This is a genomic window from Arthrobacter sp. SPG23, assembly GCF_000876655.1.
Classification (GTDB): Bacteria; Actinomycetota; Actinomycetes; order Actinomycetales; family Micrococcaceae; genus Arthrobacter.
Genome location: NZ_JYCN01000022.1, coordinates 229,236 through 285,253 on the forward strand (window position 1 = coordinate 229,236; position 56,018 = coordinate 285,253).

The window sequence follows — 56,018 nt, forward strand, 5'->3', positions numbered from 1 at the left end:
GGGATCCTGCTCCCGTGTCTGCAGGCGGTACAGGCTTCGCGGCCGGCGCCTGCCTCGGGGCGTCGCCGTGCCGGGGGCGCCGCATCATGGCCGCCACCCTGGCCCGGAGCTCCAGCGGACGGAACGGCTTGGTGATGTAATCGTCCGCGCCTGAGTGCAGTGCGGTCAGCATGTCGGGCTCCTCGGTCCGCCCGGTCAGCATCACCACGTAGGCATCGCTGAACTGCCTAATGCGTCGCAGCACCTCGTAACCGTCTATGTCCGGCAGACCAACATCCAAAGTGACAACATTCGCCCGCTGTTGCCGGACCAATTCCACGCCTTCGCGGCCGTCTGAGGCGCTATGCACCTCAAAACCCGCCTGAATGAAGACCGATTCCAACAAGTTACGTATGTCCTTGTCATCCTCGACAACCACAGCTACTCCCAGATCGCTCATGGCCAAACCCCATACATCCCCAGAGACCCCATGCAGGCATCTGCCCATCGCACATGCCTGTTACACCCCCCGAGGGACTACGCTACAAGAAATCTCGCTTTTAGTGGGCTGTTTTTGCGGGGTAAATTCCTAAATGTCAATTGGCGTGACTTTCCCGTTAACTTTGTCTGCCAGGAATGGGCCGGGCGCTTTATGCGCAGCCCATTGGTAGCTATTTACGGAGCGCCCTGGTCAGTTCAGCCCGGGCCAGCAATTCGCTGTCCGAGGGGTACGCAACTTCCTCGAGCACCAACGGATGCGGAGCGGACAGCACCGATTTCGCGTCGCGCTTCTGCTGGAGCAGCCGCTCGTATAACCACCCGGGTTTCTCCGCCCCGGAACCGACATAAAGGGCAGAGCCCACCAGCGCCCGCACCATGTTGTGGCAGAACGCGTCAGCCTGCACGGTGGCGACTATGACCCCGTCGCTCCCCCGAGCGAACTCAAACCTTTGCAGCTCCCGGATGGTGGTGGAGCCTTCCCGGGGTTTGCAGTAGGAACGGAAGTTCTGCAGCCCCAGCAGCTTGGACGCGCCCTCGTTCAACAGCGACACATCGAGCTGCTCCTTGTGCCACAGCGTGGAATACCTGCCCAACGGATCCCACAGCGCCGGACCGTCCGCGATGCGGTAGCTGTACCGGCGCCACAGTGCCGAGAACCGCGCGTCGAAACCCTCCGGAGCCACGGTGACGCTGTGCACTTCGATCGCGCCGGTGAGGTCGCCCAGCCCCCTGCTCAGCGCCCCGCGGAGGCGCCGCAGTAGCGCGACGGCGGGATCCAGTTCAGCGCCGCGGTTCAGTCCCTGCCACTCCTCTTCGGTGAGGTCCAGGTGGACCACCTGTCCGCGGGCGTGCACGCCGGCGTCGGTGCGGCCCGCGACAGTCACGCGCACTTTGCGGCGGATCAGGAGTGCAAGAGCGCTCTCCAGGACGCCCTGGACCGTCAGCATGCCGGGCTGAACTGCCCACCCGCTGAAGGGTCCGCCGTCGTACGCCAAATCCAAACGGATACGCAAAAACCCGCCGCCCCCCAAAACGGGGGCAGCGGGTTTCTGGTGGTTCATAGACTTAAGTCTAAGCCAAGGATTTAGCGAATTACTTCGCGTCCTTTTCCTCAGCAGCAGACTTTTCAGCAGCTTCCTCAGCGGCCGGGGCCTCTTCGGTTTCAGCAGCCTCGGCCTTGGGGGCCTCGGCAGCTTCGGCTTCCGGAGCAGCTTCGGTCTCAGCGACCTCAGCCTCGGCGGGAGCTTCTTCTGCAACAGGAGCAGCAGCGGCTTCCTTCTTGTCGGCGTCGCGCTTGGCAGCGGACGTAGCCTCGGCTACGACGGCCTGCTTGGCGGAAACCGGCTCGAGGACCAGTTCGATGACAGCCATGGGAGCGTTGTCGCCCTTGCGGTTGCCGATCTTGGTGATGCGGGTGTAGCCGCCATCGCGGTTCTCCACTGCCTGTGCAATGTCGGTGAACAGCTCGTGGACGACGCCCTTGTTGCTGATCAGGCCGAGTACACGACGGCGGGAAGCGAGGTCGCCGCGCTTGGCGAAGGTCACCAGACGCTCTGCGTACGGCTTCAGGCGCTTGGCCTTGGTCACCGTGGTGGTGATCCGCTTGTGCTCGAACAGTGCTGCTGCCAGGTTCGCGAGCATAAGACGCTCGTGAGCCGGGCCGCCTCCGAGGCGCGGACCCTTAGTGGGGGTAGGCATAATTGTTTCTCCTCATATGGAAGCCGGTGGGCTGCGCACAACGTGGTGCATCCAGCCAGCCGGCCAAGATCTGCTTGTTAGAGCTCGTCGTCGCTGAACGCGGCGTCGTCCTCTTCGATGGCTGCGGCGCGTGCTGCCAGGTCGAAACCGGGAGGCGAGTCCTTGAGGGACAGACCCAGTTCAACCAGCTTGGCCTTGACCTCGTCGATGGACTTCGCACCGAAGTTACGGATGTCCATCAGGTCGGCCTCGGAGCGGGCAACGAGTTCACCCACGGTGTGGATGCCCTCACGCTTGAGGCAGTTGTAGGAACGGACGGTGAGGTCCAGATCCTCGATCGGCAGGGCCATGTCAGCTGCCAGGGCAGCGTCAGTCGGCGACGGGCCAATCTCGATACCTTCAGCTGCGGTGTTCAGCTCGCGGGCCAGACCGAACAGTTCCACCAGGGTGGTGCCTGCGGAAGCAACGGCATCGCGCGGGGCGATGGCCTGCTTGGTCTCGACGTCGACAATCAGCTTGTCGAAGTCAGTGCGCTGCTCAACACGGGTGGCTTCCACGCGGAAAGTAACCTTCAGCACCGGCGAGTAGATCGAGTCGACCGGGATACGGCCGATCTCGGAATCGCCGGACTTGTTCTGAGCTGCCGAAACGTAGCCGCGGCCGCGCTCGATGGTCAGTTCGAGTTCGAACTTGCCCTTCGAGTTCAGCGTGGCAATGTGCAGATCCGGGTTGTGGAATTCGACGCCGGCCGGCGGAGCGATGTCCGCGGCGGTGACGACTCCCGGGCCCTGCTTGCGCAGGTAAGCAACAACCGGCTCGTCGTGCTCGGAGGAAACCGACAGGTTCTTGATGTTCAGGATGATCTCGGTGACATCTTCCTTGACACCCGGAACCGTGGTGAACTCGTGCAGCACGCCATCGATCCGGATGCTGGTTACAGCAGCGCCCGGGATGGAGGAGAGCAGGGTACGGCGGAGGGAGTTTCCGAGAGTGTATCCAAAGCCCGGCTCCAGCGGTTCAATGATGAAACGGGAGCGGTTTTCGGAGACGACCTCTTCAGAGAGGGTGGGGCGCTGTGCAATGAGCACTTAGGTTTCCTTTCGGCGAGCATCCGCTATATGACGCAACACAGGTGGTGGAAATTCGGTCTGAAGACTTAACGCGGCTGGGCCTGCCCGGACCCGTGAAGGTCCGGGCAAGCTGCAGCTGCTGGAAACGTCTTAGACGCGGCGGCGCTTCGGCGGGCGGCAGCCGTTGTGCGCGGCGGGGGTGACGTCCTGGATGGAGCCAACCTCCAGGCCGGCGGCCTGCAGCGAGCGGATTGCGGTTTCGCGGCCCGAACCCGGTCCCTTGACGAACACGTCAACCTTCTTCAGGCCGTGCTCCTGGGCGCGCTTTGCAGCAGCTTCGGCAGCCATCTGGGCAGCGAACGGGGTGGACTTACGTGAGCCCTTGAAGCCAACCTCACCGGCAGAAGCCCAGGAGATGACAGCACCGTTCGGATCCGTGATGGAAACGATGGTGTTGTTAAAGGTGCTCTTGATGTGCGCCTGGCCCAGCGCGATATTCTTCTTGTCCTTCTTACGCGGCTTGCGAACCGCGCCACGAGTCTTCGGGGGCATTATTTCTCCTACAGAAAGTTATGGGGGAAAGCAGAACGCTGTGTTTAGCGTCCGGCCTTCTTCTTGCCGGCGACGGTACGCTTCGGGCCCTTGCGGGTACGAGCGTTGGTCTTCGTACGCTGACCGCGTACGGGCAGGCCCTTGCGGTGACGCAGGCCTTCGTAGCTGCCGATTTCAACCTTGCGGCGGATATCAGCGGCCACTTCGCGGCGAAGGTCACCCTCAACCTTGTAGTTGCCTTCAATGTAGTCACGCAGCTCAACCAGCTGTGCGTCAGTCAGGTCCTTGACCCGAACGTCAGCGCTGATGCCGGTAGCAGCCAGGGTTTCGTGTGCACGGGTCTTGCCCACGCCGTAGATGTAAGTAAGCGCAATTTCCAACCGCTTTTCGCGGGGAATGTCTACGCCAGCGAGACGAGCCATAGTGGCGGTACTCCTTGTATAAACCGGAGGTCGTAGGCAGTACACCCGCACTTTCAGTGCGGCCCCAGCCTCCGACCGGGGGTTAGCTGTCCGGGCTCTGTCGAGCTAATGTCCCAGTTCAGCTTGTGCTGCCTTTATTTACTTGCGTGGGTTAGCAACCCAGGGTTTCCCGTGAAGGAAATTAGCCCTGGCGCTGCTTGTGGCGCGGGTTCTCGCAGATCACCATGACCCGGCCATTACGGCGGATCACTTTGCACTTTTCGCAGATCTGCTTGACGCTCGGCTTGACCTTCATGGCGTTCCTTTGCGTGTTGCAGTTGGTCTACTGGACCGGCCTTCGGCTAAAGCTCCGGCCGCCCAGCGTTTACTTGTAGCGGTAGACGATACGACCACGTGTGAGGTCGTACGGGCTCAGCTCCACCACTACCCGGTCCTCAGGGAGAATCCTGATGTAGTGCTGGCGCATTTTTCCAGAGATGTGCGCCAGAACGATGTGCTTGTTGGTGAGCTCAACGCGAAACATCGCATTAGGCAGCGCCTCAGTCACAACGCCCTCGATCTCAATGACCCCGTCCTTCTTGGCCATACCCTCCGCTAACTGTTGTTGTCACAGCCTCCCGGTTGGCACCGGACATGACTGCGAACGTTTTTGATTGATTGGCTTCTGCCTTACGACCGCAAAAGGGCACAAACAGGGCAGACAACCAACAGACAACACTACGCCATCTCGGCAGGAATGTTAAATCGGACCATGGTAGCGCACCACCGGCCCATATGCAGCAAATACCCCCGCCGGGGTTGAGACGCCTTCAGCCCGCGAAACGCCGTCCAGGATGGCTTCCGTCACGACGTCGGCGGCCGCGCTCTGCAGCGCAATGAGGCTGAACTGCCGGGGGACGTCGGTGCGGCTGTGAAGTTCGACGGCGCCGGTTGCCAGCGCGAACACGGTGTCACCGTCCGCCAAAGTGTGGGACGGGTTTAGCGCCCGGGCCAGCCCGGCATGGCAGGCAGAGGCGGTCCGTTTGCACTCCACCTTGTTCAGGACGGCGTTGGTGGCGACGACCACGAGGGTGGTGTTGAGGGGCGGCTGCTGGGCATCCCGGGTTTCGACGGGCTCAACTACCGACCGAACACCGACCGGCAGTCCCACTGCGTTGACGATCGCTAGTGCCCCTACAACCACGCCGTTGTCCAAGGTGATGGAGGCCGTGCCCACTCCCCCTTTATACGTCCCCCTGCCGAGGACGGCTCCGGTGCCGGCCCCCACGTTGCCGCGTTCGACGTCGCGCCCTTCCTCCTGGGCGGCAGCGGCGGCAGTTGCCGCGTAACCCATCTCCTCATCGGGGCGGGCGGAAAAGTCGCCGCCGCGGCCGAGGTCAAAGATGGCGGCAGCCGGGACGATCGGCACGATTCCGCCGGGCACGGCGAGTCCCCGGCCGTTGTCCTCGCACCAGCGCTGGGCCCCGCGCGCTGCGACGAGTCCATAGGCGCTGCCGCCGGTGAGCACCACGGCGTCCACCCGCTGCGAGAGCGTTGCCGGGTCCAGGGCATCCGTTTCGAAGGTGGCCGGGCCGCCGCCGCGGACATCAACGGAACCCACGGTTCCCGGCGGCGGCAGCACCACGGTCACCCCGGTGAGCCAGCCGCCGTCGGACTTCGCCAGGTGTCCCACCCGGATTCCGATGACATCGGTAATCGCTCCCATGGCTCCATTGTGCGCCCTCGCCAAACCGAGTGTCCGCTCCCACGAACTTAGCGACCCGCGGAACCAAGTCCTGCCGTGAAAACAAACGTCATGTAATACTGCAAGCAACACAGCGTTAACGGGCAAGGAAGCCTTGACTAACAATCCTCTGACGAGGGCTTGTGCGGGATTCTGCCCACCAACCATGTGGTGAAGTGAAGCTACCCCCCACATCCATCGGCCTGCCATCCGCGGGCCCGGAACCGTTAGAGACCGAATGACAAGACAACTGACCGACAGGCCGTCCGCCGTCGCGGAAGCCGGACCGGCCCTTCGGCGCCGGCCCAAATGGTCCGGAAGGACCCGCCGGGATTTCTTCGTATTTCTGGCCCTCGCACTGCCCAACCTGGTGCTGATCGGGGTCTTCACGTACCTCCCGCTCATCAACAACATCTACTACTCCACCCTGGATTGGACGCTGGGATCGGCGTCCGCCACCGTGGTGGGGCTGGACAACTACGTCACGTTCTTCACCAGTTCCGATGCCGCCAAGGTGCTTGGCACCACGGCCATCTTCACGCTGGTCACCGTTGGCGGCTCCATGGTGCTGGGCCTGCTGATCGCACTCGCGCTGAACTCCAAAGTCCGGGGCACCACCTTTGCCCGGTCCGCGGTTTTCGCCCCCTACGTGCTCAGCGGCGTCGGAGTGGGCCTGGTCTGGTTGTTCATCTTCGATCCCGGCTACGGCGTCCTGGCCTGGGTCCTCCGCGGCCTGGGCCAGCAAAGCCCGCAATGGATCAACGATCCCCAGCTCTCGCTGGTCATGGTGATCATCGTCTACGTATGGAAAAACCTGGGCTACTGCGCGGTGGTGTACCTCGCGGGGCTGCAGTCGCTCCCGCAGGACGTCATGGAGGCCGCCTCACTGGACGGCGCCAACGGGTTCCGGCGCTTCCTGAGCATGTCCGTGCCGCTGCTCTCCCCCACCACGTTCTTCCTGCTCATCACCACCATGCTCAGCTCGCTGCAGGCGTTTGACCTGATCAGGATCATGACTCCCCTGGGCAACGGCACCAGCACGCTGATCTACGAGGCCTACCTCCAGGCATTCGGTGCCTTCAACCGGGCCGGCTACTCGGCGTCCATCTCGGTAGTGCTCTTTGCCATCCTGCTCATCATCACCGTGCTGCAGCTGCGGTTCGTCGAACGGAAGGTGCATTACTCATGAGCACGCACCGGCCACTGTCCCGCGCCAACATTGTCCAGACCATTGCCGGCGGCTACATCCCGCTGATCCTGGCCACCCTGGTGGTGTTCCTTCCGCTGCTCTGGATGATCCTGAGCTCCTTCAAGCAGCCCGGCGAGATCATCACCATGGACCTGAAGATCGTCCCGGAGAGCCTGACCCTGGAGAACTACAACATCGCCATGACCACGGTGCCGTTCGCGCAGTTCTTCCTGAACAGCACCATCGTCACGCTGGTGGGCGCAACGGTCAAAGTGCTGCTGGCCATCCTCACCGCCTACGCCCTGGTGTTCGTTCGCTTCCCGTTCAAGAACGCCATCTTCGTGCTGATCCTCGTCGCCTTGATGGTTCCGCCGCAGGTGTCCATCCTGCCCAACTACATCCTGATCGCAGGGCTGGGCGGAAAGAACACCCTCTGGGGCATCATCCTGCCCGGCCTGGGAACCGCCTTCGGCACCTTCCTGCTGCGGCAGCACTTCATGACGCTGCCGGCCTCCATCCTCGAATCCGCAGAGATCGACGGCGCGGGCCACTGGCGCAGGCTCTGGCGGATCGTGGTCCCGGTGTCCGTCCCCTCGATCGCCACCGTTGCCCTGGTCACCGTGGTCAGCGAGTGGAACGACTACATCTGGCCGCTCATCATCACGGACCGCCCGGAAACCATGACCCTTCCGGTGGGCCTGACGCTGCTGCAGAACTCCGAAGGCAACGGGTCCGGCTGGGGCATCCTCATGGCCGGCGCCGTGCTGGTGATCGTCCCCATCCTGGTGGTGTTCGCGGCACTCCAGCGCTACATCGTGGCCGGCCTCACCCAAGGCAGCGTCACCGGCTAGGGGCCGCCTTGTCCGGCGCGCCAGTGCTTTCCCAGCACCACCCGTCATCCAATCCGTACAACGAGTCAGCATGAGCAAACCACCTTTGAGAGGATCCACAATGGGCATGAATCTTGACCGCAGGCATTTCCTGGGGCTTGCCGGCGCAGGAGCCGGCGCCGCTGCACTGGCAGCGTGCGGCGGCCCGTCCACCGGCGGCAACACCCCTGCCAGCGAAGCCGCCGAGATCGACTTCAGCGGCGTCAAGCCGGCCGCGTCCATCGACTTCTGGACCAACCACCCGGGCAAATCCCAGGACGTGGAAAAATCCATCATCGCGAAGTTCCACGCCAAGTTCCCCGACATCAAGGTGAACCTGGTGACTGCGGGCGCCAACTACGAGGAAATCGCCCAGAAGTTCCAGACCTCGCAGGCGGCCAAGGAAGCCCTGCCGGGCGTTGTGGTGCTCTCCGACGTCTGGTGGTTCCGTTACTTCTCCAACGGCAACATCATCCCGTTGGACGGCCTCGTCAAGCAGCTGGACATCAAGGTGGACGACTTCCAGAAGTCCCTTGTGGCGGACTACCGGTACGACGACAAGCAGTGGGCCCTCCCCTACGGCCGGTCCACGCCGCTGTTCTACTACAACAAGGACCACTTCAAGGCGGCCGGGCTCCCGGACCGGGCACCGAAAACCTGGCAGGAGTTCGCCGAGTGGGCACCGAAGCTGAAGGCCAGCTCGGGCGCGCAGTACGCCTACATCTACCCGGCGCTGGCGGGCTACGCGGGCTGGACCCTGCAGAACAACCTCTGGGGCTGGGGCGGCAGCTGGTCCAATGAGTGGACCATCAACTGCGACTCGGCCGAATCCGTCGAGGCACTCCAGTGGGCCCAGGACTCCATCTACAAGGACGGCTGGGCCGGTGTTTCCTCGAAGGAAGCGGCTGACGACTTCGCGGCCGGGATCACCTCCTCCACCATCTCGTCCACCGGCTCACTGCTGGGTGTGCTGAAGTCCGCCAAGTTCAACGTGGGCGTGGGCTTCCTGCCGGGCGGCCCCAAGGTGGAAAGCGGCGTGTGCCCCACGGGCGGCGCCGGCCTGGGCATCCCCAGCGGCGTGAGCAAGGAGGTGCAGCTGGCCGCAGGCACGTTCCTGAAGTTCATGACCGAGCCGGAAAGCACCGCGGAATTCTCTGCGGCAACGGGCTACATGCCTACCCGTGTTTCGGCCGACATGACTTCGGTGCTGGCCAAGACGCCGCAGATCAAGACAGCCATGGACCAGCTCTCGGTCACCCGGGTCCAGGACAACGCCCGCGTGTTCCTGCCGGGCGCAGACCAGGAAATGGCCAAGGCCGCGGCGAAGATCCTCACCCAGCAGGGCGACGTCAAGGCCACCATGACCGCACTGAAGTCCACGCTGGAGGGCATCTACACGAAGGACGTCAAGCCCAAGCTCAAGAGCTGACGCTGGCGTTCCGGACGCCCCTTCGGTCCCGCGACGCACAAAATCCCTGGGGACACCGGAATTCCGGTGTCGCCAGGGATTTTCTGTGTCGCCAGCGTTATTCGCGAGCCTACGGGATCGGGACCGGGACCACGCCCAGCGGCGCAAGCCGCGCCGCACCGCCGTCGGGCGCCGAGAGAACCCAGATGCCCTTTTCGTGGACGGCCACCGAGTGCTCCCACTGGCACGAGCGCTTGCCGTCCGTGGTGACCACGGTCCAGTCGTCCGCGAGAACGGCGGTCTCGATGCTGCCGCGGACCAGCATGGGTTCAATGGCCAGGCACAGTCCGGGGCGGATCTTGGGTCCGCGGTGGCTGGTCCGGTAGTTCAGCACGTCCGGCGCCATGTGCATTTCGGAGCCGATGCCGTGGCCCACGTAGTCTTCCAGGATGCCCAGCGGCTTGCCCGGGACGGAGGAGACGTAGTCGTCCACGGCGCAGCCGATGTCCCCCACGAACTTTCCGGTGGCCAGGGCCGCGATGCCGCGCCACATGGCTTCCTCGGTGACTTCGGACAACCGGACGTCCTCGGGATCGGGCGTCCCCACGATCACGGTGCGGGCGGAGTCGGAGTGCCAGCCGTCCACGATCGCGCCGCCGTCGATCGAGATGATGTCGCCGTCCTTCAGCACACGGCTACCCGGGATCCCGTGGACCACTTCCTCGTTGACGGAGGTGCAGATGGTGGCCGGGAACCCGTGGTAGCCGCGGAAGTTGGACTTGGCGCCTGCCTCGTCCAGGACCGCAGCGAATACCGCGTCCAGCTGCGCCGTGGTGGCACCGGGAACGGCCGCCGCCGCCGCCGCGTCCAGGGCTCGGCTCAGGACCAGGCCGGCCTCGTGCATGATCCGCATTTGGGCGTTGGTCTTGTATTCGATCCGGGGCTGTCCGAATGCCATGTATACCTCAGTACTTCGTCTCGCGGGCGGGATGCGTTCATCCCAGGTCTCTGATCCATTCTCCCGCACCCGCGAAGCTGCTCGGGACAGGGACAACGCCAAGCTCCTCCCGCAGGCGTCGCGTGGAGTAGGTGCGCTCGAAGCCAAGCTGGCTCACGGCGTAGCGCGTGAGCCTCGGCGGCTTGCGTGTCACGCCTGCCATCGCTTCGAGGGACGCCGCCAGCGTCATTGCCGCACGCATCGGGATGAAGCCGAGTTCGACGTCGGAACGGCCGGTGTTGTCCAGTACCTCCCGAAGGACCTGGCCGAGTGCCACCGGCCGGTGGTCGGCAACGTTGACGGGGCCGGTCGCCTCCGAGGTGCAGGCGGCGAGCGCCGCCCGGGCCAGGTTGCCTACGGACGTCAGCTGGTGCCGTACATCCGGTCCCCCGACGCTCAGCAGCCGGTTATGGTTCACATTGCTGATGAGACGGGGCAGAAGCGTCCGGTCCCCCGGGCCGTACACCCCGTGCGGCCGGAGGATCAGCGCATTGCCGTGCCGCGCAGCCGCGGCCTCCGCCATGGCTTTCGACCCGGAGTAGGCGTTCAGGTACCGTCCCGCGACCGGGTCCTCCGGCCGGCCCACGCACGGCTGCCACCACGGGTAGACGCTGGAGCTTGAAATGTGGACCAGCCGCGCTTGCGGGAAGGTCGCCGCAACGGCCTCAGTCCCGTGCACGTTGACTCGGTGGAACAGCTGCGCCGGACCCCAGTCCGCCACGTGCGCGCCGGCATGCACGACGGCGTCGATCACCGGCGGCGATGACAGTTCCCCGGCGCCGAGGTCCCACACCCGCTGGCCCGGGAGCTGGCGCCGGCCGTACCGGATCACTTCCCAGCCGCGCTCCTCCGCAGCCGCAGCAACAGCTCCGCCGACGAAACCGCTGGCCCCGGTCACGGCGATCCTCATGGCGTCCCTTCCGGCTGCCGGTCTTGTGACCGCAGGTCTTCGAAAAGAGCCCTCAGGGCAATGCGGTCGGGTTTGCGGTGCCGGCCGGAAACCGGCAGCCGGGGCAGGATTTCGATCCGGTCCGGGCGCGCCGATTCGTCGATGAGTTTCGGCAGCTGCCGGCGCAGCGCCTGCTGGAGCGCCTCATGGTTACGTCCGTGCTGCGGTTCGACGGCGAGCCACACCGCTTCGTCGCCGATCCCGTCCGGAACGCCGACCATCACGGCCTGGGCCACGCCGTCGATGCCGGCGATGACGGGCTCGAACAGGCCGGGGTAAATGTTGGTCTTGCCGCGGATGATCATGTCCTTCTTGCGCCCCAGCAGGACCAGCCGGCCGTTGTCCACCCTCGCGAGGTCTCCTGTGGCGTGCTCGTCCATGGCGTCCTCGCCAAGGTAGCCCAGGCACATGTTCGGCCCGGAGACCATCAGCTCGTGGTCGTCCGCCACCCGGATGCGGACGCCCGGCAGCGGTCCGCCGAGGTAATCGCCCTCGCCGGAGCCGTCCGGGGTCCGGAATTCCGCGGTGCGTCCGGAAGCGAAGTCCAGCTTCTCCTGCCCGTCCGCGATCGCGATGGGCAGCACTTCGGTCATCCCGTAGATGCAGTGGAAGCGCACTCCGGGCAGGAGCCGGGCAGCACGCTCCAGGAACGGGGCCAGCACGGGGGCGGCGCCCAGCATCACCGTGGTCAGGGTGCGCGGCCACAGCAGCTGTCCTGATTCCACGGCGTCAAGGATCGGCGCCAGCTGCGAGGGTACAAGGAACACGTGGGTTGCCGCCTGCTGCCGGGGCGAGGACCCCAGCTCGGCCGCGAACCGCAGCGGATCGATTGCAGCGGACAAGCCGTACGCCGGCATGGTCCAGTGTGCGCCGGCGATCAGGGCGGGCAGGCCCATCATCAGCTGCTCCGAGTGGATGCGATCGCCGGCGGCGAATGTGCAGCGTGCGCTCAACTGGCCAAAGCCGGCTGCCAGGGTCCCGCGGCTGTGCACCACGCCTTTGGGATGCCCGGTGGTGCCGGAGGTGAAGATGATGACCGCCTCCTGGTCCGGTGCTGCCTCGACGGCCGGCAACCCGTCCGGCCGGCCGCCGTCGTCCTCGGCGCCGCCGTCGTGGCCGCCGTCGTCCTCGATGCCACCGGGAGTAGCGCTGCGGAACAGGGCACGGATGTTGGTGGACTTCAGCGGGACCCCCGGAAGCCACGGACCGGAGTGGAAGTGCCGGACCTTCATGGCGCCATAGTCCGGAAGGAGCAGGCCGCGCCGCCGCGCAAGCGGCCGCAGCGGGCCGCGCGCGCTGAGCGCATAAAGCAGCGACTCGGAGGCCGCCCACCGCGGGGATGCCAACGCCCTCCTGTTCCGGAACAATGCGGGGCCCACCCCGGGATCGATGAACACGATGGCCCCGCCTGCCCGGACGGCAGCCAGTGCGAGCGTGAATGCCGCCGGCCCCGGCCGCACCGAAAACAACAGCCGCTCCCCTGGACCGAAGCCCTCACGCCGCAGGCCCGCAGCAGTGGATTCAATCCCGGCAGCGAGGTCCCGGTAGCTGATGGTTTTTCCCGGCTTGGCGCCGCGCCTGCCACCACGTCTGCCGGGTGCCGTGATGGCCGGATGGTCCGGGTATTTCGCGGCAGTCTCGTACACGGCGGCAATGAGGTCGTCCGGGAGCTTGGCGGGCAGGTCAGCGGGCAGGTCAGTCGGCACGGGTCAGCTCCAGTGACTTGTAGTGCGGGATGAGCACGTTCCGGCTGACGGCGCGGGAGCGGATGCGCCACGGGTCCCGGCTGTGCTCGTCCAGCAGCAAAGCGAGGGCGCAGTTGATTTCGGCCATCGCCAGCGGCATGCCGATGCAGAAGTGGGCGCCCGCCCCAAACCACAACTGCCGGGCCGCGGCCGGGATGGGCGTCCCCGGGTCAAAGCCGCCCAGGCTCTTGACCGCGTGCACGGTGGACAACAGGATGCGGTCCCCCGGCCCGATCCGCACGCCGCCGAGCCGGCCGGCCGTTGTCGCCTCGCGCAGCATCATCGGCGACGGCGCGGTGTACCGCAGGCCCTCGTTGACGGCGTCCGGTAGGCCACTGCGGTCAGCTGCCAGCGCGGGCAACATGCCGCCGTCGAACAGCATCGCGGCGAGCCGCGGAACATAGGACACCAGGGTTTCGGTTCCGGCAATCACAAAGGCGCTGACAATCCCCACCGCTTCGTCCTCGCTGAGTCCCAGGACCCTCAGGCGGCCCGGAAAGGTGGACGGGTCGTCGCCGCGGTACGCGTTGCGGACGGGTCCGGCCAGGATTTCGACGGCGGCCTTCGCCTCTGAGATCTGCGGCAGCGTCAGGCGTGGCCGCCCCAACCTCACCAGGGAAGTGATGGAGGTGCCCAGGTTGAAGAGTTCGGTGTCCGGCAGGCGTCCGGGCGCATCGTCCGGGACGCCCAGCAGCCTGCTAACCACTCCCCCTGACAGCTCTTTCACGAGTCCGACGAACTCCACCGAGCCGCCGTTGTCCAGCCCCGCGGCCAGGCGTTCGCGCAGCCGATCGCCCGCCGGGGCCACGATCGCCTGAACGGCGCGCGGACTGAACAGGCCGTTGAGGCGGCGCCGCAAGTCCAAGTGCTCCTCCCCGTGCATGTTCAGCAGGGCACGCGGACCCACCACGGGAGTCCACAGTGCACCGGAAGCCCTGGCGCCGGACTTTGAATAACCGGCATCCATCAGGACTTCCCGGACCAGCGAGGCCTCACTGACCAGCACCCCCAGGCCGGGCACCCGCACAACGGGCCGTAGCTTCCCCAGTCCGCGGATCAGCGGATAGGCCACAGGATGGGCTGCGGTGTGCAGCCGCCGCTCCCACGCGGCCAGGTCTCCCCTGGCTGCCGCCTTGGCCGTGGTTGCGCTCACCGGATGTCCACGTGGTCGGGGCGGAACCGGTGGTCGGCGTACCAGGCGAGCGTGTTGGGCAGGCCCCAGGCCTTGACCCTGCGGGAGGATCCGAACACCACCACGTTGCGCCGGAGGGCGTACGACCGCGTCAGCTTGCGGACCTGGTTGGAGAGCGCACGGTCCTCATGCAGCTCCTCGATGCTGGTCCGGGGAAAACCGCCTGCCCGCAGGTACAGCTCCGCGGTGATGGCCATGTTGCAGCCGGGCAGCATCTGGTAGGGCCCCAGGTAGCCCTCCCCCCTGTTGCCGGGGCGGATGCGGCCAAAGAACGACGCAACCTCCACGGCCAGCAGCATCAGCCAGCGGCTGCCCCGGCCCAGGCCTTCATCCAGCCGCGGATTTAGCTGCCCGGCGATCATTTCCAGGCCGTCGTCGAACGCTTCCATGATGCGCCGGGTCCAGTCCGCGGCCGGGAGGCAGTCCGCGTCAGTGCGGGCCAACCAGCGGGCACCGTTCAGCGCGCCGAAGCGCATGCCGGTATCGGCAGCGGCGCCGGTCCCCTTGTGGGCCTCGTGCACCAGCCGGATGTCCATTGCGGGGTGCATCCGGGCGTAATCCGCCACGATTGCCGTGGTGGCATCCGTGGACCCGTTGTCCACCACCACGAGCGTGAAGTCTTGGTGCAGCTGCCCAGCCAGGGCCTGCAGCGATTGGCGGATCAGCTTCTCCTCGTTGAGTGCCGGCATCGCGACACACAGCGCCCGCACCGGCGGTTCGGTACCGGGCACCGGCGGTTCGGTGCCGGGCACCGGCGGTTCGGTGCCAGAGGGCGGCCGCGTCACAGCCGCACCACGGCGATGCCCAGGCTGACGCCGCCGGCAAGCCCCACCAGCGCCACCAGGTCGCCGGGCCCGCACCGGCCCAAGTCCTGCGCCACCTTAAGCTGCAGCGGCAGGCTTACCGAGGCCATATTGCCGTAGTCCTCGACTGTCCTCACGAGCTTGTCCTCCGGCACTCCGGCTCCGCGCGCAAAGATGTCCCGGTACGGGGCACTGACCTGGTGGACGCAGACGACGGCGAAGTCCGCCCACGCCAGGCCAAGCCGCTGCAGGGTCTCATCCAGGATGCCCCTCCCCAGGTCCAGGAACGCGTCCTTGAGTTTTTCGCCGTCCATGCTGAAATACGTCGCCTCGGGATCCCGCGGGGCTACGGACCCGCCGGCGGCCAGTGTTCCCACGGCCCAGTGGCTGCTCTTGGCGGTAAAGCCCATTCCCAGCACCCGGGACCCTGCGTCATCGCGGGGGTCTGCCGGTTCCAGCAGCAAGGCACATCCGGCGTCGCTCATGGTGTACCCCGGAAAGGACGCCGCGAAGGTTTCCTGGTCCGGAACGGACCACCGTACGGCGCGGGAAGGCGACTCCCCGCTGACCAGGAGCACGCGCCGGTAGCGGCCGGCCCCGATCAGGGCGTCGGCCACCTCCAGGCCGTTAAGAATGCTGTTGCAGGCGTTCTTGATGTCCATCACCGGGCAGGCCATACCCAGTTTCGCGGCCACCATGTGGCCGGTGGCCGGCTCCACCATGTCCTGGCTCGCCGAAGCAAACAGTAGGAGGTCGACGTCGGCGGGCTGGAGTCCGCGGTCCGCCAGCAGTTTCGCGGCGGCTACAGCCGCAAGGTCCGAGGCCTGCTCGGTCCCGGCCATCACCGACCGCGTCCGGATTCCCGTCAGCCGGCCGATCAGGCCCCTCGGCACACGGAAACCGGGGCTGGCGGCAGCGAGCTGCTGCTCCATCTGCCCGGTGCCCAGCCGGCCCGGCGGCACATAGACTTCGAGGCCGGCGATCCTCGCCGCCCCCGTCAGGGTCTGGTTCATGCAGTATCTCCCCACAGACAATGCGTCCGGTGATGCCCGGCTCCCGGTCCTCGTCGCTTGACCGCTCCGCCGGCGTCGCCGCCCGAAACGGCGCCTCCACCAACTACGCATCAAGCAACGACGCGCCACAACAGGAAGGGCGCGTCCCGTACTCGATGGTACGGGACGCGCCCTTCCTGGCACTGAAGGCAAGCCGGGTTCGGCGGCCTCGGTGTGCGGTAGCCCTAAATCAGGCTGCCTGCGCTGCCTTGATGGCCTGCATCACGCGGTCGGTGACCTCGTCGATGCCGCCGATGCCGTCAACCTGGGTCAGGATGCCGCGCTCGGCGTACTTGGCCACAACGGCCTCGGTCTGCTCGTGGTACAGGTCCAGCCGGTGGCGGATGACGGCTTCGTTGTCGTCGCTGCGGCCGGTTTCCTTGGCACGGCCCAAGAGGCGGTGCACCAGTTCCTCGTCATCGGCAGTCAGCTGCAGGACGACGTCCAGCTTCTGCTCACCGATGGCGAGGATCTCATCGAGGTAGTCCACCTGCGCGGTGGTGCGCGGGTAACCGTCCAGGAGGAAGCCGTTTTCGACGTCGTCCTCGCCCAGGCGGTCACGCACCATCTTGTTGGTGACGCTGTCCGGCACGAAATCGCCGGCATCCATGTACTTCTTGGCCTCGACGCCCAGCGGCGTCTCACCCTTGACGTTGGCGCGGAAGATATCGCCGGTGGAGATCGCAACGACGCCGAGGCGCTCGGAGATCCGATCCGCCTGCGTTCCCTTGCCTGAACCCGGAGGTCCGATAATCAGCATTCTCGTCATCGCAAAAGCCCTTCGTAGTGACGTTGTTGTAGCTGCGCGTCAATCTGCTTGACCGTTTCCAGGCCCACGCCCACCATGATCAGGATCGAGGTGCCGCCAAACGGGAAGTTCTGGTTGGCGTTGATCAGGACCAGGGCGACCAGCGGGATCAATGCCACGAAGCCCAGGTAGAGGGCGCCGGGCAGGGTGATCCTGGAAAGGACGTACTGCAGATAGTCCGCCGTCGGCTTGCCGGCCCGGATGCCCGGGATGAAGCCGCCGTACTTCTTCATGTTGTCGGAAACCTCTTCAGGATTGAAAGTGATTGCGACATAGAAGTAGGTAAAGAAAACGATCATGGCGAAATAAAGCGCCATGTAGATGGGGTGGTCACCCTTCGTGAGGTTGTTGTTGATCCACTCAACCCACCACTGCATCGGTTCGCCCTGCTTGGGCTGGTTGAACTGCGAGATCAGGCCCGGCAGGTACAGCATCGAGGATGCGAAGATGACGGGCACAACACCGGCCATGTTCACCTTGATGGGGATGTACGTGCTGGTGCCTCCCACAGTCCGCCGGCCGATCATGCGCTTGGCGTACTGGACAGGGATCCTGCGCTGGGACTGCTCCACGAAGACCACGAGGGCCACAGTAAGCAGGCCGATGACCAGGACCATAAAGAAGGTGCCAGGACCCTGGGCCTTCCAGATGGCACCCAGGGAGGTGGGGAAGCCGGCTGCGATCGAGGTGAAGATGAGCAGCGACATGCCGTTGCCCACGCCCTTCTCCGTCACGAGCTCACCCATCCACATGATCAGGCCGGTGCCGGCCGTCAGGGTGATGATGATGAGGATCGTGGTGATGACACTCGAGTCGGGGATGATGTCCAGCTGGCAGTTGGGCAGCAACTGGCCGGAACGCGCCAGCGACACCAGCGTCGTGGCGTTCAGCAGGCCCAGGGCAATGGTCAGGTAACGCGTGTACTGCGTCAGCTTGGACTGCCCCGAGGCGCCTTCCTCGTAGAGCTGCTGGAACCGGGGAATGACCACCCGGAGCAACTGCACAATAATGCTGGCCGTGATGTACGGCATGATGCCCAGCGCGAAGATGGACACCTGCAGCAATGCACCGCCGCTGAACAGGTTGACGAGCTGGTAGATCCCGCCCGAGGTCTGACCGTTCTGCAAGCATTGCTGGACATTCTGGTAGCTCACACCAGGCGAGGGGATAAAGGCACCCAAGCGGAAGATTGTGATGATTCCCAGCGTGAACAACAACTTGCGTCGCAGATCAGGCGTGCGAAAGGCCCGGCCAAATGCGCTAAGCAAGCGTCCTCCTGTTGTGTTAATAAAGTCGTGTGAGATAGGTCAATAAAACCCAACAACCGAGTCTAACGGGTTCATGCGCCCGGCGAACAATCGGAGAGGTCCCAAATGATAAAAAACTCCCGGTATGCAGGGCCTGGGCCCCGCGTACCGGGAGTCTTCACAACGGGTGTCTGCCCCGCCGTCCTCTATTAGAGGGCGGTGGTGCTGCCGCCTGCTGCTGCAATCTTTTCTGCGGCGCTGGCCGAGAATGCGTGGACGGTGACGTCAACCTTGACGGTGATGTCGCCGGTGCCCAGCACCTTGACGGGCTGGTTCTTGCGAACGGCACCCTTTTCGACCAGGTTCTCCACGGTGACTGCGCCACCTTCCGGGAACAGCTCGTTGAGCTTGTCCAGGTTGACAACCTGGTACTCAACCCGGAACGGGTTCTTGAAGCCGCGCAGCTTCGGCAGGCGCATGTGCAGCGGCAGCTGGCCGCCGGCAAAGCCAGCCTTGATCTGGTAGCGGGCCTTCGTACCCTTGGTACCGCGACCAGCGGTCTTACCCTTGGAACCTTCACCACGACCAACACGGGTCTTGGCGGTCTTGGCACCCGGGGCGGGACGCAGGTGGTGAACCTTCAGTGCGTTCTGCTTCTCAGCAGCGGCGCCCTGTGCCTTTTCGGCGGTGTTCTTCTCTGCCATTTACTTCGCCTCCTCTACCTTTACCAGGTGCGGAACCGTGTTGAGCATACCCACGGTCACGGCGTCAGCGGTGCGGACAACGGTGTGTCCGATCCGCTTGAGGCCGAGGGACCGCAGCGTGTCGCGCTGGTTCTGCTTGCCGCCAATGGCGGACTTGATCTGAGTGATCTCCAACTGAACGTCAGAGGGAATCAGGTTCTTAGCCATGGCTCAGACACCCGCCTTCTGGTTCATGAGCGCCTTCACCATTGCGGCCGGAGCGATCTCATCGAGCGGGAGGCCGCGGCGTGCTGCCACTGCTGCCGGCTCTTCGAGGCGCTTCAGTGCATCAACGGTCGCGTGAACGATGTTGATGGCGTTGGAGGAACCGAGCGACTTGGAGAGGATGTCGTGGATGCCCACGCACTCCAGTACTGCACGGACCGGACCACCGGCGATAACACCGGTACCGGCGGAAGCCGGACGCAGCATGACGACGCCTGCGGCGGCCTCACCCTGAACACGGTGCGGGATGGTGCTGCCGATGCGGGGAACGCGGAAGAAGGACTTCTTGGCCTCTTCAACGCCCTTTGCGATTGCGGCAGGAACTTCCTTAGCCTTGCCGTAGCCAACGCCGACCATACCGTTGCCGTCACCGACAACGACGAGGGCGGTGAAGCTGAAGCGACGACCACCCTTGACGACCTTGGAAACGCGGTTGATGGTTACAACGCGCTCTACGAACTGGCTCTTTTCGGCTTCGCGGCCACCATCGCGGCCACCACGGCCACCACGGTCGCCACGGCCCTGGCCGCGGTCGCCACGCTCGCCACGACGAGCGCCACGGCGGTCGTCAGTGGTAGCAGGCGCAGCGGTCTCAGTTGCCGGAGCAGCTACAGCTTCAGTCACCTGAATGTCCTTTTCGTTATTTTCGGTCACAGTGACAGCCCACCTTCACGTGCGCCGTCAGCGACGGCGGCGATCCGGCCGTGGTACTTGTTACCACCGCGGTCGAAGACAACAGCTTCGATACCGGCAGCCTTGGCACGCTCGGCGACCAGTTCGCCAACGCGCTTGGCCTTGGCGGTCTTGTCACCGTCGAATGCACGAAGGTCGGCTTCCAGTGTGGACGCGCTCGCTACGGTCAGGCCCTTGGTGTCATCGACAACCTGGACGAATACGTGGCGTGCGGAGCGGTTGACGACCAGGCGAGGGCGTACAGCCGTTCCGGAGATGCGCTTGCGGATACGAAGCTGGCGACGGCTGCGTGAAGCAGACTTGCTCTTGTTCGTACGCTTCTTGTTAATTGCGATGGCCATGGTTACTTACCAGCCTTTCCGACCTTGCGGCGGATGACTTCGCCGGCGTAGCGGATGCCCTTGCCCTTATAGGGGTCCGGCTTCCGCAGCTTGCGAATGTTGGCAGCAACCTCGCCGACCTGCTGCTTGGAGATACCTGAAACAGAGAGCTTGGTCGGGGTCTCTACTGCAAAGGTGATGCCGTTCGGTGCCGAGACGTTGACCGGGTGGCTGTAGCCCAGAGCGAACTCCAGGTCAGAACCCTTGGCCTGGACGCGGTAACCGGTACCGACAATCTCAAGCTTCTTCTCGTAGCCTGCGGTGACACCCTGGATCATGTTGGCGATCAGGGTGCGGGTCAGGCCGTGCAGCGAACGTGAGGCGCGCTCGTCGTTCGGGCGGGCGACAGTCAGGGTGCCATCTTCCAGGGTGACCTCGATCGGGCTGGCCACAGTGTGGCTCAGCTCGCCCTTGGAACCCTTGACGCTGACGACAGAGCCGTCAACCTTGACCTCAACGCCGGCAGGAACGGTGATGGGGAGACGTCCAATACGTGACATTATTCTCTTCCTTTCCCGTTACCAGACGTAAGCGAGGACTTCGCCGCCCACGCCCTTCTTGCCGGCCTGCTTGTCAGTCAGGAGGCCGGAAGAGGTGGACAGGATTGCGACACCCAGGCCACCGAGCACGTGCGGCAGGTTGGTGGACTTCGCGTAAACGCGGAGTCCCGGCTTGGAAATACGACGAACGCCAGCGATTGAACGCTCGCGGTTCGGACCGAACTTGAGCTCGAGGGTCAGCTTCTTGCCAACCTCAGCGTCTTCTTCTTTCCAGGAGGCGATGTAACCTTCGGCCTTCAGGATGTCGGCAACGCGTGCCTTGAGCTTGCTGTACGGCATAGTCACGGTGTCGTGGTATGCCGAGTTTGCGTTGCGCAGACGCGTAAGCATGTCTGCGACGGGATCTGTCATGGTCATGTTGGGCTCTTGCCCTTCCTCATAACGGTTTCCGCCCTGCCATCCCCTGGGGGACGCGGCAAGGCCGGACCTTCTATGTAGCTAGATTAAGCTTCGGTCTTGAACGGGAAACCAAGCGCCTTGAGCAGCGCGCGGCCTTCGTCGTCGGTCTTGGCAGTGGTCACGACGGTGATGTCCATGCCGCGAACGCGGTCGATGGAATCCTGGTCGATCTCGTGGAACATAACCTGCTCGGTCAGACCGAAGGTGTAGTTGCCGTTGCCATCGAACTGCTTGCCACTGAGGCCCCGGAAGTCACGGATACGCGGCAGAGCCAGCGTGACCAGACGGTCCAGGAATTCCCACATGCGGTCTCCACGCAGAGTTGCGTGTGCACCGATGGGCATGCCTTCGCGCAGCTTGAACTGAGCGATCGACTTGCGGGCCTTGGTTACCTGCGGCTTCTGACCGGTGATCAGGGTCAGATCGCGGACAGCGCCGTCGATCAGCTTGGAGTCCTTAGCGGCATCTCCAACACCCATGTTCACAACGACCTTGACCAGACGGGGAACCTGGTTGACGTTTTCGTACTTGAATTCCTCAATGAGCGTGCTCTTGATGGAATCCGCGTACTTGGTCTTCAGACGAGGAACGATCTTGCTTGCCGGAGTCTCGAGAGTCTCAGTCATTAGATGTCCTTCCCTGAGCTCTTGGCCACGCGGATGCGTACTTCGCGCTGCTTGCCGTTGCGCTCAACGGTTTCAGTGCGGAAGCCGACGCGGGTGGGCTTCTTGGTGGACGGGTCAACCAGAGCCACGTTGGAGATGTGGATCGGGGCTTCGACAACCTCGATGCCACCGGTCTTGGTGCCGCGCTGCGACTGACCGACCTTGGTGTGCTTGGTTACGCGGTTAATGCCTTCAACCAACACGCGGTTGGTATCCGGGAATACGCGCAGAACCTTGCCCTGCTTGCCCTTGTCGCCGCCGCGCTCAGCCTTGGCGCCAGTGATGACCTGAACGAGGTCACCCTTTTTGATCTTAGCCATGGACTAGAGCACCTCCGGAGCCAGAGAAACGATCTTCATGAACTTCTTGTCACGGAGTTCACGACCAACCGGTCCGAAGATACGGGTACCGCGGGGGTCACCGTCGTTCTTCAGGATCACAGCTGCGTTCTCGTCAAACTTGATGTAGGAACCATCCGCACGGCGGCGTTCCTTCTTGGTACGGACGATGACAGCCTTGACGACATCGCCCTTCTTTACGTTGCCGCCCGGAATTGCGTCCTTGACGGTAGCGACGATGACGTCGCCAATGCCTGCGTAGCGACGGCCAGATCCACCGAGAACGCGAATGGTAAGGATTTCCTTAGCACCCGTGTTGTCGGCGACCTTGAGTCGCGACTCCTGCTGAATCACTATTTACTCCTTGCGTCGCGCTGGTTCTCAGACCGAAAATCTTCCTACGGAATGAGCCTTGCGGAACGGTTGATCGGGGTGTCTCTTGACCTGCCTGGATTTTGCCAGACCAGGCCTAAACTCCCGTGCCAAAAACATTTGCATCCCAGGCGATACCGACGAGTCGGGGCGCATGGGGGCACTATGCCGTGGCACGATTGTTTACGAGGTTGATGACGGCGCACGAACGGCGCCATACAAACTCAAAATCTTAGCACGTTTTGGGCCAATCCCCATATCACAGCCGCGGAGCCGTTGACTGACCGCTCCCCCGCCCGGCGTGCGTGGCGGATCGCTCCCGGACACGGAGAAGCCCCCGTTCCCACAGAGGGGAACGGGGGCTTCTCGCACAAGCCTGGCAGCAAAGCTGCCGGTGTTACTTGGCCTTTTCGAGGATCTCCACCAGGCGCCACCGCTTGGTAGCGGAAAGCGGGCGGGTCTCGGCGAGGAGAACGAGGTCGCCGATGCCGGCGGTGTTCTCTTCGTCGTGAGCCTTGATCTTCGTGTTGCGGCGGATGACCTTGCCGTAAAGGGCGTGCTTCACGCGGTCTTCGACCTGGACAACGATGGTCTTTTCCATCTTGTCCGAGACGACGTAGCCGCGCTTCGTCTTACGGTAACCGCGCTCGTCAGCCTTGGCTGCGCCGGAAACAGTTTCCGTCACGTTCTCGTCCTTTTCACTCACTTGGCATCCTCCTCGGTCTCAACCGTTTCAGCCTTTTCGGCCTTCTTGGTTGCAGCCTTCTTGGATTTCTTTTCTTCCTTGGCTTCCACAACCGGTGCGGCAACCTCGGCACGAATGCCCAGCTCGCGCTCACGGAGAACGGTGTAGATGCGTGCGATGTCCTTCTTTACCGCGCGCAGACGACCGTGGTTCTCCAGCTGACCGGTGGCGGACTGGAAACGCAGGTTGAACAGCTCTTCCTTGGACTTGCGGAGTTCTTCAACGAGACGCTCGTTGTCGAAACCGTCCAGCTGCGCGGGTGCGAGATCCTTCGACCCTACTGCCATTTCTACTCACCACCTTCGCGACGCACAATGCGTGCCTTCAACGGCAGCTTGTGGATTGCCAGGCGCAGTGCCTCGCGAGCTACCTCTTCACTGACACCGGAGAGTTCGAAGAGAACCCGGCCCGGCTTGACGTTTGAGACCCACCATTCCGGAGAACCCTTACCGGAACCCATACGGGTTTCAGCAGGCTTCTTCGTCAGCGGACGGTCCGGGTAAATGTTGATCCAGACCTTGCCGCCACGCTTGATGTGGCGGGTCATTGCGATACGGGCAGATTCGATCTGACGGTTCGTGACGTAGGCCGGGCTCAGCGCCTGGATGCCCCACTCACCGAAGGAGACCTTGGTGCCGCCCGTAGCAGCGCCGGAACGACCCGGGTGGTGCTGCTTACGGTGCTTGACTCGACGTGGGATAAGCATTTAAGCCTGTCCTCCTTCTACTGCCGGTGCAGCTGCCTCAACCGCAGGAGCTTCAGCAGCAGGTGCTGCTTCGGCTGCCGGGCGGTCGGTACGACGACGGCGGTCACCACGGTCAGCGCCACCCGGGCGGCCCGGGCGATCGCTGGCACCACGGCCACGGGACGGAGCAGCAGCTGCCTGCTGAGCCAGTTCCTTGGAGGTGACGTCACCCTTGTAGATCCAGACCTTCACGCCGATACGGCCGAAGGTGGTCTTGGCTTCGTAGAAGCCGTAGTCGATGTTCGCGCGGAGGGTGTGCAGGGGCACACGGCCTTCGCGGTAGAACTCCGAGCGGGACATTTCAGCGCCACCCAGTCGACCGGAGCAAGCGATACGGATGCCCTTGGCACCTGCACGCTGCGCGGACTGCATTGCCTTCTTCATTGCACGGCGGAATGCCACGCGGGAAGTCAGCTGCTCCGCAACGCCCTGGGCAACAAGCTGTGCTTCCATCTCGGGGTTCTTGACCTCGAGGATGTTCAGCTGAACCTGCTTGCCGGTGAGCTTTTCGAGCTCGCCGCGGATGCGGTCTGCTTCAGCACCGCGGCGGCCGATAACGATGCCCGGACGTGCCGTGTGGATATCCACGCGGACACGGTCGCGGGTGCGCTCGATCTCAACCTTGGCGATGCCGGCGCGCTCCATGCCCGTGGACATGAGCTGGCGGATACGGATGTCTTCGCGAACGAAGTCCTTGTACCGCTGACCGGACTTGGTGCTGTCAGCAAACCAGTGCGATACGTGATCGGTGGTGATGCCGAGTCGGAACCCGTGCGGGTTAACTTTCTGTCCCACTTAGCGAGCCTCCTCTTTCTCCGGGGTAGCGACTACCACGGTGATGTGGCTCGTGCGCTTCTTGATCTGAAATGCACGACCCTGGGCACGCGGCTGGAACCGCTTCATGGTCGGGCCTTCATCAACAAACGCTTCGCTGATGATGAGGTCACCTTCGTCAAACGCCACGCCGTCGCGGTCCGCGAGGACCCGGGCGTTGGAGATTGCCGACTGAACTACCTTGAATACCGGCTCCGAAGCTGCCTGGGGGGCAAACTTCAGAATTGCCAGAGCCTCGTTCGCTTGCTTACCACGAACAAGGTTGACGACGCGCCGGGCCTTCATAGGCGTTACGCGGATGTGACGCGCAATTGCCTTGGCTTCCATTGCTTTCCTTCTCTCGTCTTTGACGTAAGTGCAGGCGCCTAGCGGCGCTTGCCCTTACGGTCGTCCTTGACATGGCCGCGGAATGTCCGCGTGGGAGCGAATTCGCCGAGCTTGTGCCCGACCATCGACTCGGTGACAAACACCGGAATGTGCTTGCGTCCGTCGTGCACGGCGATCGTGTGCCCGAGCATGTCGGGGATGATCATCGAGCGGCGGGACCAGGTCTTGATGACGTTCTTGGTGCCCTTTTCGTTTTCCCTGTCCACCTTTACAAAGAGGTGCTGGTCAACGAAAGGACCTTTTTTCAGGCTGCGTGGCATGTGTCCAGGCTCCTATCGCTTGTTCTTGCCAGTACGACGGCGACGAACAATAAGCTTGTCGCTCTCTTTGTTGGGACGGCGGGTGCGACCTTCGCGCTTACCGTTGGGGTTGACGGGGTGACGTCCACCGGACGTCTTACCCTCGCCACCACCGTGCGGGTGGTCAACCGGGTTCATCGCGACACCACGGACGGTCGGGCGAACGCCCTTCCAGCGCATGCGGCCGGCCTTGCCCCAGTTGATGTTCGACTGCTCGGCGTTGCCGACCTCGCCGATCGTTGCGCGGCAGCGCACGTCGACGTTGCGGATTTCGCCGGAAGGCAGACGCAGCTGGGCGAAGCGGCCTTCCTTGGCAACGAGCTGGATCGATGCGCCGGCGGAGCGGCCCATCTTGGCGCCGCCACCCGGACGCAGTTCAACTGCGTGGATTACGGTACCGACCGGGATGTTGAGCAGCGGCAGGTTGTTGCCGGGCTTGATGTCAGCACTGGCACCTGCTTCAACTACGTCACCCTGGGACAGCTTGTTCGGGGCGATGATGTAACGCTTGGTGCCATCAACGTAGTGCAGGAGGGCGATGCGAGCCGTGCGGTTCGGATCGTACTCGATTTCGGCAACGCGGGCGTTGACGCCGTCTTTGTCGTGGCGACGGAAGTCGATCAGACGGTACTGGCGCTTGTGGCCACCACCCTTGTGACGGGTCGTGATCTTACCGGTGTTGTTACGGCCACCCTTTTTCGGGAGGGGACGAACCAACGACTTTTCCGGCGTCGACCGCGTGATTTCAGTGAAGTCCGCTACGCTCGAGCCGCGACGGCCCGGGGTAGTCGGCTTATATTTACGGATTCCCATAATTCATTTCCTCGTTAAAGTGGTCTCCGCTACGCGAGCGGACCGCCGAAGATGTCGATCGTGCCTTCTTTGAGGGTCACAATCGCACGCTTGGTGTTCTTGCGGGTTCCCCAGCCGAATTTGGTGCGCTTGCGCTTACCGGCACGGTTGATGGTGTTGATCGATTCGACCTTGACGGAGAAAATCTTCTCCACGGCCAGCTTGATCTCGGTCTTGTTCGAGCGGGGGTCCACCAGGAAGGTGTACTTTCCCTCATCGATCAGGCCGTAGCTCTTTTCCGATACGACGGGTGCAAGCACGACGTCGCGCGGGTCCTTGATGGTGGCTGCGCTCACTTGGCATCCTCCTCGTTCTTTGCCTTGGCGGCAACGAATGCCTCGTAGGCAGCCTTGGTGAAGACTACGTCGTCAGAGACGAGCACGTCGTAGGTGTTCAGCTGGTCTGCGTACAGAACGTGAACATCTGCGAGGTTGCGCACGGACAGTGCGGCAACATCGTTGGCGCGCTCGATGACAACGAGCAGGTTCTTGCGCTCGGACACGCCGCGCAGCGTTGCCAGTGCTTCCTTGGCGGACGGCTTGGTGCCGGCTACCAGTTCAGCAACAACGTGGATGCGGCCGTTACGGGCGCGGTCAGACAATGCGCCGCGAAGTGCAGCAGCAATCATCTTCTTGGGGGTCCGCTGGCTGTAGTCACGCGGGGTCGGGCCGTGGACAACGCCACCACCGGTCATGTGAGGAGCACGGATTGAACCCTGACGGGCGCGGCCGGTGCCCTTCTGCTTGAACGGCTTGCGGCCTGCACCGGAAACTTCAGCGCGGGTCTTGGTCTTGTGGGTACCCTGGCGAGCAGCAGCGAGCTGGGCAACGACGACCTGGTGCAGCAGCGGCACGTTGGTCTGTACGTCGAAGATCTCTGCAGGCAGGTCAACCTTGACAGTGCTAGTCATTGAACTAGGCTCCCTTCACGGCGGTGCGTACGAGGACGACCTGGCCGCGGGCGCCGGGAACGGCGCCCTTGATGAGGAGCAGCGACTTCTCGACGTCAACTGCGTGAACCGTGAGGTTCAGCGTGGTGTGACGAACGGCGCCCATGCGGCCGGCCATTTTCATGCCCTTGAAGACGCGGCTCGGGGTGGATGCGCCACCGATTGAACCGGGCTTACGGTGGTTCTTGTGTGCACCGTGGGAAGCACCAACGCCGTGGAAGCCGTGACGCTTCATAACACCGGCGAAGCCCTTACCCTTGGTGGTGCCGACGACGTCGATCTTCTGGCCGGCTTCGAAGACCTCAACAGAGAGCTCCTGGCCCAGCTCGTACTCAGCAGCATCTGCGGTACGGAGTTCGACAACGTGGCGGCGAGGCGTGACGCCTGCCTTTTCAAAGTGACCAGCCAGCGGCTTGGTGACCTTGCGGGGATCGATCTGGCCGTAGCCGATCTGAACGGCGACGTAGCCATCAACGTCTGCATTGCGCAGCTGGGTGATGACGTTTGAGTCAGCCTGGACAACAGTGACGGGGATGAGCTTGTTGTTCTCGTCCCAGACCTGGGTCATGCCGAGCTTCGTGCCCAGCAGGCCCTTTACGTTACGGGTTGCGGTCATAGTCTCTCAGCACCTCCCTACAGCTTGATTTCGATGTTCACGTCAGCCGGCAGGTCGAGACGCATAAGCGAGTCAACAGCCTTCGGCGTGGGGTCGATGATGTCGATCAGACGCTTGTGCGTGCGCATTTCAAAGTGCTCGCGGCTGTCCTTGTACTTGTGCGGAGAGCGGATAACGCAGTACACGTTCTTCTCCGTCGGCAGCGGCACGGGGCCGACTACCGTTGCGCCTGCGCGCGTGACCGTCTCAACGATCTTCCGTGCTGAAACGTCAATGACCTCGTGGTCGTATGACTTCAGCCGGATGCGGATTTTTTGTCCCGCCATGTCGCCTGACTCTCTTTCAGTCTGTGCTTCCCCTGTTTGGGGCTGCCCTGTTTACTTACGCGTTGTGCGGCTGCCGAAGCATTTGAAGTCGTAACTACCACCCGCCGCACAAGCTGAATCCGGAAAAATCCGGGTTCCTCAACCTGCCGGCGTAACCGACCCCCGCGGTCGGGCGTGTCGCGCTGTGCACGCGTACTCGTCCGCAATTCCATGGGGAGTGGGTTATGTTTGGTCTCCTACCTGGACCCTGACATCCGGCATTATCCGGATCGGGACGCGAAGGAGCGCTTGAACAACTCATCTAGTATGCCGGATTTTGCGGGCAGATGCGAATCAAGGTATGCCGGGCCCCATCTGCACCTCGTGATACCGGGTCATTGCCTTCAGCAACTGTCGAATGGATGATAGGGGCATGACTGTGCAGAACTCTGCGGCGTTGCAGAGGCTGGCCGAGCGGCTGGACCCGGAATTCGTCCTGGGTGTGGCCGCCGCCGCGTTCCAGATTGAAGGATCCCTCAAGGCTGACGGGCGCGGCCCTTCCGGGTGGGACGCCTTCGCCGAGAAACCTGGCAGCATCATGGACGGCCACTCCCCTGCCGTCGCCTGCGACCATTACAACCGCTCCGGCGAAGACGTGGCCCTGATGCGGGAACTGGGCGTCGACTCCTACCGGTTCTCCATCTCCTGGCCCCGGATCCAGCCCGACGGCCGCGGCTCCTTCAACAGCCAGGGCCTGGACTTCTACGACCGGCTGATCGACCAGTTGCTCGACGCCGGCATCTCGCCGATGGCCACGCTGTACCACTGGGATACTCCCCTGCCGCTTGAACACGGCGGCGGCTGGCTGAACCGCTCCACCGCCGAACGCTTCGCCGAATACAGCGCAGTTGCCGGTGAACGGTTCGGGGACCGCGTGGCGCAATGGGTCACGCTGAACGAGCCGGTATCGGTGACACTGAACGGATACGCACTGGGCGTCCATGCGCCGGGCCACAGTCTCCTCTTCAACGCCCTGCCGTCAATTCACCATCAACTGCTTGGGCACGGACTCGCCGTCCAGGCCTTGCGGGCCGCAGGCGTCACCGGCGCAGTCGGCGTCACCAACCTGCACTCCCCTGTCCGGCCGGCCACCGGCAAGCCTGGCGACAGGATGGTGGCGCGAATTTTCGACATCCTGATGAACCGCGTCTACGCGGACCCCGTCCTGCTGGGCCGCTACCCGAAGCTGCCGCTGGTGGTCCGGCCGTGGTTCCGCTCCATGGGCAAAATCTCCGACGCCGACCTCCGGACCATCCACCAGCCCCTGGACTTCTACGGGCTCAATTACTACTACCCCGTTAAAGTAGCCATGGGCCGCGGGCCCGTCAGCATACCGGCAAACAATTCTGCAGCGCTGGCCCAGTTGCCATTCCACGAAGTGGGCTATCCGGAGTACGAGACCACCGGCTTCGGCTGGCCTGTGGCCCCTAAACACATCGGCATCCTGCTCCGCGAAATGAAGGACCGCTACGGGGATGCTTTGCCGCCGCTGTACATCACCGAGAGCGGAGCGAGCTTCCCGGAGCCGGAGCATGTGACCGGTCCGATTGCCGACTCCAACAGAATCGAGTACCTGGCCAGCCACCTGGGCCATGCGCTGGCAGCGACGTCGCCCGGCGGCCTGGCCGAGGACGTGAAGCTCCTCGGCTACTACGTGTGGACGCTGCTGGACAACTTCGAGTGGGCCGCCGGGTATTCACAGCGGTTCGGGCTGATCCACGTGGACTTCGACACGCTCAAGCGCACGCCCAAGGAATCCTTCTATTGGCTCCAGGCGCTGAGCAGGGCCCGGAGAGCCTGAGCCCGGACCTACTGGTTCTTGTTGGCGCGGTTGATGCGCTTGGCGCGTTCGATCTCCTGTCGGAAGTGCTTCTTCGCCCAGAAGACGCCTACGACGACCACAGCGGCCACCAGGAAGAAAACAAACCAGCCCATGTTGCTGTCCTTTCGTTGTCAGCAACCTTACCAAGGCATCAGTAGGAACCGTCCTGCCGCCCGTCGGATGCCGTCCGCCGTTCGGGCAACGGCCCCGCCTCAGCCGGCGCAGGCTTGGAACGCCCCAGCTTCCACAGGGCAAAGGCAATAAGGCCGACGGCGATCAGCGCCAGCAGCGCGAACGTGTAGGACCGAAGGGCCCACATCAGGCGCAAGGACACTCCGGCCGCGCCTCACCAGACGAACATCCGCTCGCCGATGAGCAGTCCGCACAACAGCAGCGCCGCATGCAGTGCCAGGACCCACAGTTGCTGGCCGCCGGATCCGCCAAAGAGAATGCCCACACCGCTGAGCCCGAGCAGTGCGGCCCCGGAGGCCAACAGGATGCGCCCGGGCGTCCTGAATCCGGAGGTGTAGCGAAGCGCAGCCAGAGCCGCCGCCAGCCACTGCAAGGGCCACGGCAGGGACCACGAACGGGTCAAGCTGCATGAGGGGACGCAGGAGCATGGGCGGAACCCAGCCGGGCTTCACCTGCGACAGCAGCGTTGTGGCCGCAGCGAAGCCAATCATGGCGGCAAAGTACCAAACGAGCGGAGCACCCAGGACAGACACACCGGACCAGGCCGTGGAGACCACGAAGGTGAGCGAGAGGTAGACAAGTACGCGGTTGTCGAGCCGTAGGGCGGCAACAACATATGCCAGCGTTCCAACCATTGACGTAAGGAACCATGCCAGCGGCGCATCCTGAACGGTGAAGTTGTACATCGCGAGGCCTGCCACGGGTACGAGTGCCAGCCCCGTACCGGCAAACGCTACCGCAGCTGGCCGGAGCCGAGGGGCCTTGACGTGCACCGCTAATCCGGCGCCATAGAACAGCGCGGTGATGAGGCAGACTCCGGCAAATCGCAGCACGGCCGGCAGGCTAGTCCCGACGAAGAGCGCACCCGCTGCCACGAGCAACAGGCTCGCGACATAGAGCGTGACATTGATGTTCTGCCGTTCGCGCCTCTCCTTGCGGGCCAGGACTACCGCCGGCGACTCCACCACGAGCTCAAAATCGCCCGGACCGGGGTCCTCCGCGACGGGAGCCCCCGTGGCGGTCACCGCAGCCACGGACGGCCGGCGCAGGGACGGCTCGACAGCTGGAATTAGCGGCCATGCGGACGGATCGCCGGGAAGAAACCAGCAGGACGGCAGCCACGATTTCGGTGTCAGCGCCGCTCCGGAAACCAATTTATCCAGCGATTGGACTAACCCTAGCAAAAAACAGCCCCGCTGCGTAGAAACGCAGCGGGGCTGTTGATAAGTATCAGATGGCCGTCAAACGGCTTCCTGATCCCTGATCGTCAAGTACTACTTGATGATCTTGGTGACACGTCCCGAACCAACGGTGCGGCCGCCTTCGCGGATAGCGAAGCCGAGGCCCTCTTCCATGGCGATGGGCTGGATGAGCGCAACGGTCATCTCAGTGTTGTCGCCAGGCATAACCATTTCCGTGCCTTCCGGCAGGGTGATAACGCCGGTTACGTCCGTGGTGCGGAAGTAGAACTGCGGGCGGTAGTTGGAGTAGAACGGGTTGTGACGTCCGCCTTCGTCCTTGGAGAGGATGTAGACGTTAGCCTCGAAGTCGGTGTGCGGGGTGATGGAACCCGGCTTGACGACAACCTGGCCACGCTCTACGTCATCGCGCTTGAGACCGCGGAGCAGCAGACCACAGTTCTCGCCGGCCCATGCTTCGTCGAGCTGCTTGTGGAACATCTCGATACCGGTAACCGTGGTCTTCTGGACCGGACGGATGCCGACGATCTCGACCTCGGAGTTGATGGCAAGGGTTCCACGCTCGGCGCGGCCCGTAACAACGGTGCCACGACCGGTGATCGTGAAGACGTCTTCGATCGGCATCAGGAACGGCTTGTCGCGGTCACGTACGGGGTCCGGAACGGACTCGTCGACGGCAGCCATCAGGTCCTCAACGGACTTGACCCACTCCGGGTCGCCTTCCAGGGCCTTCAGGCCCGAAACGCGAACGACCGGTGCTTCGTCACCGTCGAAGCCCTGCGAGCTCAGGAGCTCACGAACTTCCATTTCAACGAGGTCGAGGAGTTCCTCGTCGTCGACCATGTCAGCCTTGTTCAGTGCCACCAGCAGGTAGGGAACACCAACCTGGCGGGCGAGCAGAACGTGCTCGCGGGTCTGGGCCATCGGGCCGTCAGTGGCGGCAACCACGAGGATTGCACCGTCCATCTGGGCAGCACCGGTGATCATGTTCTTGATGTAGTCAGCGTGACCCGGAGCGTCTACGTGTGCGTAGTGGCGCTTCTCGGTCTGGTACTCAACGTGGGAGATGTTGATGGTAATGCCGCGCTGACGCTCTTCGGGAGCAGAGTCAATCGACGCGAAGTCACGCTTCTCGTTGAGAGTCGGGTACTTGTCGTACAGCACCTTGGAAATGGCGGCCGTCAGCGTCGTCTTACCGTGGTCAACGTGACCAATGGTGCCGATGTTGACGTGCGGCTTAGTCCGCTCGAACTTTGCCTTTGCCACAGGTTCCTCCTAGAACGTTTTCAAATGACTTACCCTCCGGCTGCGCTTGTCGCGGCCGAAACTTCAGTAAGTCTACTTGGGGGGCTTTGGATTGGTGAAATTGCAGATTCAGGAACTAATACTAGTCCCTCGAGCCTGTTCGTGCAGATGGCCGAAACCCGGCTTGACCGGAGTGCGGCAGGCCTGGAGCCGGCCACCTGCACCGGGCTAGTTTCCGAAAACGGAAACGCACCCGAGTTTGTCGCTTCGAAAGTCGGAAAGACTACTCGCCGCGGGTCTTCTGGATGATCTCGTCGGCGACAGCCTTCGGGACCTCGGCGTAGCTGTTGAACGTCATGGAGTACACAGCGCGGCCCTGGGTCTTCGAACGCAGGTCGCCGATGTAGCCGAACATGCCGGACAGCGGAACGTGCGCGCGGATGACCTTGACGCCCTGGGCATCCTCCATGGACTGCATCTGGCCACGGCGGGAGTTGAGGTCACCGATAACTTCACCCATGTATTCCTCAGGGGTGCGGACCTCAACATCCATCAGCGGTTCGAGCAGAACAGGGTTCGCCTTGCGTGCGGCTTCCTTGAAAGCCATACGGCCGGCGATCTTGAACGCCATTTCCGAGGAGTCAACATCGTGGTAGGCGCCGTCAATCAGCGTTGCCTTGATGCCAACAACCGGGTAACCGGCCAGGACGCCGTCGTTAAGCGCATCCTGGATACCGGCATCGACCGACGGGATGTACTCGCGCGGAACGCGGCCACCAGTGACCTTGTTCTCGAACTCGTACAGCTCGCCACCTGAGGTGTCCAGCGGCTCGATCGCGATCTGGATCTTTGCGAACTGGCCGGAACCACCGGTCTGCTTCTTGTGCGTGTAGTCGTGACGCTCTACAGCGCGCTTGATGGTTTCGCGGTAGGCAACCTGCGGCTTGCCGACGTTTGCCTCGACCTTGAATTCGCGGCGCATGCGGTCCACCAGGATGTCCAGGTGGAGCTCGCCCATGCCGGCGATGATGGTCTGACCGGTGTCTTCGTTGAGGGAGACCTGGAAGGTCGGGTCCTCAGCGGAGAGCTTCTGGATAGCCGTGGACAGCTTCTCCTGGTCACCCTTGGTGTTCGGTTCGATGGCAACCGAGATCACGGGCTCCGGGAAGCTCATGGACTCGAGGACGATCTGGTTGGCGGAGTCGCACAGGGTGTCGCCCGTGGTGGTGTCCTTCAGACCGATGGCTGCGTAGATGTGGCCGGCGGTAGCGCCCTCAACAGGCATTTCCTTGTTGGCGTGCATCTGGAACAGCTTGCCGATGCGCTCCTTCTTGCCCTTGGTGGAGTTAACCACCTGGGCGCCTGCCTCCACGTGACCGGAGTACACGCGGATGAAGGTCAGCTGACCGAAGAACGGGTGCGCGGCGATCTTGAATGCCAGTGCGGAGAACGGCTCTTCGGAAGACGGCTTACGAGTCAGTTCCTTCTCTTCGTCGCGAGGATCGTGACCGATCATCGGGGGGACGTCGAGCGGGTTCGGCAGGTAGTCAACAACAGCATCCAGCATCGGCTGAACGCCGCGGTTCTTGAACGCGGAACCACAGAAGACCGGGTAGATCTCGGAGTTGATCGTCATCTTGCGGATGCCGGCCTTGAGCTCGTCGATGGAGATCTCTTCGCCCTCAAGGTACTTCTCCATGAGTTCTTCGGAGGACTCGGCAACGGTCTCAATGAGCGTTGCGCGGTACTCGTCAGCCTTCTCCTGGAGGTCAGCCGGGATCTCGCGGATCTCGTACTTGGCACCCATGGTGACGTCACCCTTGGCATCGCCAGGCCATACCAGTGCGCGCATGTAGAGCAGGTCGACGACGCCGATGAAGTCGTTCTCGGCACCGATCGGCAGCTGCATGACGAGCGGCTTGGCACCGAGGCGGCTGATGATGGTGTCGACGGTGAAGTAGAAGTCAGCGCCGAGCTTGTCCATCTTGTTGACGAAGCAGATACGCGGAACGTTGTACTTGTCAGCCTGGCGCCAGACAGTCTCGGACTGCGGCTCCACGCCTTCCTTGCCGTCGAACACGGCAACTGCACCGTCGAGGACGCGCAGGGACCGCTCAACCTCAACCGTGAAGTCCACGTGGCCGGGGGTGTCGATGATGTTGATCTGGTTGTTTTCCCAGAAGCAGGTCACGGCGGCAGACGTGATGGTGATGCCGCGTTCCTTTTCCTGTTCCATCCAGTCGGTGGTCGAAGCGCCGTCGTGCGTTTCGCCGATCTTGTGGTTCACACCTGTGTAGAACAGAATGCGCTCGGTGGTGGTGGTCTTGCCGGCATCAATGTGGGCCATGATGCCGATATTGCGGACCTTACTAAGGTCGGTAAGCACGTCCTGTGCCACGGTGTCTCCCTTTCGGATGGACTACACGTTCGCCGCCGGCTCGTCAGAGCCGGCGGCGTCCGGGAAGTATTACCAGCGGTAGTGTGCGAAGGCCTTGTTGGACTCGGCCATCTTGTGGGTGTCTTCGCGACGCTTCACAGCGGCACCGAGACCGTTCGAGGCATCCAGGATTTCGTTCTGGAGGCGCTCGGTCATCGTCTTTTCGCGGCGGGCCTTGGAGTAACCAACCAGCCAGCGGAGGGCGAGGGCCGTGGAGCGGCCCGGCTTGACCTCAACCGGAACCTGGTAGGTTGCGCCACCAACGCGGCGTGAGCGGACCTCGAGGGAAGGCTTGACGTTGTCCATGGCCTTCTTGAGTGCTGCTACGGGGTCGCCGCCGGACTTGGCGCGGGCGCCTTCGAGGGCACCGTAAACGATGCGCTCAGCGGTGGACTTCTTGCCGTCTACCAGCACCTTGTTGATCAGCTGGGTGACCAGCGGGGAGCCGTAAACGGGATCTAGTACTAGCGGCCGCTTGGGGGCCGGACCCTTGCGAGGCATATTACTTCTTCTCCATCTTTGCGCCGTAGCGGCTGCGGGCCTGCTTACGGTTCTTCACACCCTGGGTATCGAGGGCGCCACGGACGATCTTGTAACGGACACCCGGGAGGTCCTTCACACGACCGCCACGGACGAGCACAATGGAGTGCTCCTGGAGGTTGTGGCCTACACCGGGGATGTAAGCGGTAACCTCAACGCCACCGTTAAGGCGCACACGTGCAACCTTACGCAGAGCCGAGTTCGGCTTCTTCGGGGTGGTGGTGTAGACGCGGGTGCAAACACCGCGGCGCATCGGGCTGCCCTTAAGCGCGGGAGCCTTGGTCTTTGAGACCTTAGGCGTGCGGCCCTTACGGACCAACTGGTTAATCGTAGGCACTCTCGTGTTCTCCGTTTTATCCGGAGCGGCCGCTGACAGCCGCTCTCCTTTTGCTTTGCCCCGCCGCCCGAGCTTTGAAGAATCTCCAGAGCAGCTGAGGCGAAGCCTTAATAGTCGGATCGCACACCGGGACCGCGACTTACGTCTGCATCGGTCCCTAGGCATGCAAAAATGTGGCATACGTTGCACAAGAACCCTGCAAACCGGAAACGTCGCTCTGGCTTTGCCTTTCAGCTCAGCCGGCGCACTCATCCACTGCCACAATAACAATTGGTATCCAGTCTAACATGGACGGCCGTCAAGGCTTAATCGAGGCAACGGAAAGGCCCCGCCGCCCCTCCGCTGTTGATGCGGAGTGGTGACGGGGCCCGACGCCGAGCTACCGGTTAGCGGAAGTCGCTGCCGAGGTCGTAGTCATCCAGCGGGATGGCGTGGAACTCAGGAGCTCCGTCGCCGCCCAGGGTGTCGTACGAGAAGTCGCTGAATGCGCTGGGACCTGTGAACAGGTTGGCCTTTGCTTCTTCAGTCGGCTCCACCGTGACCTCCGTGTAGCGCGGGAGGCCCGTGCCGGCGGGGATGAGCTTACCGATGATGACGTTTTCCTTGAGGCCGAGCAGCGGGTCGCTCTTGCCTTCCATGGCTGCCTGCGTCAGGACGCGGGTGGTCTCCTGGAAGGAAGCTGCCGACAGCCAGGACTCGGTCGCCAGGGATGCCTTGGTGATACCCATGAGCTCGGGACGTCCGGAAGCCGGAGTCTTGCCCTCGGACACAACGCGGCGGTTGGCGTCTTCGAAGCGGCTGCGCTCGGCCAGCTCACCGGGGAGCAGGTCGGATTCACCGGATTCGATAACCGTGACGCGGCGCAGCATCTGGCGAACGATAACCTCGACGTGCTTGTCGTGGATACCGATGCCCTGGCTGCGGTACACACCCTGGACCTCGTCCACCAGGAACTTCTGTGCAGCACGGGGACCCATGATGCGAAGGACCTGCTTGGGGTCGACCGGACCGTTGATGAGCTTCTGGCCCACCGCAACGTGCTGGCCGTCTTCAATCAGGAGGCGTGAGCGGCGCAGGACCGGGTAGGCGATCTCTTCGCTGCCGTCATCCGGAGTGATGACCAGGCGCATCTGGCGCTCGGACTCTTCGATGGTGATGCGGCCGGCTGCTTCCGCAATCGGTGCGACACCCTTCGGAGTACGGGCTTCGAAAAGCTCCTGGATACGGGGCAGACCCTGGGTGATGTCGTCGCCGCCGCTGGCGGAAACAGCACCACCGGTGTGGAACGTACGCATGGTCAGCTGGGTACCGGGCTCACCGATGGACTGTGCGGCGATGATGCCCACAGCCTCACCAATGTCCACGGTCTTGCCGGTGGCCAGCGAACGGCCGTAGCACAGGGCGCAGGTGCCGACGCTGGACTCACAGGTGAGTACGGAGCGGACCTTGACCTCGGTGATGCCGGCTGCGAACAGTTCGGCAATGACGACGTCGCCGCAGTCGGTGCCGCCGGCAGCCAGGACCTTGCCCTTGGAGTCAACGACATCCACGGCCAGGGTACGGGCGTACGCGCTGTTCTCAACGTTCTCGTCCAGGACCAGCTCGCCGTTGGCGTCAGCCACGGCAATCGGGGTGACGAGGCCGCGTTCGGTGCCGCAGTCCTCTTCACGGACGATGACGTCCTGCGAGACGTCCACCAGACGACGGGTCAGGTAACCCGAGTTGGCGGTACGCAGGGCGGTGTCAGCCAGACCCTTACGGGCACCGTGCGTGGCGATGAAGTATTCCAGCACCGACAGGCCCTCACGGTAGGAGGACTTGATCGGACGCGGGATGATCTCACCCTTAGGGTTGGCCACCAGGCCACGGATACCCGCGATCTGACGGACCTGCATCCAGTTACCACGTGCACCGGAGGACACCATGCGGTTGATGGTGTTCATCGGCGACAGGCTGTCACGCATGACCTGGGCAATCTCGTTGGTTGCCTTGTTCCAGATCTCGATCAGTTCCTGGCGACGCTCGTCGTCGTCGATCAGGCCCTTGTCGTACTGGCCCTGGATCTTGGCAGCGCGCTCTTCGTAACCGGCAAGGATGACCGGCTTTTCAACCGGAACCTCGATGTCGGAGATGGCGACGGTGACGCCTGAGCGGGTGGCCCAGTAGAAACCGGCATCCTTCAGGTTGTCCAGCGTTGCCGCGGTGACAACCTTCGGGTAGCGCTCGGCAAGGTCGTTGACGATGCGGGACAGTTCGCCCTTGTCGGCAACAGCCTCAACCCACGGGTAGTCCTCGGGAAGGGTCTGATTGAAGATGACCTGGCCCAGGGAGGTCTGGACGAGCGCGGTCTGACCCGGCTCCCAGCCTTCCGGAGCTTCCCAGCCGGCGTAAGGGACAAAACCCTCAAGACGGATCTTGACCTGGGAGTTCAGGTGCAGCTCGTGCAGGTCGAACGCCATGATGGCTTCCGAAACCGAGGAGAAGATGCGGCCTTCGCCAGCTGAACCGACACGCTTGGTGGTCAGGTGGTAGAGGCCGATGATCATATCCTGCGAAGGAAGGGTCACCGGGCGGCCGTCAGACGGCTTCAGGATGTTGTTCGAGGACAGCATCAGGATGCGTGCTTCAGCCTGGGCCTCGGGGCTCAGCGGCAGGTGCACTGCCATCTGGTCGCCGTCGAAGTCAGCGTTGAAGGCGCCACAAACCAGCGGGTGAAGCTGGATTGCCTTGCCTTCCACAAGCTGCGGTTCGAAGGCCTGGATGCCGAGGCGGTGCAGGGTAGGTGCACGGTTCAGCAGCACCGGGTGCTCGGTGATGATCTCTTCGAGGACGTCCCAGACCTGCGGACGGTAACGCTCGACCATGCGCTTGGCCGACTTGATGTTCTGGGCGTGGTTGAGGTCAACCAGGCGCTTCATCACGAACGGCTTGAAGAGCTCCAGGGCCATCTGCTTGGGCAGACCACACTGGTGCAGCTTCAGCTGCGGGCCGACGACGATGACCGAACGGCCGGAGTAGTCAACGCGCTTGCCGAGCAGGTTCTGGCGGAAACGACCCTGCTTGCCCTTGAGCATGTCGCTCAGGGACTTCAGCGGACGGTTGCCCGGACCCGTAACCGGACGGCCACGACGGCCGTTGTCGAAGAGGCTGTCAACAGCTTCCTGAAGCATGCGCTTCTCGTTGTTGACGATGATCTCCGGAGCACCGAGGTCAAGCAGGCGCTTGAGTCGGTTGTTGCGGTTGATCACACGACGGTAGAGGTCGTTGAGGTCGGAGGTCGCGAAGCGGCCGCCGTCCAGCTGGACCATCGGGCGCAGTTCCGGCGGGATCACCGGGACGGCGTCCAGCACCATGCCGAGCGGGCTGTTGTTGGTGGTCAGGAAGGCGTTGACCACCTTCAGGCGCTTCAGGGCGCGGGTCTTGCGCTGGCCCTTGCCGTTGGCAATGATGTCGCGCAGCAGGTCCGACTCGGCCTGCATGTCGAAGTTCTCAAGACGCTTCTTGATGGCTTCGGCACCCATGGAGCCTTCGAAGTACATGCCGTAGCGGTCACGCAGTTCGCGGTAGAGGCCTTCATCGCCTTCGAGGTCTGCGACCTTCAGGTTCTTGAAACGGTCCCAGACCTGCTCAAGGCGCTCGATGTCGGCGTCGGCACGCTTACGCACGTTGGCCATCTGACGGTCCGCGGAGTCGCGGGCCTTCTTCTTGTCGGCAGCCTTGGCGCCTTCGCCTTCGAGACGGGCAAGCTCGTTCTCGAGGTCGCGGGCGATCGTGGCGATGTCGGAGTCGCGGTTGTCTACCAGCTGCTTCTTCTCGATGTCGTGCTCAACCTGCAGGTTGGGCAGTTCCTCGTGGCGGCTGTCGGTGTCGACGCTCGTGATCATGTAGGCAGCGAAGTAAATGACCTTTTCAAGGTCCTTCGGTGCCAGGTCAAGAAGGTAGCCCAGGCGGGACGGAACACCCTTGAAGTACCAGATGTGCGTTACGGGCGCAGCCAGTTCGATGTGGCCCATGCGCTCACGGCGGACCTTGGCACGGGTGACCTCAACGCCACACCGCTCGCAGATGATGCCCTTGAAGCGCACGCGCTTGTACTTGCCGCAGTAGCATTCCCAGTCGCGGGACGGGCCGAAGATCTTCTCGCAGAAGAGGCCGTCCTTCTCGGGCTTGAGCGTGCGGTAGTTGATGGTTTCCGGCTTCTTAACCTCGCCGTAAGACCAGCCACGGATGTCTTCCGCGGTGGCGAGGCCGATCTGCATGAGGCCGAAGGAGGATTCGCTGGACATATGGTCCCTGTTCTCTCTTGTTCTCTAAATTCTGAAGTCTTGGGTTACGGGAAGGGGCCGAGGGGTCCGACGGCGGGTGGTCACCCGCCGTCGGACGCCCTGCTAGACCTCTTCTACGGAACTGGGCTCTGCACGAGACAGATCGATGCCCAGTTCTTCCGCAGCCGTGAAGACTGCGTCATCAGAGTCACGCATTTCAATTGTGGTTCCGTCCGTGGAGAGTACTTCCACGTTCAGGCACAGCGACTGCATTTCCTTGATCAAGACCTTGAAGGACTCAGGAACGCCCGGCTCCGGGATGTTCTCGCCCTTGACGATGGCTTCGTAGACCTTCACGCGACCGTGGATATCATCCGACTTGATCGTGAGGAGTTCCTGGAGCGTGTAGGCGGCACCGTAAGCTTCGAGCGCCCACACTTCCATTTCACCGAAGCGCTGGCCACCGAACTGTGCCTTACCACCCAGCGGCTGCTGCGTGATCATGGAGTACGGGCCGGTGGAGCGTGCGTGGATCTTGTCGTCCACCAGGTGGTGGAGCTTCAGGATGTACATGTAGCCGACCGAGATCGGATCCGGGAACGGCTCGCCGGAGCGGCCGTCAAACAGGCGGGTCTTGCCCGAGGAGTTGATCAGGCGGTCGCCGTCGCGGGTCACGTTGGTGGAATCGAGCAGGCCCGTGATTTCTTCTTCACGTGCACCGTCGAAGACCGGCGTTGCAACAGTGGTCTGGCCACTTTCGCGCGGCAGGTTCGGCAGCTGCTTGACCCACTCGGGCTCGCCTTCGATCTTCCAACCGGTCTTGGCAACCCAGCCGAGGTGCGTTTCGAGCACCTGGCCGACGTTCATACGGCCAGGAACACCCAGCGGGTTCAGGACGATATCAACGGGGGTGCCGTCGGCAAGGAAGGGCATGTCCTCGATCGGAAGGATCTTGGAGATAACACCCTTGTTGCCGTGACGGCCGGCGAGCTTGTCGCCGTCGGTGATCTTGCGCTTGGCAGCCACGTAGACGCGGACCAGCTGGTTGACGCCCGGGGGAAGTTCGTCGTCGTTGTCGCGGTCAAAGACGCGGACGCCGATAACGGTGCCGGACTCGCCGTGCGGAACCTTCAGTGACGTGTCGCGGACTTCGCGGGACTTCTCACCGAAGATGGCGCGCAGCAGGCGCTCTTCCGGAGTCAGTTCGGTTTCACCCTTAGGGGTGACCTTTCCGACCAGGATGTCGCCGGCTTCGACCTCGGCACCGATGTGGATGATGCCGCGCTCGTCCAGGCCTGCCAGGACTTCCTCGGACACGTTGGGGATGTCACGGGTGATTTCCTCGGCACCAAGCTTGGTGTCGCGGGCATCGATCTCGTGCTCCTCGATGTGGATGGAGGAAAGAACGTCCTCGGCAACAATGCGCTGCGAGAGGATGATGGCGTCCTCGAAGTTGTGGCCTTCCCATGACATGAATGCCACGAGCAGGTTCTTACCGAGGGCAAGTTCACCCTGGTCCGTTGCCGGGCCGTCAGCGATGATGCCGCCGACCTCCAGGCGCTGGCCTTCGCTCACCAGGACACGGTGGTTGTAGCAGTTGCCCTGGTTGGAACGCGCGAACTTGTTGATGCGGTAGTTGGTTTCCGTGCCGTCGTCGTTGAGCATGATGACGAGCTCGGCGGACACCTCGGTGACCACACCGGCCTTCTTGGCGATGACAACGTCACCGGCGTCGACTGCAGCGGCGCGCTCCATGCCGGTACCGACGAACGGCGCCTCGGAACGGACCAGCGGCACAGCCTGGCGCTGCATGTTGGCACCCATGAGTGCGCGGTTAGCATCGTCATGCTCGAGGAACGGGATCAGGGCCGTAGCCACGGACACCATCTGGCGCGGGGAAACGTCCATGAACTCGACGTCGGCGGCGGGAACCAGCACGGGCTCGCCTCCACCACCACGGGCGCGGACCAGGACGGTCTCTTCGGCGAACTTCTTGTTCTCGTCCAGCGGAGCGTTGGCCTGGGCGATCAGGACCTCTGCTTCGTCGTCGGCCGTCAGGTACTGGACCTCGTCGGAAACGACGCCCTCGGACACGAGGCGGTAAGGCGTCTCGATGAAACCGAAGGGGTTGATGCGGCCGTAGGATGCCAGCGAACCGATCAGACCAATGTTCGGGCCTTCAGGGGTTTCGATGGGGCACATACGTCCGTAGTGGGACGGGTGAACGTCTCGGACTTCCATGCCTGCACGGTCACGGGACAGACCACCCGGGCCAAGCGCCGACAGACGGCGCTTGTGGGTCAGACCCGACAGCGGGTTGTTCTGGTCCATGAACTGGGACAGCTGCGAAGTTCCGAAGAACTCCTTGATGGCTGCCACAACCGGGCGGATGTTGATCAGCGTCTGCGGCGTGATGGCCTCGACGTCCTGCGTGGTCATACGCTCGCGGACGACACGCTCCATACGGGACAGGCCGGTGCGGACCTGGTTCTCGATGAGCTCGCCAACGGCGCGGATGCGGCGGTTGCCGAAGTGGTCGATGTCATCGATTTCGACGCGCAGCTCGTGGTCCTGGCCGTCGCGCTTGCCCATGAGGGTCTTCTCGCCGGCGTGCAGTGCAACCAGGAACTTGATCATGGCAACGATGTCTTCAACGTGCAGGACCGAAGCTTCCTTGTCGCCAAGGGAGCGGTCGATGCCAAGCTTGCGGTTGATCTTGTAACGGCCGACCTTGGCCAGATCGTAGCGCTTGGAGTTGAAGTACAGGTTGTCCAGCAGGGACTGGGCAGCCTCGACGGTGGGCGGCTCGCCCGGTCGCAGCTTCCGGTAGATGTCCAGCAAGGCGTCTTCGCGGGTTTCGGTGGCGTCCTTCTCCAGCGTTGCGCGCATGGAGTCGTACTGGCCGAACTCTTCGAGGATCTGGCCTTCGGTCCAGCCGAGGGCCTTCAGCAGCACCGTGACGGACTGCTTGCGCTTGCGGTCAAGGCGGACGCCGACCTGGTCGCGCTTGTCGATCTCGAGCTCGAACCAGGCACCGCGGGACGGGATGATCTTCGCAGTGAAGATATCCTTGTCGCTGGTCTTGTCGGCGGTGCGCTCGAAGTAGGCGCCCGGGGAACGGACCAGCTGGGAGACAACGACGCGCTCGGTGCCGTTGACGACGAAGGTGCCCTTCTCGGTCATCAGCGGGAAGTCACCCATGAACACGGTCTGCTGCTTGATTTCGCCCGTGTTGTTGTTCATGAATTCGGCTTTAACGTACAGCGGAGCGGAGTACGTAGCGTCCCGGTCCTTGCACTCGGCCATGGTGTATTTGGGATCAGCGAACTCCGGATCGGAGAAGCTCAGGGACATGGTGCCCTGGAAATCCTCGATCGGGGAGATCTCTTCGAAGATGTCAGACAGACCGGAGCTAGTGGCGACGCTGAGGTCGCCTTCTTCGACGGCCTTCGCAACGCGTGCCTGCCAGCGTTCGTTTCCGACCAGCCAGTCAAAGCTGTCCGTTTGCAGGGCAAGCAGATTCGGAACGTCAAGAGGTTCGTGAATCTTTGCGAATGAGAGCCGGCGAGTGGCACCATCGGTGCTGTCGGCATTGATAGCGGTAGCGTTGTTTACATTAGAGGTGCTCGAGGCGACCAAGAGGGATCCTTCCACAGACCTTCAGGCGTTTTCAGATCTCCCCCGTTGCAAGCCCTGCAGAATGACTCCGCAGCGCTACCAGTCCGGTTCCGCTATATGACCCGGGACCCAGGCTGCCCATGGTGTGACACGTCTTTGACGGCACGTTGATGGATCAGCTGCTAGGCAAAGCCCACCGCTATATGAAGGCTGAAGGTAAACAGGGAAGACGCAAATATCTACGATACGGCAAAACGGCGCACGTGTCTACCCCACTTCCCCGGTTATTGCAAGCACTGTTGCCGGGGGCACCTAGTTGACTGCTACAGCGTCAGCGTGACACCCGCAGCGGAGCACTCGTTCGCATTGGCGAACACCGCGTCACGCACAGCGTCCTTTGCGGCTTGGTCCGGCTGACCGTCCTTCTCGACAACGGCCGAGTGGCTGATGGTGAGGGCGCTCAGCGACGAAAACAGCCCCCGGAGGTTTCCCGTGTAGTCGTCCTTGGCTTTCCACGCCTTGGAGTAAATCGCTTCATAGGCGTCGGACGTAGGTTCGGCCGTCCTGTACTCCGCGAAGAGGGAGTTGAACTTCTCGCATGCTTCCTTCACGCCGGACGTTCCGGAAGCGGGCACGGACCCAGAGGCCGACGGCGTCGCGCGGGACGGTGCGGAAGACGACGTGGCGGGGGCCGCCGTCGACGTGGTGCTGTCCGGCGCGGGAGTGGAAACGCTGCAGGCCGTGAGTCCGGCCAGGCCTGCGATGGCCGCGACTGCAAGTATCTTCTTCATCTAAGCTCCTGTTTCCCCACAACGTCTTCCCTGAACGGGCGTATCCGCCATCCACCCTACTCAGCCGGGTCCGGCGTCGCACATTCGCCGGATGGGCAGGCCTACCCATCCCGGCCGCGGAATGGACCCTGCCCCGGATGCGTTTGAATGGATAGGTGATTCGGCTCACGATAGCCTTGGCCTACATCGTCACAGATCGGAAGAGAAAACCATGAGCAACTCCGCAGACAACAATGATGTTGTCATCCTCGCTGCGGCCCGCACGCCGCAGGGCCGCCTCAATGGCCAGTTGGCCAGCTTCACGGCGGTGGAACTCGGGGCGCACGCCATCAAGGCCGCCCTGGCCGCGAGCGGCATCGGGGCTGACAAGGTGGATGCGGTCATCATGGGACAGGTGTTGCAGGCAGGAGCCGGCCAGAACCCGGCGCGGCAGAGCGCCATCGGAGCCGGCATCGGCTGGAACGTCCCCACCGTCACCATCAACAAGGTGTGCCTTTCCGGACTCACCGCAGTGATTGACGCCGCGCGCATGATCCGCAGCGGTGATGCCGCCGTCGTCGTCGCCGGCGGGCAGGAATCCATGAGCCGGGCACCGCACATCCTGCCGGGATCCCGGCAGGGCTGGACGTACGGGACCATCCAGGCGCTCGATGTGGCTGCGCACGACGGACTGACGGACGCCTTCGACGGACAGTCCATGGGGCTGTCCACGGAAAGCAAGAACCTGGTCCTCGGAATCGACCGGGCATCGCAGGACAACGTGGCCGCGCAGTCGCACCAGCGAGCCGCCCTGGCTGCGAAGAACGGCCTTTTCGACGACGAGATCGCCCCGATCAGCGTCAAGCAGCGCAAGGGAGACCCCGTAGTGGTGGACACCGACGAGGGTGTCCGCCCGAACACGACGGTCGAATCGCTGGCCGGGCTTCGGGCCGCATTTGTCAGCGACGGCACCATCACCGCCGGAAACTCCTCTCCCCTGTCCGACGGCGCCGCCGCCCTGGTGCTGACCACCCGGAAATTCGCGGAAGACAACGGCCTGGACTACCTCGCAGTGGTGGGCAAACCGGGCCAGGTGGCAGGCCCGGACAATTCGCTGCACTCGCAGCCCTCGAATGCGATCAAGAACGCCCTTGACCGTGCCGGCTGGACCACCGGGGACCTCGACTTTATCGAGATCAACGAGGCCTTCGGTTCGGTTGCCGTCCAGTCGCTGAAGGACCTCAAGTACCCGCTGGACAAGTGCAACATCCATGGCGGGGCCATCGCCCTGGGGCACCCGATCGGAGCGTCGGGCGCCCGGCTGGCCGGACATGCCGCTCACGAACTGAAACGCCGCGGCACCGGTAAAGCGGCTGTTTCCCTGTGCGGCGGTGGCGGCCAGGGCGAAGCCCTCCTCCTCTACCGGGACTGACGGCAGTGGCTGACACCGCTGGCGCTACTGACAACGCAAGCGACGGGGCCAGCGGCGGCGGCGGCACCGGCAGGGAGCGGTTCCTTGCCGATGCTGCCGCCCGCGGGCTGGAAGTCCAACTCGTGGAGCGGCTCGCTGCGAACAGCCTCGAAGAGGCCGCCCGGATCCTGGGCATCCAGCCGTCGGACATCGTGAAGTCCCTCGTGGTCAAGCACAAGGACGGCAGCTTCCTGTTCGCCCTGGTGCCGGGTGACCGCCAGATCTCCTGGCCGAAACTCCGCAGCCTGCTGGGTGTCAACAGGCTCTCGCTGCCGCCTGCCGACGTCGCACTGGAGGCCACCGGCTACGAGCGCGGAACCATCACTCCCCTGGGCAGCACCACTCCGTGGCCGGTCTACGCGGACGCGGCCATCACCGGCCGGCGGATTTCCATGGGGGCCGGGCAGCACGGCTACAGTGCGTTCGTCGATGCCGATGCCCTGACCACCGCGCTGGACGCCGTGGTCGCGGACATCAGCGACGCCGTCTAGTTCCCGGCGCCGCCAGCCCGGCGTTCCCGGCGGCGCCCGGAAAGGAACGCGGTAGGGAACGCCGGGATGGATCCGCCTAGGGTGTGACCGACAGGGGCTGGCCGTTGACCACCAGCCGCCAGTCATTCCGGCTGAACAGGGCCGCATCAAGGGTTCCGTTGTCCACCACGTGGTCAATGATCCGCTGCCGGATCTCCTGCTGGCTGTTGGACAGCACCGGAGCGGTTTTGACCGCCGGGAAGTTGCCGCCGCCGCTCTGGCGGTAGTTGTTGATGGCCATCGCAAATTCCTGGTCCGCGGGCAGCGCCTCTCCCCCGTAGCTGAGTCCGACGATGCGCTCGCCCACAGGACGGGCCAGGTCGATGTCATAGGTCAGCGGCGCGTCAAGGCCGTAGACGACGTCGTAGTTGTAGTCCGGGGTGCCGTTCGGAGCCATCGCAGTGACGGCGTTGGTCACGTCGGCCGCGCGGGCGGTAGCAGAACCGACCGGCTTGAAGTACTGCGCCGACCATTCGAGGTAGGCCTTCACTTGCGCGCCCGTGACCTTGATGGACAGCAGCGTGTTGTCGAAAATGTACAGCCCCGCGACATCCCGGATGGTCAGCGGCCCGGCTTTGACATCAACGGCCCGGGAGAACGCCGCGGCAATGGACAGCACCGGCAGCCCCGCGGCAGGACCTTTGGCCAGTTCGGCCTTGATGGTGCTCGCCTGGACATAATTGATGGCGTCGATAGCCGCCGAATCCTCCCAGCAGGCGGTGGCAGTGCTGAGCGGGGCCGTGGAAGTCCCTATTACCTCGTTCACGTAGGACACCGTGGCGTCGTGCCCGGCCTGGACGGCGCGGACGACGGCGGGATCCGGCTTAGCGGTCTTGGCGTCCAGCAGGTGGGAAGACGCCGAAGTGACGCTCCACTGCCCCTTCTCCTTGGTGAGGTGCAGGTCCATGACCGCGACCCGCATGCCCCACTTCAATGGCTCGGTCAGCAGGACCTGCTTCCCGGTGGCGGTGTTCTCGACAAAACGTTCCGGGATCTCCACGTGGGCGTGGCCCACCAGGATGGCGTCGATCCCCGGAACTTCCGCGGCCAGCAAGGAGGAGGCGTTTTCCGGGTACGGGAGCGCATCCCCGTAGGAGGACCCCGGCGTCGCGCCCGAATGGCTGGAGACGATTACGACGTCGGCTCCGGCGGCCTTCATTTGCGGGATGACAGTCCTGGCTTCCTCGACGATTCCGTTGAAGTCCAATTTTCCCTGGACGTTGTCGCGGTCCCACAGGGCGCAACCGGGAGTCACGAAGCCGACCAGGCCCACTGTCAGCCAGCCGTTGTCCGTCTTCACACGCTTGAGGACATACGGCGTGAAGGCCCGCTCACCCGTCACGGCGTTGTGGACGTTGGCGCCGAGAAGCGGGAAGTCCAGCTGCTTTTCCCAGGTGCGAAGGAGCGGTATGCCGTAGTTGAATTCGTGGTTGCCTAGCCCCACCGCGTCGTAGCCCACGGCGTTCATGGCCAGGGCCATGGGATGTTTGACCGACTCGGAGATGGGGCGGATCTTGGCGAAGTAGTAAGCCAGCGGCGTGCCCTGGATGGTGTCGCCGGCGTCGATGGTGATGGTACTGTCGGCGCCCCGTTCCTCCCGCATGGCCTTGATCAGGGTGGACGCCTGGGCGATGCCGATCTTGTTGCCGGCCGCGTCCGCGTAGGCGGTGTCCTTGAAGTAGTCCCAGTTGAAGACGTTGTTGTGCAGGTCGGTAGTGCCGAGCACCGTGAGGGTGAACTCTTTCCTGCCTCCGGACTGCAGCGCCGGGCCGGCCTGCGCGGCGGAGGCTCCGGCCAGCGTGGCGGCGGCGGCGGTCCCCCCGACGAGGGCGGCGGTGAGCATGGCGCGGCGGGAGGGCGAAGAGATCGGATCGGTCATCGTATGAGCTCCTTGACGTTGGGGCCGGTAGGCACAAAGCCAAAGTCTAGGGCTGCAGGAAGAGCATGAAAAGGAGAGTCCACAATCTTTTCCGGAACGTCACCTGTTATTTGGTGCGGGTCCGGAATGCAGGAAACCCCGCCCACCGGAGTGGACGGGGTTTCCCGGAGCCAAAAGGAAAGCTGAAGCCTTCCGAAGCTCGAAACGTTACTTGAGGGTAACGGTGGCGCCGGCAGCCTCGAGCTGCTCCTTTGCCTTTTCGGCAGCTTCCTTGGTTGCACCTTCGAGGACAGCCTTCGGAGCGCTGTCAACCAGGTCCTTGGCTTCCTTGAGGCCCAGGGAAGTGATGGCGCGAACTTCCTTGATCACTGCGATCTTCTTGTCGCCAGCAGCTTCGAGGACGACGTCGAAGTCGGTCTTCTCTTCAGCTTCTTCAGCAGCACCGGCAGCGGGGCCGGCAACAGCAACAGCAGCTGCAGTAACTTCGAAGGTCTCTTCGAAGAGCTTGACGAACTCGGAGAGCTCGATGATGGTCAGTTCCTTGAAAGCTTCAATGAGCTCTTCGTTGGTGAGCTTCGCCATGGTGTGGCGTCCTTCCTATAGGTGGTGCTTGGCGGCCTGGGCCGTTGCCTTCACACCGGAGTCTGGTCTGAAAGAGAGTTAGTTCTCTTCGGTGGCTGCGGCTTCGGCCGGAGCTTCGGTCTCTGCTGCTTCTGCGGCCGGGGCTTCTTCAGCGGCGGGCGCTTCGGCAGCTGCCGGTGCACCGTTCTCTTCTTCAAGCTTGAGGCGCAGGGCGTCGATGATGCGTGCAGCAGCGGCAGCAGGAGCCTTGAGGATGCCTGCAACCTTGGCGAGCTGCAGCTCGCGGGACTCGAGTGCTGCCAGGGCAGCAACTTCGCTGGCGTTCAGTGCCTTGCCCTCGAAGTAACCGGTCTTGATAACCAGCTGCTTGTTGGTCTTGGCAAAATCCGTCAGGCTCTTGGCAGCTGCAACTGCGTCACCCTTGATGAACGCGATTGCAGTGGGGCCGGCGAGCTGGCCGTCGAATGCTTCGACACCAGCTTCCTTGGCTGCAATTGCGGTCAGGGTGTTCTTGACGACCGCGAACTTGGTGTCCTGGCCGAGAGAAACACGCAGCTGCTTGAGCTGTGCAACGGTGAGCCCACGGTATTCGGTCAGGACAGCGGCGTTCGATTCCTTGAAATCGTTAGTGATCTCAGCTACTGCTGAAACCTTGGTAGGCGTTGCCATAACCCTCCTTCCGGGGATAGTGCCGGTGTTCCGGGTCCCCGCTCAGGTGAGCTAAAACTAAAAACGCCCCGGGCAGATGCACGGGGCTTGGCTCGACACAGTCCATGACTGCGGAGCTTTACTTCGTTCACCTGCGCTGGCCGCCCTATGTTCAGGGTCCTTCGTCCGGAAATCCACTGGCTCTCCCGCACACAACTGCAGAATTGAGCAATGCCCAGGAGAGTGGATTTCCAACAACCGACGGTCTTTGGTAGTTCAAGCTTACGGGCAAGGCCGCCCGGACTCCAAATCGGGGCCGTTCAGCTGCTGCTCGGGCCCAGGTCAGGCAGGTCCTTCTGCCAGATCCCCGTGACTCCCGCGGTGGTGAACCCCAGCTGCTGGTTGACCTTGAGCAGGTATCTGTTTTCCGGAGCATTCCAGGTGTAGATGACCCTGGCGTCGGGGAACTGCTCGGTCAGGCGGACCATGTTGGCCACCTTGATCAGGAGGCCCAGCTTGTTGCCCCGGTGTTCCTGCATCACCACCGTGTCATCCTGGAACACTACGTCCTGCCGCTGGGACAGGACGCTGATGGTGGTCAGCCCTACCAGCATGCCGGTGGCGATATGTTCGACGGCGGTGACCACCGTCCGCCGTCCCTGCGCGATGGTGGCCTCTTCCGCCTTCCTGATCATGGCGCCGTCGAACACCATCTGCTCTTCGGTCCTTGCGGTCGGTTCGGTGTCCTCACCGGCCTGGTTTTCCAGGGCTGCTACGGCGTCGAGCCAGATGTCGGGGCACCTGTCCGTCCAGTGATGCAGGCGGTAGCGGCCCGCATTGGCCTGCTCCGCCTCGTCCGACAGCTCAGCGACCAGCTTGGTGTCCAAAGGGAGCAGGCAGGAGCTGAACTGCTCGATGTGCTGCAGGGTGTAGCCCGTCTTCCGGGCGAACTCCACTTCCCGGCTTCCCATCGGAACAAAACCCAGCCCGGAGCCGGGGACCAGCTGGTCGTCCATGGAGCTGCTCAATGAAACGCCGGGATGGTTGGTATCGATCAGGATCAGGGTCCGGCCTTCGGCGCGTGCAAACTGCTCTGCCGCTTCCAGTAGCTGGCGCCCCACCCCTTGGCGCTGGAATTCCGGCAGGATGTCCAGCGTGAACTCCGCGAGGTCGAGGTTATCGGCCAACGGCAGGGCGATATCCACCGTCCCCACAATTTCGCCGTCCACCCTTGCCACCAGGATGACCTGGCGTTCGTAGGGATCGGCAAGTTCGAGGAGTTTTTCCAGCGGCGTGTACGCGAGATCGTCACTCCCCCACGTTTGCATCCGCACCTTCCGGCCGACTTCGACGGCGGCCAGGAAATCGGCGCTGTCGGGACCGTCGAGGGAATCGGGAATCCAGAGCTGTTCGATCCGTACGTCTTTAACCATAGAGGGCGTCATTCCAGTCGTTTCTGCCACTCACCTTCAAAGCCGGCGGGCTTGAATCCAAGCGAAATATTAATCGCCAGCATATGCCGGATTTCGCTGGCGTTCCATGTAATGGCCGACTCCGGTCATAGCTTCTTCTGCCATTCGCCGTCGTACCCCGCGGGCCGGCAAATAAAAGGGCGCGGACGCAGAAAGACCGCCCCGCAACTGCGGGACGGTCTTTCATGCCGAACTAATGAGGATTAGACCTCGGTCAGGACCTTGGTGACGTTGGGGTCAACAGAGATGCCCGGGCCGAAGGTGGTAGCCACGGTGGCCTTCTGGATGTAGCGGCCCTTGGAAGCGGACGGCTTCAGGCGAAGGACCTCTTCCAGTGCTGCTGCGTAGTTCTCGGCCAGCTTGATGGCGTCGAACGAAACCTTGCCGATGATGAAGTGCAGGTTGGAGTGCTTGTCGACGCGGAAGTCGATCTTGCCACCCTTGATGTCGTTGACAGCCTTGGTGACGTCGGGGGTCACGGTGCCGGTCTTCGGGTTCGGCATCAGGTTACGCGGGCCCAGGACCTTACCGAGGCGGCCAACCTTGCCCATGAGGTCAGGGGTGGCGACGGCGGCATCGAAGTCGGTCCAGCCGGCTGCGATCTTTTCGATCAGGTCGTCGGAACCAACGAAGTCGGCGCCGGCAGCGATTGCTGCTTCTGCCTTGTCGCCCGTTGCGAAGACGAGGACGCGGGCAACCTTACCGGTGCCGTGCGGCAGGTTAACGGTGCCGCGGACCATCTGGTCAGCCTTACGCGGGTCTACACCCAGGCGGAAAGCGACCTCAACGGTGGCGTCGAACTTGGACGGGTTGGTGTCCTTGGCCAGCGTCACTGCCTCGAACGGCGCGTAGAACTTCTCCGCGTCGATCTTGGCGGCGGCTGCCTCATATGCTTTGCTGCGCTTTGCCATGCTGCTTATTCTCCTTGTGCAGTTGTGGTCTGCGGACCGCGCTGGGCCCTGCCACAGTTGGATGATCGGGCTGGATCTCCAACATTTCAATGATTCAGTGGTGCCGGTCTCCCGGCGAGAGGGGAATTAACCCTCGGCAGTATCTTCTTGTCGAAAGTCTGCGGGACTCACTTCCGGCGAGTGCTTCGTACCTCAGCCCTCACCGTCCGTTCATTCCTCGACTATTCGACAGTGATACCCATGGAGCGGGCGGTGCCGGCGATGATCTTCGCTGCGCCTTCGAGGCTGGTGGCGTTGAGGTCTTCCATCTTGGTGGAGGCGATCTCGTTGACCTGGGCCTGGGTCAGCTTGGCAACCTTGACGGTGTGCGGGGTAGCTGAACCCTTGGCGACGCCTGCAGCCTTCTTGATGAGCTCTGCAGCCGGCGGGGTCTTGGTGATGAACGTGAACGAGCGGTCTTCGTAGACCGTGATTTCAACAGGAATAACGTTGCCGCGCTGGGCTTCCGTCGCAGCGTTGTACGCCTTGCAGAATTCCATGATGTTGACACCGTGCTGGCCAAGCGCAGGACCGATCGGCGGGGCCGGGTTGGCGGCACCTGCCTGGATCTGCAGCTTGATGAGGCCGGTGACCTTCTTCTTGGGAGCCAATGTAGGGTCCTTCTCTCAATTACGTCCTGGGACACAGGAGCGTGCCTCAGGTTGGTGGCCGCCATGGCGAGGCGGCCGGCCGCTTCGTGGCTGCTAAGCGGGCAGCCCCGGAGCGAATTCTGTGGGTATTGCTAGATCTTGGTGACCTGGTTGAATGCCAGGGTGACCGGGGTCTCGCGTTCGAAGATGGAGACCAGCACCACGAGGGTCTGGGAATCGACCTTGATCTCGGAGATCGTGGCGGGGAGGGTCTCGAACGGACCTTCCTTGACGATGACGGACTCGCCAACTTCGAAGTCGACGTCCACGGGGGCCGCAGCGTGCTTGACGGGCTTGCCCTTCTCGGCCTGCTCTTCTTCGAAGACGGGGGCGAGCATGGAGAAGACCTCGTCCAGGCGCAGCGGTACCGGGTTGTGGGCGTTGCCCACGAAGCCAGTGACACCCGGAGTGTGCCGAACGGCACCCCAGGAGGCATCCGTCAGGTCCATGCGGACCAGCACGTAGCCGGGGATGCGGACGCGGTTGATGACCTTGCGCTGGGCGTTCTTGATCTCCACGACTTCTTCCATGGGAACCTGGATTTCGAAGATGTAATCTTCCATGTCCAGGGTCTGGATGCGGGTTTCAAGGTTGGCCTTCACACGGTTTTCGTAACCTGCGTAGGAGTGGATGACGTACCAGTCGCCTTCCTGGCGGCGCAGCTTGGCCTTGAACTCCTCGGCCGGGTCAACCTCGGCCTTGGCGGCCGCAGCGGCCAGGGCGTCAGCCTCGTCGTCGTCGGAGCCAGCGCCGGCTTCGGCGTCAGCTTCAGCGTCGTCAGCGTCGGTTTCAGAGGAATCGTCGATGGAATCGGGCGCAGCAGACTCAACCTCGGACTCTTCCCCGGCTACCGCCGCGGCGTCTGTTGCGCTGTCCGTGGACCCATCCAGCTCAGTCTCAGTTACCTCGAGCTCCTGCTCAGACACTTGGTCTCCTGCTTCCTCATTGCCTAACATGCCTATTTAAATGGCTCAATTCCGCACACCCCGTGAATGCTTCCGGATTATCGGGAGCATTCCACGCAGTCTGCGGACGGATCGCCTTAGCGGTCCGTGGGGCCTGTGCCGCCGAAGACCCAGCTCACTCCGGTCCCGAAAGCCAAGTCCAGGACGGTAACAATGAGCATCATGATGATCACGAACACCAGCACCACGAGCGTGTAGTTGATCAGTTCCTTGCGGGTGGGTGCTACGACCTTCTTCAGTTCGCCGATGACCTGGCGGATGAAGAGTGCGATGCGAGCGAAGAAGCCGGACTTGGCGGCGTTCTTGGCGGGGCGGCCCTTGGAGCTGCTTGCAGCCGTTTCGGTCACCTGGTCCTCACTCATCCTCGCAAATGTCGGATTACCCGGCTCTGAACTGAACCATGGTTGCTGCGCTGGCTCCGGCTAACCGCCGGAACCGCTTGCGCAGGGCAGACAGGACTCGAACCTGCAACCTGCGGTTTTGGAGACCGCTGCGCTACCAATTGCGCCACTACCCTATGGATCGAAAACCAATCAGACCACACTTCCCGCGGACTTCACGGGGCGCAGGCCATCATCGTGTTTTCAACACCGGAGAACTAGTCTACGCAACAACTGCGCTTACGTCGAACCAGCCTCATTTCGGACCTTCTTCGGACTGCCAAGGCCTGCCGACCGGGACACGGTCACATTCCTGGCCGTCACGCTGAACGATCCGCTGAACAGCATAGAGTAGATCTCGTCGAATCCCACATCCAGCCATCGAGCTGCAAGCGAAGAATGGACCCCGCCATGCCTGCCGCCCGCGTTTCCCAACGCATTTCCGCTATCGCCGAATCCGCCACCCTGGCCGTTGATGCCAAGGCCAAGGCACTCAAGGCAGCCGGACGGCCGGTTATCGGCTTCGGCGCCGGGGAACCCGACTTCCCGACCCCCGGCTACATCGTTCAGGCTGCCATTGAGGCCGCCAGCCAGCCGAAGTACCACCGCTACTCCCCTGCCGGCGGGCTGCCGGAGCTCAAGCAGGCCATTGCGGACAAGACGCTGCGGGATTCCGGCTACAAAGCCGAGGCGTCACAGGTCCTGGTTACCAACGGCGGCAAGCAGGCCGTCTACAACACGTTCGCCACGCTGGTCGATCCGGGCGACGAAATCATTGTTCCCACCCCGTTCTGGACCACCTACCCGGAAGCCATCCGGCTGGCCGGCGGCGTTCCGGTTGAGGTCTTCGCCGGCCCGGAACAGGACTACCTCGTCACTGTGCAGCAGCTGGAAGCGGCCCTGACCGAGCGCACCAAGATCCTGCTGTTCGTGTCGCCGTCCAACCCCACCGGTTCCGTGTACTCGCCGGAGCAGGTCCGCGAGATCGGTCTCTGGGCGGCTTCCAAGGGGCTGTGGGTTGTGACCGACGAAATTTACGAACACCTGACCTACGACGGCGTCCCCTTCACCTCCATTGCCACGGCGGTTCCCGAACTCGGCGACAAGGTGGTTATCCTCAACGGCGTCGCCAAGACCTACGCCATGACCGGCTGGCGGGTGGGCTGGATGATCGGTCCGGCGGACGTCATTAAGGCCGCCACCAACCTGCAGTCCCACGCCACGTCCAACGTCTCCAACATCATGCAGATTGCTGCCCTCGCCGCCGTCTCCGGCCCGCTCACTGCGGTGGACGAAATGAAGGTGGCCTTCGACCGCCGCCGGAAGGCAATTGTCGCGGGCCTGAACGCCATCGACGGTGTGGAATGCCCGACGCCGAAGGGCGCCTTTTACGTCTACGCGGACGTCCGCGGCCTGCTGGGCAAGGAATTCGAGACGGCGAACGGTACCGTCCGCCCGCAGACATCCGCCGAACTCGCTGCGCTCATCCTGGATGAGGTAGAGGTTGCAGTCGTTCCGGGCGAGGCTTTCGGCCCCTCGGGCTACCTGCGCCTCTCCTACGCCCTTGGCGACGACGATCTCGCCACCGGCGTGGCCCGGCTCCAGGGTTTCCTCGGCAAAGCCAAGTAGGCACGCTCTCTCACTTTTCGCAGGAAAAGCGCAGGCGCTCTCTCACTTTTGTCAGGAAAGTGAGAG

General features: G+C 63.2%; 62 protein-coding genes, 1 tRNA gene and 1 pseudogene (1 of these 64 only partly in view). 7 read left to right on the forward strand and 57 right to left on the reverse strand.

Translation table 11 applies throughout. The features are described 5' to 3' along the window. From TV39_RS15215 to TV39_RS15255, 9 genes are all read right to left on the reverse strand, one after another. Positions 1-439: the 5' portion of a response regulator transcription factor gene (locus tag TV39_RS15215; RefSeq protein WP_043482988.1), read on the reverse strand. It extends 332 nt beyond the left edge of the window; the window shows 439 of its 771 coding nt (coding positions 1-439); it begins with the start codon at positions 437-439; its stop codon lies beyond the left edge, outside the window. A gap of 211 nt (positions 440-650) precedes the next feature. Then, positions 651-1,541, reverse strand: coding sequence for a tRNA pseudouridine(38-40) synthase TruA (truA, locus tag TV39_RS15220; RefSeq protein ID WP_200891030.1), 891 nt, complete (start codon positions 1,539-1,541; stop codon positions 651-653). A gap of 31 nt (positions 1,542-1,572) precedes the next feature. Next, positions 1,573-2,178: a 50S ribosomal protein L17 gene (gene rplQ / locus TV39_RS15225; RefSeq protein ID WP_043482991.1), complete on the reverse strand. Its 606-nt coding sequence runs from the start codon at positions 2,176-2,178 to the stop codon at positions 1,573-1,575. A 77-nt stretch (positions 2,179-2,255) separates the two neighbouring features. Further along, complete coding sequence (locus TV39_RS15230) at positions 2,256-3,266, reverse strand: DNA-directed RNA polymerase subunit alpha (protein ID WP_011692778.1); 1,011 nt, start codon at positions 3,264-3,266, stop codon at positions 2,256-2,258. A 132-nt stretch (positions 3,267-3,398) separates the two neighbouring features. Further along, positions 3,399-3,800, reverse strand: coding sequence for a 30S ribosomal protein S11 (rpsK, locus tag TV39_RS15235; RefSeq protein ID WP_011692779.1), 402 nt, complete (start codon positions 3,798-3,800; stop codon positions 3,399-3,401). A gap of 44 nt (positions 3,801-3,844) precedes the next feature. Continuing rightward, a complete protein-coding gene (rpsM, locus tag TV39_RS15240; RefSeq protein ID WP_011692780.1) occupies positions 3,845-4,222 on the reverse strand; it encodes a 30S ribosomal protein S13 in 378 nt (125 codons plus the stop codon). 181 nt (positions 4,223-4,403) lie between these two features. Further along, positions 4,404-4,517: a 50S ribosomal protein L36 gene (gene rpmJ, locus TV39_RS15245; protein ID WP_009358722.1), complete on the reverse strand. Its 114-nt coding sequence runs from the start codon at positions 4,515-4,517 to the stop codon at positions 4,404-4,406. Between the two features lie 69 nt (positions 4,518-4,586). Then, entirely contained in the window at positions 4,587-4,808 is a 222-nt protein-coding gene (gene infA, locus TV39_RS15250) for a translation initiation factor IF-1 (protein ID WP_009358723.1), read from the reverse strand. A gap of 153 nt (positions 4,809-4,961) precedes the next feature. Next, entirely contained in the window at positions 4,962-5,927 is a 966-nt protein-coding gene (locus TV39_RS15255) for a P1 family peptidase (RefSeq protein WP_043482994.1), read from the reverse strand. Between the two features lie 256 nt (positions 5,928-6,183). On the opposite strand from TV39_RS15255, the gene TV39_RS15260 reads away from it, so the two are divergent. The 3 genes from TV39_RS15260 (at position 6,184) to TV39_RS15270 (ending at position 9,432) form a co-directional block, all read left to right on the forward strand. After that, entirely contained in the window at positions 6,184-7,134 is a 951-nt protein-coding gene (locus TV39_RS15260; RefSeq protein ID WP_200891031.1) for a carbohydrate ABC transporter permease, read from the forward strand. Then, the gene (locus TV39_RS15265) at positions 7,131-7,985 is read left to right on the forward strand and encodes a carbohydrate ABC transporter permease (protein ID WP_043482999.1); all 855 of its coding nucleotides are present in this window, start codon (positions 7,131-7,133) and stop codon (positions 7,983-7,985) included. The genes TV39_RS15260 and TV39_RS15265 overlap by 4 nt, the downstream gene beginning before the upstream one ends. 100 nt (positions 7,986-8,085) lie before the next feature. Continuing rightward, positions 8,086-9,432 carry an ABC transporter substrate-binding protein gene (locus TV39_RS15270; RefSeq protein ID WP_043483001.1) on the forward strand — a complete coding sequence of 449 codons (1,347 nt, stop codon included), beginning with the start codon at positions 8,086-8,088 and terminating at the stop codon, positions 9,430-9,432. A gap of 109 nt (positions 9,433-9,541) precedes the next feature. On the opposite strand, the gene map is transcribed toward TV39_RS15270, so the two are convergent. The 28 genes from map to rpsJ all read right to left on the reverse strand — a co-directional run bounded on the left by map (position 9,542) and on the right by rpsJ (position 28,332). Continuing rightward, positions 9,542-10,369 carry a type I methionyl aminopeptidase gene (map, locus tag TV39_RS15275; protein WP_043483003.1) on the reverse strand — a complete coding sequence of 276 codons (828 nt, stop codon included), beginning with the start codon at positions 10,367-10,369 and terminating at the stop codon, positions 9,542-9,544. Between the two features lie 37 nt (positions 10,370-10,406). Continuing rightward, positions 10,407-11,318, reverse strand: a complete 912-nt coding sequence (locus TV39_RS15280) for an NAD-dependent epimerase/dehydratase family protein (RefSeq protein WP_043483004.1) — start codon at positions 11,316-11,318, stop codon at positions 10,407-10,409. Beyond that, positions 11,315-13,063, reverse strand: coding sequence for a class I adenylate-forming enzyme family protein (locus TV39_RS15285; protein WP_052500591.1), 1,749 nt, complete (start codon positions 13,061-13,063; stop codon positions 11,315-11,317). The genes TV39_RS15280 and TV39_RS15285 overlap by 4 nt, the downstream gene beginning before the upstream one ends. After that, complete coding sequence (locus tag TV39_RS15290; protein ID WP_235347409.1) at positions 13,053-14,255, reverse strand: cytochrome P450; 1,203 nt, start codon at positions 14,253-14,255, stop codon at positions 13,053-13,055. The genes TV39_RS15285 and TV39_RS15290 overlap by 11 nt, the downstream gene beginning before the upstream one ends. Next, complete coding sequence (locus tag TV39_RS15295) at positions 14,252-15,079, reverse strand: glycosyltransferase (protein ID WP_235347410.1); 828 nt, start codon at positions 15,077-15,079, stop codon at positions 14,252-14,254. Before TV39_RS15295 ends, TV39_RS15290 begins: the two co-directional genes overlap by 4 nt. Then, a complete protein-coding gene (locus TV39_RS15300; RefSeq protein ID WP_043483005.1) occupies positions 15,076-16,110 on the reverse strand; it encodes a 3-oxoacyl-ACP synthase III family protein in 1,035 nt (344 codons plus the stop codon). The genes TV39_RS15295 and TV39_RS15300 overlap by 4 nt, the downstream gene beginning before the upstream one ends. A gap of 229 nt (positions 16,111-16,339) precedes the next feature. Then, positions 16,340-16,909: an adenylate kinase gene (locus TV39_RS15305; RefSeq protein WP_200891039.1), complete on the reverse strand. Its 570-nt coding sequence runs from the start codon at positions 16,907-16,909 to the stop codon at positions 16,340-16,342. Positions 16,910-16,914: 5 nt separating this feature from the next. Beyond that, positions 16,915-18,225, reverse strand: a complete 1,311-nt coding sequence (gene secY, locus TV39_RS15310; RefSeq protein ID WP_043483015.1) for a preprotein translocase subunit SecY — start codon at positions 18,223-18,225, stop codon at positions 16,915-16,917. A 188-nt stretch (positions 18,226-18,413) separates the two neighbouring features. Beyond that, positions 18,414-18,908 (reverse strand): 50S ribosomal protein L15, encoded by a 495-nt coding sequence (gene rplO, locus TV39_RS15315; protein ID WP_011692793.1) that lies wholly within the window; start codon positions 18,906-18,908, stop codon positions 18,414-18,416. Then, on the reverse strand, positions 18,909-19,115 hold the full coding sequence (gene rpmD / locus TV39_RS15320; RefSeq protein ID WP_011692794.1) for a 50S ribosomal protein L30: 207 nt from the start codon (positions 19,113-19,115) through the stop codon (positions 18,909-18,911). It abuts the gene before it with no gap. A gap of 3 nt (positions 19,116-19,118) precedes the next feature. After that, positions 19,119-19,796, reverse strand: coding sequence for a 30S ribosomal protein S5 (rpsE, locus tag TV39_RS15325; protein WP_200891032.1), 678 nt, complete (start codon positions 19,794-19,796; stop codon positions 19,119-19,121). 26 nt (positions 19,797-19,822) lie between these two features. Then, positions 19,823-20,206 carry a 50S ribosomal protein L18 gene (gene rplR, locus TV39_RS15330; protein WP_011692796.1) on the reverse strand — a complete coding sequence of 128 codons (384 nt, stop codon included), beginning with the start codon at positions 20,204-20,206 and terminating at the stop codon, positions 19,823-19,825. 2 nt (positions 20,207-20,208) lie between these two features. After that, a complete protein-coding gene (gene rplF, locus TV39_RS15335; protein ID WP_028269576.1) occupies positions 20,209-20,745 on the reverse strand; it encodes a 50S ribosomal protein L6 in 537 nt (178 codons plus the stop codon). An 18-nt stretch (positions 20,746-20,763) separates the two neighbouring features. After that, entirely contained in the window at positions 20,764-21,162 is a 399-nt protein-coding gene (rpsH, locus tag TV39_RS15340) for a 30S ribosomal protein S8 (RefSeq protein WP_011692798.1), read from the reverse strand. 86 nt (positions 21,163-21,248) lie between these two features. Continuing rightward, complete coding sequence (gene rplE / locus TV39_RS15345) at positions 21,249-21,830, reverse strand: 50S ribosomal protein L5 (RefSeq protein WP_011692799.1); 582 nt, start codon at positions 21,828-21,830, stop codon at positions 21,249-21,251. After that, positions 21,830-22,189: a 50S ribosomal protein L24 gene (rplX, locus tag TV39_RS15350; protein ID WP_043483017.1), complete on the reverse strand. Its 360-nt coding sequence runs from the start codon at positions 22,187-22,189 to the stop codon at positions 21,830-21,832. Before rplX ends, rplE begins: the two co-directional genes overlap by 1 nt. A gap of 3 nt (positions 22,190-22,192) precedes the next feature. Further along, entirely contained in the window at positions 22,193-22,561 is a 369-nt protein-coding gene (gene rplN / locus TV39_RS15355; RefSeq protein ID WP_003803789.1) for a 50S ribosomal protein L14, read from the reverse strand. A gap of 415 nt (positions 22,562-22,976) precedes the next feature. After that, on the reverse strand, positions 22,977-23,285 hold the full coding sequence (gene rpsQ, locus TV39_RS15360; protein ID WP_011692801.1) for a 30S ribosomal protein S17: 309 nt from the start codon (positions 23,283-23,285) through the stop codon (positions 22,977-22,979). Continuing rightward, entirely contained in the window at positions 23,282-23,611 is a 330-nt protein-coding gene (rpmC, locus tag TV39_RS22805) for a 50S ribosomal protein L29 (protein WP_043483019.1), read from the reverse strand. Before rpmC ends, rpsQ begins: the two co-directional genes overlap by 4 nt. A gap of 2 nt (positions 23,612-23,613) precedes the next feature. Continuing rightward, positions 23,614-24,030, reverse strand: a complete 417-nt coding sequence (rplP, locus tag TV39_RS15370) for a 50S ribosomal protein L16 (protein WP_011692803.1) — start codon at positions 24,028-24,030, stop codon at positions 23,614-23,616. Further along, positions 24,031-24,864, reverse strand: coding sequence for a 30S ribosomal protein S3 (gene rpsC, locus TV39_RS15375; protein ID WP_043483021.1), 834 nt, complete (start codon positions 24,862-24,864; stop codon positions 24,031-24,033). Beyond that, a complete protein-coding gene (rplV, locus tag TV39_RS15380) occupies positions 24,865-25,230 on the reverse strand; it encodes a 50S ribosomal protein L22 (protein WP_003803798.1) in 366 nt (121 codons plus the stop codon). It lies immediately after the preceding gene. A 38-nt stretch (positions 25,231-25,268) separates the two neighbouring features. After that, complete coding sequence (gene rpsS / locus TV39_RS15385) at positions 25,269-25,550, reverse strand: 30S ribosomal protein S19 (RefSeq protein WP_011692805.1); 282 nt, start codon at positions 25,548-25,550, stop codon at positions 25,269-25,271. Positions 25,551-25,562: 12 nt separating this feature from the next. Continuing rightward, positions 25,563-26,402, reverse strand: a complete 840-nt coding sequence (gene rplB / locus TV39_RS15390) for a 50S ribosomal protein L2 (RefSeq protein ID WP_028269580.1) — start codon at positions 26,400-26,402, stop codon at positions 25,563-25,565. Between the two features lie 29 nt (positions 26,403-26,431). After that, positions 26,432-26,737 carry a 50S ribosomal protein L23 gene (gene rplW / locus TV39_RS15395; RefSeq protein ID WP_011692807.1) on the reverse strand — a complete coding sequence of 102 codons (306 nt, stop codon included), beginning with the start codon at positions 26,735-26,737 and terminating at the stop codon, positions 26,432-26,434. After that, positions 26,734-27,351, reverse strand: a complete 618-nt coding sequence (rplD, locus tag TV39_RS15400; RefSeq protein ID WP_011692808.1) for a 50S ribosomal protein L4 — start codon at positions 27,349-27,351, stop codon at positions 26,734-26,736. Before rplD ends, rplW begins: the two co-directional genes overlap by 4 nt. A 4-nt stretch (positions 27,352-27,355) precedes the next feature. Then, positions 27,356-28,006, reverse strand: coding sequence for a 50S ribosomal protein L3 (gene rplC, locus TV39_RS15405; RefSeq protein ID WP_011692809.1), 651 nt, complete (start codon positions 28,004-28,006; stop codon positions 27,356-27,358). Positions 28,007-28,023: 17 nt separating this feature from the next. Then, positions 28,024-28,332 (reverse strand): 30S ribosomal protein S10, encoded by a 309-nt coding sequence (gene rpsJ / locus TV39_RS15410; protein WP_003803825.1) that lies wholly within the window; start codon positions 28,330-28,332, stop codon positions 28,024-28,026. Between the two features lie 412 nt (positions 28,333-28,744). Here rpsJ and TV39_RS15415 point away from each other — a divergent pair, with 412 nt between their 5' ends. Next, complete coding sequence (locus TV39_RS15415; protein ID WP_043483024.1) at positions 28,745-30,172, forward strand: GH1 family beta-glucosidase; 1,428 nt, start codon at positions 28,745-28,747, stop codon at positions 30,170-30,172. An 8-nt stretch (positions 30,173-30,180) separates the two neighbouring features. On the opposite strand, the gene TV39_RS22740 is transcribed toward TV39_RS15415, so the two are convergent. The 10 genes from TV39_RS22740 to TV39_RS15455 form a co-directional block, all read right to left on the reverse strand. Beyond that, on the reverse strand, positions 30,181-30,306 hold the full coding sequence (locus TV39_RS22740) for a hypothetical protein (protein WP_268747788.1): 126 nt from the start codon (positions 30,304-30,306) through the stop codon (positions 30,181-30,183). Positions 30,307-30,344: 38 nt separating this feature from the next. Continuing rightward, complete coding sequence (locus TV39_RS22140) at positions 30,345-30,527, reverse strand: hypothetical protein (RefSeq protein ID WP_144406435.1); 183 nt, start codon at positions 30,525-30,527, stop codon at positions 30,345-30,347. A 12-nt stretch (positions 30,528-30,539) separates the two neighbouring features. After that, positions 30,540-30,788 carry a hypothetical protein gene (locus tag TV39_RS15420; protein ID WP_144406436.1) on the reverse strand — a complete coding sequence of 83 codons (249 nt, stop codon included), beginning with the start codon at positions 30,786-30,788 and terminating at the stop codon, positions 30,540-30,542. 871 nt (positions 30,789-31,659) lie between these two features. Then, the gene (gene tuf / locus TV39_RS15425) at positions 31,660-32,850 is read right to left on the reverse strand and encodes an elongation factor Tu (protein ID WP_003803827.1); all 1,191 of its coding nucleotides are present in this window, start codon (positions 32,848-32,850) and stop codon (positions 31,660-31,662) included. A gap of 262 nt (positions 32,851-33,112) precedes the next feature. Beyond that, a complete protein-coding gene (gene fusA / locus TV39_RS15430) occupies positions 33,113-35,227 on the reverse strand; it encodes an elongation factor G (RefSeq protein WP_043483030.1) in 2,115 nt (704 codons plus the stop codon). A gap of 69 nt (positions 35,228-35,296) precedes the next feature. Continuing rightward, positions 35,297-35,767, reverse strand: a complete 471-nt coding sequence (rpsG, locus tag TV39_RS15435; RefSeq protein WP_026531948.1) for a 30S ribosomal protein S7 — start codon at positions 35,765-35,767, stop codon at positions 35,297-35,299. A gap of 1 nt (position 35,768) precedes the next feature. Beyond that, positions 35,769-36,143, reverse strand: coding sequence for a 30S ribosomal protein S12 (gene rpsL, locus TV39_RS15440; protein WP_009358312.1), 375 nt, complete (start codon positions 36,141-36,143; stop codon positions 35,769-35,771). 386 nt (positions 36,144-36,529) lie between these two features. Then, a complete protein-coding gene (locus TV39_RS15445; protein WP_043483032.1) occupies positions 36,530-40,429 on the reverse strand; it encodes a DNA-directed RNA polymerase subunit beta' in 3,900 nt (1,299 codons plus the stop codon). A gap of 102 nt (positions 40,430-40,531) precedes the next feature. Then, positions 40,532-44,047 carry a DNA-directed RNA polymerase subunit beta gene (rpoB, locus tag TV39_RS15450; protein WP_043483037.1) on the reverse strand — a complete coding sequence of 1,172 codons (3,516 nt, stop codon included), beginning with the start codon at positions 44,045-44,047 and terminating at the stop codon, positions 40,532-40,534. Positions 44,048-44,349: 302 nt separating this feature from the next. Then, complete coding sequence (locus TV39_RS15455; protein ID WP_043483040.1) at positions 44,350-44,817, reverse strand: hypothetical protein; 468 nt, start codon at positions 44,815-44,817, stop codon at positions 44,350-44,352. Positions 44,818-45,028: 211 nt separating this feature from the next. Here TV39_RS15455 and TV39_RS15460 point away from each other — a divergent pair, with 211 nt between their 5' ends. Both TV39_RS15460 and TV39_RS15465 read left to right on the forward strand, forming a co-directional pair. Beyond that, on the forward strand, positions 45,029-46,228 hold the full coding sequence (locus TV39_RS15460; protein ID WP_043483042.1) for an acetyl-CoA C-acetyltransferase: 1,200 nt from the start codon (positions 45,029-45,031) through the stop codon (positions 46,226-46,228). 5 nt (positions 46,229-46,233) lie between these two features. Continuing rightward, on the forward strand, positions 46,234-46,758 hold the full coding sequence (locus tag TV39_RS15465) for an aminoacyl-tRNA deacylase (protein WP_043483045.1): 525 nt from the start codon (positions 46,234-46,236) through the stop codon (positions 46,756-46,758). 76 nt (positions 46,759-46,834) lie between these two features. Here TV39_RS15465 and TV39_RS15470 read toward each other — a convergent pair whose 3' ends face one another. The 10 genes and pseudogenes from TV39_RS15470 to TV39_RS15510 all read right to left on the reverse strand — a co-directional run bounded on the left by TV39_RS15470 (position 46,835) and on the right by TV39_RS15510 (position 54,460). Further along, the gene (locus TV39_RS15470) at positions 46,835-48,676 is read right to left on the reverse strand and encodes a bifunctional metallophosphatase/5'-nucleotidase (protein WP_043483049.1); all 1,842 of its coding nucleotides are present in this window, start codon (positions 48,674-48,676) and stop codon (positions 46,835-46,837) included. Between the two features lie 207 nt (positions 48,677-48,883). Further along, the gene (gene rplL, locus TV39_RS15475) at positions 48,884-49,258 is read right to left on the reverse strand and encodes a 50S ribosomal protein L7/L12 (RefSeq protein ID WP_043483052.1); all 375 of its coding nucleotides are present in this window, start codon (positions 49,256-49,258) and stop codon (positions 48,884-48,886) included. Positions 49,259-49,336: 78 nt separating this feature from the next. Continuing rightward, on the reverse strand, positions 49,337-49,927 hold the full coding sequence (gene rplJ, locus TV39_RS15480) for a 50S ribosomal protein L10 (protein ID WP_011692822.1): 591 nt from the start codon (positions 49,925-49,927) through the stop codon (positions 49,337-49,339). A gap of 299 nt (positions 49,928-50,226) precedes the next feature. After that, positions 50,227-51,339: a GNAT family N-acetyltransferase gene (locus TV39_RS15485; RefSeq protein WP_043483054.1), complete on the reverse strand. Its 1,113-nt coding sequence runs from the start codon at positions 51,337-51,339 to the stop codon at positions 50,227-50,229. Between the two features lie 8 nt (positions 51,340-51,347). After that, positions 51,348-51,458 (reverse strand): annotated as a pseudogene (locus TV39_RS22600) (GNAT family N-acetyltransferase); the annotation flags it as partial. 123 nt (positions 51,459-51,581) lie between these two features. After that, positions 51,582-52,289 (reverse strand): 50S ribosomal protein L1, encoded by a 708-nt coding sequence (rplA, locus tag TV39_RS15490; RefSeq protein WP_011692825.1) that lies wholly within the window; start codon positions 52,287-52,289, stop codon positions 51,582-51,584. Positions 52,290-52,510: 221 nt separating this feature from the next. Then, the gene (gene rplK / locus TV39_RS15495; protein ID WP_043483056.1) at positions 52,511-52,939 is read right to left on the reverse strand and encodes a 50S ribosomal protein L11; all 429 of its coding nucleotides are present in this window, start codon (positions 52,937-52,939) and stop codon (positions 52,511-52,513) included. Positions 52,940-53,070: 131 nt separating this feature from the next. Beyond that, entirely contained in the window at positions 53,071-53,904 is an 834-nt protein-coding gene (gene nusG, locus TV39_RS15500) for a transcription termination/antitermination protein NusG (protein WP_043483059.1), read from the reverse strand. A gap of 116 nt (positions 53,905-54,020) precedes the next feature. Then, a complete protein-coding gene (gene secE, locus TV39_RS15505; protein ID WP_043430893.1) occupies positions 54,021-54,305 on the reverse strand; it encodes a preprotein translocase subunit SecE in 285 nt (94 codons plus the stop codon). Positions 54,306-54,387: 82 nt separating this feature from the next. After that, a tRNA-Trp gene (locus TV39_RS15510) sits at positions 54,388-54,460 on the reverse strand. Between the two features lie 274 nt (positions 54,461-54,734). On the opposite strand from TV39_RS15510, the gene TV39_RS15515 reads away from it, so the two are divergent. After that, positions 54,735-55,952 (forward strand): pyridoxal phosphate-dependent aminotransferase, encoded by a 1,218-nt coding sequence (locus TV39_RS15515; RefSeq protein ID WP_043483062.1) that lies wholly within the window; start codon positions 54,735-54,737, stop codon positions 55,950-55,952. Positions 55,953-56,018: the final 66 nt, after the last annotated feature.

Bases quoted from the DNA above. Each gene is read 5' to 3' on its own strand.
- truA (WP_200891030.1), bottom strand. From the start codon at position 1,541: ATGAACCACCAGAAACCCGCTGCCCCCGTTTTGGGGGGCGGCGGGTTT.
- rplQ (WP_043482991.1), bottom strand. From the start codon at position 2,178: ATGCCTACCCCCACTAAGGGTCCGCGCCTCGGAGGCGGCCCGGCTCAC.
- rpsK (WP_011692779.1), bottom strand. From the start codon at position 3,800: ATGCCCCCGAAGACTCGTGGCGCGGTTCGCAAGCCGCGTAAGAAGGAC.
- rpsM (WP_011692780.1), bottom strand. From the start codon at position 4,222: ATGGCTCGTCTCGCTGGCGTAGACATTCCCCGCGAAAAGCGGTTGGAA.
- rpmJ (WP_009358722.1), bottom strand. From the start codon at position 4,517: ATGAAGGTCAAGCCGAGCGTCAAGCAGATCTGCGAAAAGTGCAAAGTG.
- infA (WP_009358723.1), bottom strand. From the start codon at position 4,808: ATGGCCAAGAAGGACGGGGTCATTGAGATCGAGGGCGTTGTGACTGAG.
- TV39_RS15255 (WP_043482994.1), bottom strand. From the start codon at position 5,927: ATGGGAGCGATTACCGATGTCATCGGAATCCGGGTGGGACACCTGGCG.
- TV39_RS15260 (WP_200891031.1), top strand. From the start codon at position 6,184: ATGACAAGACAACTGACCGACAGGCCGTCCGCCGTCGCGGAAGCCGGA.
- TV39_RS15265 (WP_043482999.1), top strand. From the start codon at position 7,131: ATGAGCACGCACCGGCCACTGTCCCGCGCCAACATTGTCCAGACCATT.
- TV39_RS15270 (WP_043483001.1), top strand. From the start codon at position 8,086: ATGGGCATGAATCTTGACCGCAGGCATTTCCTGGGGCTTGCCGGCGCA.
- map (WP_043483003.1), bottom strand. From the start codon at position 10,369: ATGGCATTCGGACAGCCCCGGATCGAATACAAGACCAACGCCCAAATG.
- TV39_RS15280 (WP_043483004.1), bottom strand. From the start codon at position 11,318: ATGAGGATCGCCGTGACCGGGGCCAGCGGTTTCGTCGGCGGAGCTGTT.
- TV39_RS15300 (WP_043483005.1), bottom strand. From the start codon at position 16,110: ATGAACCAGACCCTGACGGGGGCGGCGAGGATCGCCGGCCTCGAAGTC.
- TV39_RS15305 (WP_200891039.1), bottom strand. From the start codon at position 16,909: ATGCTGATTATCGGACCTCCGGGTTCAGGCAAGGGAACGCAGGCGGAT.
- rplO (WP_011692793.1), bottom strand. From the start codon at position 18,908: ATGGCAGAGAAGAACACCGCCGAAAAGGCACAGGGCGCCGCTGCTGAG.
- rpmD (WP_011692794.1), bottom strand. From the start codon at position 19,115: ATGGCTAAGAACCTGATTCCCTCTGACGTTCAGTTGGAGATCACTCAG.
- rplR (WP_011692796.1), bottom strand. From the start codon at position 20,206: ATGGCCATCGCAATTAACAAGAAGCGTACGAACAAGAGCAAGTCTGCT.
- rplF (WP_028269576.1), bottom strand. From the start codon at position 20,745: ATGTCACGTATTGGACGTCTCCCCATCACCGTTCCTGCCGGCGTTGAG.
- rpsH (WP_011692798.1), bottom strand. From the start codon at position 21,162: ATGACCATGACAGATCCCGTCGCAGACATGCTTACGCGTCTGCGCAAC.
- rplE (WP_011692799.1), bottom strand. From the start codon at position 21,830: ATGACTGAGACTCTCGAGACTCCGGCAAGCAAGATCGTTCCTCGTCTG.
- rplX (WP_043483017.1), bottom strand. From the start codon at position 22,189: ATGGCTAAGATCAAAAAGGGTGACCTCGTTCAGGTCATCACTGGCGCC.
- rpmC (WP_043483019.1), bottom strand. From the start codon at position 23,611: ATGGCAGTAGGGTCGAAGGATCTCGCACCCGCGCAGCTGGACGGTTTC.
- rplP (WP_011692803.1), bottom strand. From the start codon at position 24,030: ATGCTTATCCCACGTCGAGTCAAGCACCGTAAGCAGCACCACCCGGGT.
- rplV (WP_003803798.1), bottom strand. From the start codon at position 25,230: ATGGAAGCCAAGGCAATTGCGCGTCACATCCGCGTAACGCCTATGAAG.
- rpsS (WP_011692805.1), bottom strand. From the start codon at position 25,550: ATGCCACGCAGCCTGAAAAAAGGTCCTTTCGTTGACCAGCACCTCTTT.
- rplB (WP_028269580.1), bottom strand. From the start codon at position 26,402: ATGGGAATCCGTAAATATAAGCCGACTACCCCGGGCCGTCGCGGCTCG.
- rplD (WP_011692808.1), bottom strand. From the start codon at position 27,351: ATGACTAGCACTGTCAAGGTTGACCTGCCTGCAGAGATCTTCGACGTA.
- rplC (WP_011692809.1), bottom strand. From the start codon at position 28,006: ATGACCGCAACCCGTAACGTAAAGGGCCTGCTGGGCACGAAGCTCGGC.
- rpsJ (WP_003803825.1), bottom strand. From the start codon at position 28,332: ATGGCGGGACAAAAAATCCGCATCCGGCTGAAGTCATACGACCACGAG.
- TV39_RS15415 (WP_043483024.1), top strand. From the start codon at position 28,745: ATGACTGTGCAGAACTCTGCGGCGTTGCAGAGGCTGGCCGAGCGGCTG.
- TV39_RS22740 (WP_268747788.1), bottom strand. From the start codon at position 30,306: ATGGGCTGGTTTGTTTTCTTCCTGGTGGCCGCTGTGGTCGTCGTAGGC.
- rpsG (WP_026531948.1), bottom strand. From the start codon at position 35,767: ATGCCTCGCAAGGGTCCGGCCCCCAAGCGGCCGCTAGTACTAGATCCC.
- TV39_RS15445 (WP_043483032.1), bottom strand. From the start codon at position 40,429: ATGTCCAGCGAATCCTCCTTCGGCCTCATGCAGATCGGCCTCGCCACC.
- TV39_RS15455 (WP_043483040.1), bottom strand. From the start codon at position 44,817: ATGAAGAAGATACTTGCAGTCGCGGCCATCGCAGGCCTGGCCGGACTC.
- TV39_RS15460 (WP_043483042.1), top strand. From the start codon at position 45,029: ATGAGCAACTCCGCAGACAACAATGATGTTGTCATCCTCGCTGCGGCC.
- TV39_RS15470 (WP_043483049.1), bottom strand. From the start codon at position 48,676: ATGACCGATCCGATCTCTTCGCCCTCCCGCCGCGCCATGCTCACCGCC.
- rplL (WP_043483052.1), bottom strand. From the start codon at position 49,258: ATGGCGAAGCTCACCAACGAAGAGCTCATTGAAGCTTTCAAGGAACTG.
- rplJ (WP_011692822.1), bottom strand. From the start codon at position 49,927: ATGGCAACGCCTACCAAGGTTTCAGCAGTAGCTGAGATCACTAACGAT.
- TV39_RS15485 (WP_043483054.1), bottom strand. From the start codon at position 51,339: ATGGTTAAAGACGTACGGATCGAACAGCTCTGGATTCCCGATTCCCTC.
- rplA (WP_011692825.1), bottom strand. From the start codon at position 52,289: ATGGCAAAGCGCAGCAAAGCATATGAGGCAGCCGCCGCCAAGATCGAC.
- secE (WP_043430893.1), bottom strand. From the start codon at position 54,305: ATGAGTGAGGACCAGGTGACCGAAACGGCTGCAAGCAGCTCCAAGGGC.
- TV39_RS15515 (WP_043483062.1), top strand. From the start codon at position 54,735: ATGCCTGCCGCCCGCGTTTCCCAACGCATTTCCGCTATCGCCGAATCC.